This window comes from Pseudaminobacter sp. Soil_N_29 (assembly GCF_057656055.1).
This window is the reverse complement of sequence record NZ_JBDGLC010000005.1, coordinates 54,166-110,279: the sequence shown is the minus strand read 5'-3', so window position 1 is coordinate 110,279 and position 56,114 is coordinate 54,166. Positions and strand designations below refer to the sequence as shown.

Below are 56,114 nucleotides of genomic sequence, written 5' to 3'. Positions count from 1 at the left end.
CCCATATGGGTGACCTGCAGCGGGGCCGTGCCGGTGCGGGTCTTGGCAAGCACCGACAGCGGCACCGGCGCGCCGCCGGTGGAGGACGGCAGGTAGATCGAGGACAGCGAAGTCAGCGATTGCTGCAGCGAAGGATCGGCTTCAAGTATCACGCGGTACTGGTTGGTCGTGGTGAACACCGTGGAGACGATGCGCTGCCCGAAGGCGTCGTATAGCGCATTGTCGATGGTCGCCGGGGTGATGCCGAAGCGCGCCGCCTGGTCGCGGTCGATGTCGACGTACACCGCCAGCCCGCTCTGCGACAGGTCGCTGGCGACGTCGGCAAGCTGCGGCAGCGAGTTCAGCTTGTCGACCAGCTTTGGCGCCCATTCGGCCAGTTCGTCGCCATTGGCGTCCTGCAGCACGAACTGGTACTGCGTGCGGCTTACCGTGCCGTCGATCGTCAGGTCCTGCACGGGCTGCATGTAGAGCGTGATGCCGGGAAGCGAGGCGGTGCTGGCCTTCAGCCGCCGCATCACCTCGGTGATGTTGGAGCCGCGCTGTTCGTGCGGCTTCAGGTTGATCAGGATGCGGCCGACATTGAGCGTGTTGTTGGTGCCGTCGACCCCGATGAAGGACGACAGGCTCTCAACATCCGGGTCCTTGAGGATGATGCCGGCGACCGCCTGCTGCCGCTCCGCCATCGAGCTGTAGGAAACCGACTGGGGTGCTTCGGTGATGGCCTGTATCATTCCGGTGTCCTGAACCGGGAAGAAGCCCTTCGGGATCACGATGTAGAGCGCGACCGTCAGCACGAGGGTGGCCAGCGCAATCAACAGCACCAGGGGCTGGTGGTTGAGCACTCTCGTGAGAAGGCGCCCATAGCCACGGATCACCCAGTCGAAGAAGTTGCGGCTTGCCCGCTGCAGCGCATTTTCGTGCACGGCCGAGACCGGCTTGAGCAGCTTGGCGCATGCCATGGGAACCAGGGTCAGCGACACCACGGCCGAGATCAGGATGGTGGTCGAAAGCGTGATGGCGAATTCGCGGAACAGCCTGCCCACGATGTCGCTCATGAACAGCAGCGGTATCAGCACCGCGATCAGCGACACGGTCAGCGAGATGATGGTGAAGCCGATCTGCTCTGAGCCGATCAGCGCCGCTTCCTGCGGCGAGTAGCCTTGCTCGATGTAGCGCGAGATGTTCTCGATCACCACGATGGCGTCGTCCACCACGAAGCCGGTCGCAATCGTCAGCGCCATGAGCGAGAGGTTGTCCAGGCTGTAGCCGAACAGATACATGATGCCCAGCGTGCCCACGAGCGAAAGCGGCACGGAAAGGCTGGGGATCAGCGTTGCGCGGGCGCTGCGCAGGAACACGAAGATGACCAGCACCACCAGGACGACCGCCAGCGTCAGCTCGTATTCCACGTCGCGCACCGAGGCGCGGATGGTGGTGGTGCGGTCTGTCAGCACGGCGACGTTGACTGCGCTGGGCAGCGAAGCCTGCAACTGCGGCAGCAGCGCCTTGATGCGGTCCACCACCTCGATGACGTTGGCGCCCGGCTGGCGCTGGATGTTCAGGATGATGGCAGGCGTGGTGTTCATCCATGCGCCGAGCTTGTTGTTCTCGGTGCCGTCTATCACCGTGGCCACGTCGGTCAGCCGCACCGCCGCCCCGTTCTTGTAGGCGACGATCAGGGAGTCATATTCCTTTGCGGTCCTGAGCTGGTCGTTGGCATTCACCGAATAGGCCCGGGCCGAGCCGTCGAAGCTGCCCTTCGGCGCATTGACGTTGGCGTTGGCCAGCGTCGTGCGCAGATCGTCGATGTTGAGCCCGTAGGCGGCGAGCTTGCGCGGATCGGCCTGCACGCGCACCGCAGGCCGGTGGCCGCCGCTCAGCGTCACCAGGCCGACGCCGGGAAGCTGGGAAATCTTCTGGGCTAACCGCGTGTCGGCCAGTTCCTGCACCTGGCGTAGCGGCATCGTCTCCGAAGTCAGGCCCAGCGTCAGCACCGGCGCGTCGGCGGGGTTCACCTTGGCGTAGATCGGCGGGGCTGGAAGGTCCGACGGCAGCAGGTTGCCCGTCGCATTGATCGCCGCCTGCACCTCCTGCTCGGCGACGTCGAGCGAGATCGAGAGGTTGAACTGCAGCGTGATCACCGAGGCCCCGGCCGAGCTCACCGAGTTCATCTGGTTCAGGTTGGGAATCTGCCCGAGCTGGACCTCGAGCGGGGCGGTGATGGAAGACGTCATCACGTCGGGGCTGGCGCCGGGATAGAAGGTCTGGACCTGGATGGTCGGATAGTCGACCTGGGGCAGAGCCGATACCGGCAGGAAGCGGAACGCCACTATTCCGGACAGCAGGATTGCGACCATCAACAGCGATGTTGCCACCGGCCGAAGAATGAAGGGTCGCGACGGGTTCATTTCGTGTGACGATTCCCTCCATGTCGCTGTCCGCCCTGCGGCCTCTCCGGCGGCGGCGGGGTGACATCCGGCTTGGGCAGGTCCTGCTGGGCCTGCGCGGGGCTCGCGGCCTGTTCCTGCTCGTGCACCCTCACGGCCGCGCCCTCGCGCAGCTTGTCGGCGCCGTCCACCACCACGCGGTCGCCCGGCGCGAGGCCCGAGACGACCTCGGCGCGCTCGCGGTCGATTGCGCCCAGCGCGATCTTCCTCACCGACACGGTGTCGTTGGAATTGATGACATAGGCGAAGGTTCCGGGCACGCCGTGCTGGATCGCAGCGGTCGGCATGACCGCCACGTCCTTGTGCTGGTTCAACAGCAGCACCGCGTTGACGAACTGGTTCGGATAAAGGATGCGGTTGGCGTTGTCGAAGAACGCCCGCAGCTTGATCGTGCCGGTGGAGGGGTCGATCTGGCTGTCGAAGGTCTGCAACACGCCTTCGGCCAGCTTCGTACTGCCGGTGCGGTCATAGGCCGTCACGGGCAGCTGCGCGCCCTGCTGCACGCGCTGGGAGATCGCCGGCAACTGGTCTTCCGGCACGGTGAAAAGTACGCTGATGGGCTGGATCTGGGTGATGACGACGATGCCGGCAGGGTCGCCGGGGGTGACGTAGTTTCCCGCATCGATCTGGCGCAGGCCCGTGCGGCCATCCAGCGGCGACAGGATGCGGCAATAGCCGAGATTGACGGTGGCGGCCTCGACCAGCGCCTTGTCGGCCTCCACGGTGCCCTGATATTGCCCGACAAGTGCCGTCTGGGTGTCGAGGGTCTGTCGCGCCACCGCGTTCTGGGCCGCCAGGCCCTGGTAGCGCTTGAGGTCGACCTGCGCGCCCTTCAGAAGCGCTTCATCCCGGGCCAGCTGGCCCTGCGCCTGCTGCAGTGCTGCCTCGAAGGGCCGGGGGTCGATCTGCGCCAGCAGGTCGCCCTTCTTGACGTCCTGCCCCTCCTGGAAATCCACCTGGATGAGCTGGCCGCTGACCTGGGGCCTGACCACCACCGTGTTCATCGACGTCACCGTGCCGAGTGCGCTGACGGTGACGTTGATGTTGCCGGTCTGCACGGTGGCCGCCCCAACCGATACCGGCTGCTCGGCACGGCCGGGCGCGGGCGGCTTCTCGGCCAGGGGCAGCCTTTGCCACCAGAGGGCCCCCGCGATCGCCAGCAACACCAGGAAGACAAACCAAAGCCAGCCGCTGCGCGAGCCCGGCCTGGTCGGTTCCGGTCGCTCAACAATGCGCTCTTCGGGCTCTCGAAGCTGGTCCATGGCAACGCATGCTCAAGATCGGTCGGCACGAGGGATAATCAAGGCCGCCGATACAAGGACTTTTGTGCCGCCGCAGCGCTCCTGCAAGGGGGTCACCGTTTCGTGATCGCGCGGCCGCGGCGGGGGTGCCGCGATTTTGATGGCTGGACATATTGACATAAAGATATCTTTATGTGACGAGAAGTCGCTCTGGAAACTGGAATTGTCGCAAATGAATTCGCTTGATGCCCTGTTCGGGCCAGTCGCCGAAACCTCCCGCGGGGCCGAGGTTGTCGCCGTGCTGACGAAAGCCGCGCGCGAGCGCATCCTTGTTCTCGACGGGGCGATGGGCACGCAGATCCAGGGTCTGGGCTTCGACGAGGGCCATTTTCGCGGCGACCGCTTCGGCGGCTGCGCCTGCCACCAGCAGGGCAACAACGACCTTCTGATCCTGACGCAGCCCGCGGCGATCGAGGAGATCCACTACCAATACGCCATCGCCGGCGCCGACATTATCGAGACCAACACCTTCTCCTCCACCCGCATCGCCCAGGCCGATTACGGCATGGAGGACATGGTCTACGAACTGAACCGCGACGGCGCGCGGCTGGCGCGGCGCGCGGTAAAGCGGGCCGAGCAGGAGGACGGCAAGCGCCGCTTCGTGGCCGGCGCGCTGGGGCCCACCAACCGCACGGCTTCGATCTCGCCCGACGTCAACAATCCCGGCTACCGCACCGTCACCTTCGATGATCTGCGCATCGCCTATGCCGAGCAGCTTCGCGGCCTGATCGACGGCGGAGCCGACCTGATCCTGATCGAGACCATCTTCGACACGCTGAACGCCAAGGCGGCGGTGTTTGCGTGCAACGAGGTCTTTGCGGAAAAGGGCGTCGAACTGCCCATCATGATTTCCGGCACGATCACAGACCTTTCCGGCCGCACGCTGTCGGGCCAGACGCCCACCGCCTTCTGGCACTCGCTGCGCCATGCCAATCCCTTCACCTTCGGGCTGAACTGCGCTTTGGGTGCCGCCGCCATGCGCGAGCACCTGGCCGAGATTTCGGACGTGGCCGACACCTTCACCTGCGCCTATCCCAATGCCGGCCTGCCCAATGAATTCGGAGGCTATGACGAAAGCCCGGAATTCATGGCCGAGCAGATAGAGGAATTCGCGCGCGAGGGGCTGGTGAACGTGGTGGGCGGCTGCTGCGGCTCGACGCCCGAGCACATCCGTGCCATTGCCGAGGCTGTGAAGAAATATCCGCCTCGCCAGGTGCCCGAGCACAAGCCGCTGATGAAGCTGTCGGGCTTGGAGCCCTTCACGCTCACCCCGGAAATCCCCTTCGTCAATGTCGGCGAGCGCACCAACATCACCGGCTCGGCCAGATTCCGAAAGCTGATCACGGCGGGCGACTTTGCCGCCGCGCTCGAGGTGGCGCGCGACCAGGTCGCCAATGGCGCGCAGATCATCGACGTCAACATGGACGAGGGCCTGATCGATTCAAAACGGGCCATGGTCGAGTTCCTCAACCTGATCGCGGCCGAGCCGGATATCGCCCGCGTGCCGATCATGATCGACAGCTCCAAATGGGAGGTGATCGAGGCCGGGCTGAAATGCGTGCAGGGCAAGCCGGTCGTCAACTCGATCTCGATGAAGGAAGGCGAGGAAGCCTTTCTCCACCACGCCAAACTGGTGCACGCCTATGGTGCGGCGGTCGTCGTCATGGCCTTTGACGAGGCCGGCCAGGCCGACGCGAGGGAGCGCAAGGTCGCGATCTGCACCCGCGCCTACAAGCTTCTGACCGAAAAGGCCGGCTTTGCGCCCGAGGACATCATCTTCGATCCCAACATTTTTGCCGTGGCCACCGGCATCGAGGAGCACAATGGCTACGGCGCGGCCTTCATCGAAGCGGCTGGCGAGATCACCCGCACCCTGCCGCATGTGCACGTCTCGGGCGGCGTCTCGAACCTGTCCTTCTCCTTCCGCGGCAACGAGCCGGTGCGCGAGGCCATGCACGCCGTGTTCCTCTATCATGCCATCCAGGCGGGCATGGACATGGGCATTGTCAATGCCGGCCAGCTGGCGGTCTACGAGTCCATCGACCCCGAGCTGCGCGAGGCCTGCGAGGACGTCATCCTCAACCGCGTGCCCAAGGATGGCGGCAACGCCACCGAGCGCCTGCTGGACCTGGCCGAGCGCTTCAAGGGCGCGGGCGGAAGGGAAGCCAGGGAAAAGGACCTGGCCTGGCGCGAATGGCCGGTGGAAAAGCGGCTGGAGCATGCGCTGGTCAACGGCATCACCGAGTTCATCGAGGCTGATACCGAGGAGGCGCGGCAGAAGGCCGAGCGCCCGCTGCATGTGATCGAGGGACCGCTGATGGCCGGCATGAATGTCGTGGGCGACCTGTTCGGCTCGGGAAAAATGTTCCTGCCGCAGGTAGTCAAGTCGGCCCGCGTCATGAAGCAGGCGGTCGCCGTGCTCTTGCCCTACATGGAAGCCGAGAAGGCGGCCAATGGCGGCAGCGGCGCGCGCGAGAGCGCCGGCAAGATCGTCATGGCGACCGTGAAGGGCGACGTTCACGACATCGGCAAGAACATCGTCGGCGTCGTGCTCGCCTGCAACAACTACGAGATCATCGACCTCGGCGTGATGGTGCCGGCCTCCAAGATCCTGGAAACGGCGCGCGAGCATAAGGCCGACATCATCGGCCTGTCCGGGCTGATCACGCCTTCGCTGGACGAGATGGTGCATGTCGCCACCGAGATGGAGCGCGAAGGCTTCGACATTCCGCTTCTGATCGGCGGGGCCACCACCAGCCGCGTGCACACGGCGGTGAAGATCCACCCGAAATACGAACGCGGCCAGACGGTCTATGTAACGGATGCAAGCCGGGCGGTCGGCGTCGTCTCCACGCTTCTATCGCCCGAGGCGAAGGGCGGCTATGTGGACGCAACGCGGGCGGAGTACAGGAAGGTTGCGGATGCCCATGCGCGCAGCGAAGCCGAGAAACAACGCCTGCCGCTGGCGGCGGCACGGGCCAACGCCCACCGCATCGACTGGTCGGGCTACGAGCCGCCGAGGCCGTCCTTCCTCGGCACGCGCGTCTTCGAGGACTGGGACCTGGCGGAGCTTTCCAGCTACATCGACTGGACGCCCTTCTTCCAGACCTGGGAATTGAAGGGGCGCTTCCCGAAGATCCTGGAGGACGAGAAGCAGGGGGCGGCTGCCCGCCAGCTCTTCGAGGACGCACAGGCGATGCTGGAAAGGATCGTTGCGGAAAAATGGTTCGCGCCGAAGGCCGTCATCGGCTTCTGGCCCGCCAATGCGGTGGGCGACGATATCCGCCTGTTTGCCGACGGCGACCGGGAGAGGGAGCTCGCCACCTTCTTCACGCTGCGCCAGCAGCTTTCCAAGCGCGACGGCAGGGCCAATGTGGCGCTGTCCGACTTCGTCGCGCCTCTGGAAACCGGCAAGCCCGACTATCTCGGCGGCTTCGTGGTCACGGCCGGCATCGAGGAGGTGGCCATAGCCAAGCGCTTCGAGCGCGCCAACGACGATTACTCGTCTATCCTGGTGAAGGCGCTGGCCGACCGCTTTGCCGAGGCGTTCGCCGAGCGCATGCATGAGCGCGTGCGCAGAGAGTTCTGGGGCTATGCGCCGCACGAGGCGCTGTCATCGGACGAGCTGATTTCCGAGACCTATCGGGGCATCCGCCCGGCGCCGGGCTACCCGGCCCAGCCCGACCACACCGAGAAGGTGACTCTGTTCCGCCTGCTCGATGCGCAGAAGCGGGTCGGCGTCAGCCTGACCGAAAGCTATGCCATGTGGCCCGGCTCATCCGTCTCCGGCCTCTATCTGGCCCATCCCGAAAGCTATTATTTCGGCGTCGCCAAGGTCGAGCGCGACCAGGTCGAGGACTATGCAAGGCGCAAGGGCATGGCGGTTGCCGAGGTGGAGCGCTGGCTGGGGCCGATCCTGAACTACGTGCCGGTTCGGACCGCCGAGAGCGTCGCCTAGCACAGCGTCGCCCGCTGCATCATTGCGATTGCTGGCCGGGGGCTGTCGCCCCGTCATGCGCGGGTGGTCAGGTCCTTGCGCAGCGAGTGGAACAGGCCCTTCAGCCCGGTGTCGGAAACGGCTTCCGTGGCCTCGGTCAGGTCATGCCAGCGCCGCTTGCGCTGGGCGCGTTCGGGCCAGTGCACCAGCGTGCCCCGAACCTGCAGGCCATACAGCACCACCGAGCAGAGGGCCTGCGAGCCGTCCTTGAGCGTCTTGAGGTAGTCATAGGTGCCGATCGGCTCTGGATCGATGTCTCCGAACACGCCGGCCTCCTCGAAGGCCTCGCGCATGGCCGCGTGCCTCGGGCTCTTGCCCTTGACCGGCCAGCCCTTCGGCACCAGCCAGCGCTTGGTCTCGCGCGAGGTGATCAGCAGCACCTTGACCCCGCCGCGCCGGCTCACGCGCCAGGGCAGCGCGCCGTACTGAAGCAGGCTCTCCGCTGCACTCGGCGCGGCTGAATGTTGTCTTGCCAGTGCTGTCATCGGCAGCCCTCGCCGGAAATCCCGGAGGCGTATCCCTCAGCGGAAACAGACAGGCTCGGCGCGAAAGGCCGCGGCATCACCGGCGGGTGCTGGCGGTGGGCGCACCAGGGGCAGCGAACCGCCGCGCGCGGCAGGCCGCGGTGGCAGAACTTGCATCTCGGAAAGGCATAGGAAGTGATCATCTTCGGCTCCAGGCGGCGCGATAAAATCGCGCAAGGTTCCACCGCAATTCGGTTCGAGAAGGTGGTCCCGGAGCGGAAGGTTCTGTGCGGTATTCAGTCCATCATGAAGCCGCTCCGGGAGAAGACATGCGCTTCTCCGGCCAGCCTCGAAATCATGATGAAGGTTTTCATGCACATGATTTCAATATAGGTGAAAGCAAAAGAAATACAAGGGCATGGCCGGGTGCCGGTGGGTAACGGGGGCTTCTTGCCGCGGCATGCAAGGATTTCACATTTCTCCCCGCGCAATGATGCCTTCAGGCGACGTGCCGGCCGGGCTGGAGCCGTTTTCCGGTTCTGAAATCGATTTGCACATGGGAAATCTTGCCTTATTGAGATTGCGGGTTTTCCGGCGAACGCGGTCGGGCCCGCCGCATAGGAGAGGAGCCTTTTCGTGATGTCAGAACAAGCGGGTGCGATGAAAGCCGATGTGATCGTCATCGGCGGCGGCATTGCCGGCGCCTCCATCGGCTATTGGCTGGCACCGCATGTGAAGACCGTTCTTCTCGAGCGCGAGAGCCAGCCGGGCTATCACTCCACCGGGCGTTCGGCCGCCCTGTTCAGCGAAAGCTACGGCACGCAGCAGGTGCGCGCGCTGACCCTGGCCAGCAGGGCTTTCCTCGAAGCCACCCCGCCCGGCTTCGCCGAGTTCCCCATCCTGTCGCCGCGCGGCGCGCTGGTCGTTGCTTCGGCTGACAAGGCGCACATGCTGGACGAGCATGAGGAAATCATCCGCGCCGTCAGCGCCACGGGCTCGCGCCTCGACGCCGCGGCCGTGCAGGCAATGGTCCCGGTGCTCCGGCCCGAAATGGCGGTGGGCGGCGTCTACGATCCGGACTCGGCCGACATGGACGTGCATGCGCTGCACCAGGGCTATCTGCGCGGCCTGCGCCAGGCGGGCGGCACGGTCGTGTGCAACGCCGAGGTGACCGCCGCCGAGCGCTCGGGCGCCGACTGGCGCGTCGTCGCCTCGGGCAAGGAATATGTCGCGCCCATCGTGGTGAACGCTTCCGGCGCATGGGGCGACGAGATCGGCCAGCTGTTTGGCGCGGAACCGCTGGGGCTCGAGCCGCGCCGGCGCAGCGCCTTCATCTTCGCGCCGCCAGCAGGCATGGACATCTCGCGCTGGCCCATGGTCATGGACGCCGAGGAGAACTGCTATGTGAAGCCCGATGCGGGCATGCTGCTCGGCTCGCCTGCCAATGCCGACCCGACCGCGCCGCAGGACGTGCAGCCGGAAGATCTCGACATCGCCATGGGCATTTATCGCATCGAGGAGATGACCACGCTCACCGTCGGCCGTCCGGCCCGCGTCTGGGCAGGCTTGCGCTCCTTCGTCTGCGACGGCGACCTCGTCGGCGGCATCGACCCGAAGGTTGCGGGCCTGTTCTGGGTCGTCGCCCAGGGCGGCTACGGCATCCAGACCTCGGCGGCGATGGGCGAGGCCTGTGCTTCGCTGGTGCGCGGGCTACCCCTGCCGGCCCGCATCGCCGATTTCGGCCTCGACGAGGCCAAGCTCGGCCCGGCCCGCCTGAAAGGGTTGCGCGCCGCCGGCTGAGGCTTGACTGATGCTCCGGTTTGGTGCGACGCGCTTGGGAGCGTAACACCGCCGCCGCTTTGCCGGCCGCCAGCTAGGCGGCCGCGAGGCTTCGGCCGAAACTTCGGGGTTCAGCATGGCCAATCCGATCTACGACGCGCTTGTCGGCATTCACTGCGACAACGCCAAACCGTTCCTTCATCTCGCCGACGGCAGCGTGATCAGCCATGCCGGCTTCGCATCGCTCGTCGGCCGCATCGCGGCCGTGCTGCGGGCGCAGGGCGTGGAAGCCGGGGACCGCGTCGCCGTCCATGCTGCCAAGACGCCGGAAACGCTTGCGCTGTTCTTCGGCTGCGCGCAGGTCGGCGCGGTCTTCCTGCCGCTCAACACTGCCTATACGCTCGACGAGGTGAGCTTCTTCCTCGGCGATGCCGAGCCGAAGCTGTGCGTCTGCGCGCCGGAAGAGGAAGCCGACATCGCCGCGCTGCTGCAGGGCAGCGGCCGCACGCTTTCCATCTCGGCCGACAGCACCGGAAGCTTCGCCGACGCGATCGCGACCGCCGAACCCCTCACGGCGGTGACCGACCGGGGCGACGACGACCTCGCCGCTCTGCTCTACACCTCGGGCACCACCGGGCGCTCCAAGGGCGCCATGCTCACCCAGAACAATCTTCTGTCCAACACGCGTGCGCTGGTGGCGGAATGGCGGTTTACCGCCGACGACGTGCTGATCCACGCCCTGCCGATCTTCCACACCCATGGCCTGTTCGTGGCCACCAATGTCATGCTGGCGGTCGGCGGCAGCATGATCTTCCACCAGGCGTTCAAGGCCGACGCCATCCTCGACGACCTGCCGCGCGCCACCGCGCTGATGGGCGTGCCCACCTTCTACACCCGCCTGCTGGCCAGCGACCGCCTCGATCGCGATCTCGTCAGCCATATGCGCCTGTTCGTCTCTGGCAGCGCACCGCTGCTTGCCGAAACCCATGTCGAGTTCGAGGCGCGCACCGGCCACCGCATCCTCGAACGCTACGGCATGACCGAAACCGGCATGAACACCTCCAACCCTTATGACGGCGAGCGGCGCGCCGGCACGGTCGGCTTCCCGCTGCCGGGCACGGAAATCCGCATCGCCGATGACAGCGGCAAGCCGTTGCCAGATGGCGAAATCGGCGGGGTCGAGGTGCGCGGGCCGAACGTCTTTGCCGGCTACTGGCGGCTACCGGAAAAGACCAAAACCGAATTCCGCCAGGACGGCTTCTTCATCACCGGCGATGTCGGCATGATCGACGAGGACGGCTATCTGCACATTGTCGGCCGCGCCAAGGACCTGATCATCTCCGGCGGCTTCAACATCTATCCGAAGGAGATCGAACTGGTGATCGACCAGGTCGAGGGCGTGGTGGAAAGCGCTGTGATCGGCCTTCCGCATGCCGATTTCGGCGAGGCGCCGGTGGCGGTCATCGTGGGCGACGAGACCGCGCGCCCGGCCGTCGAGGCTGCGGTGGCGACGTCTCTCGCGCGCTTCAAGCAGCCGAAGCGGCTGGTCTTCGTGTCCGAGCTGCCGCGCAACACCATGGGCAAGGTGCAGAAAGCCGAACTGCGCAAGCAGTTCGGAGACCTGCTGTCGAACTGACCAACAAATAAGGCCCCGGCGCAGAAAGCGTCGGGGCCTGAGTTCAACCGCGGTCAAAGGGACGGCTGTGCCCCTAGCCTAGTCCCTGAGCAGGTCGAACATCAGCTTGAAGAAGCGGTCGGCATCCACCTCATAGGCGATCCGGGCGTTGTCCTTTTCGCCGCGTTCGCCCCAGAAGTCCGCGACCGTCGCGCCGAAGGTGTAGGTGCCCTGCAGGTCCACGGCGATGTGGGCCGGGCGGGTCTTCACCAGCGTCGGGTCGATCGCCAGCGCCAGCGCCAGCGGGTCGTGCATGGCGCCGCCCACGCCCATCGAGTTGCGGTGAAGCTTCTCGTAGAAGCGCAGCCAGTCGTTGACCAGCTTGCCGAGCGGCGTGTCGATCTTGGCGAGCTCGGCAAATTGCGGCTCCTCGATCAGCACCTGCATTGTCACGTCCAGGCCGACCATGGTGATCGGCACGCCCGAATCCAGAACGATCCGCAGCGCCTCGGGATCGCAATAGGCGTTGAATTCGGTCGGCGTGATGATCTCGCTCTTGCGGTAGAACACGCCGCCCATCCAGATCACTTCCTTGATCTTGGGCAGGACGTGCGGGTGCTTCAGCAGCAGAAGGCCGATGTTGGACAGCGGGCCTGTCGCCATCACCAGGGTGGGCTCGGGGCGCGCCAGCAGTTTTTCGGCCAGGAAGTCGACCGCATGCTGGTCGACAGGCTTGATGGTGGCTTGCGGCAGGTAGGGCGAGCCCTCAAGGCCGCTCGGGCCGTCGGCGGTGCCAAGAACCAGCGGCCGCGCCAGCGGGCGGTGGCAGCCGGCCGCGACCGGCACGTCGCCCGCGCCGATATATTCGAGTATGCGCAGGGCGTTGGCGGTCGTCTTTTCCAGCTCGGCATTGCCGCAGGTCGTGGTCACGCCGAGCAGTTCGATGGCCGGCGAACGATGCGCCATCACCAGGGCAATGGCATCGTCATGGCCGGGGTCGCAGTCGAAGAGAATGGGGGTAGGGGTCATGTCGCTGCCGTTCATGCTGCCCGCTCGTAGCGAGCGATGGTATTCTTGAAGATGTCGAGGAAGCGCCGGCCCTCGAGGTCGGTGCCGATGCGCGTGGTCTTGGGGCCGCCGCCGGGCAGGATCTGGAAGCCGCGATAGGCCACTGTCTGGCCGCGGGCCACGCTGCCGTCGGTCAGCACGTCGACGAAGAGCGGCTCGGTCGTGGTCACCAGGTCGGGCTGGAAGGCAAGTGCCACGGTGATCACGTCGTCCATCGGGAAGCCGACGAGACCGAAGAACTCGCGCCAGATGTCGATATAGATCGGGAACACGTCGGCGATCATGTCGACAACCGGGTTGTCCTTGGCGTTCGCCTGCATGTCGGCAATGTCGTTGCGCGTCAGCATGGAGGTGGCGACGCGGTTGTCTTCGCAGATGTCGAGCGGCACGAGGATCTTCTGCACGTCGGCATTGAGCACGATGCGCGAGGCTTCCGGGTCGGCCCAGATGTTGTACTCGGTCACCGGCGTGATGTTGCCCGGCGTGTGGAAGTTGCCGCCCAGCACCAGCAGGTTCTTCAGCGCCTTGGTCAGCCGCGGCTCCTGCAGCAGCGCCATGGCCGCATTGGTCAGCGGGCCGGTGGTCACCAGCGTGATCTCGCCGGGGTTCGACATCACCGTGTTGATGATGAAGTCGACTGCGTGGCCGGGCGTCGCCTGCCGCCTGGGCGTGGGCGCCGGCGGGTTGAACTTCTTCAGGCGGTCGCCGAAGCGTTCGGTCAGCTGCTTCTCGAAATGCACCGGCGCTTCCATGTCGGCCTTGGAATGGCCGACGATCGGCCGCCAGGCACCGGCATAAACGGGAATGTCGTCACGGCCGGCAAGCGACAGCGTGTTGAGCACGACATTGGTCACCTGCTCGATGGGGCCGGCCGCACCGGTCACGGTGGTGATGGCCTCGAGCTTGATGTTGGGGTTTGCCGCGGCAAACAGCACGGCGAGGATGTCGTCGCCCGCCGAATCCACGTCGAGAATAATGCGTTCCATTTGTCAAAAAGCCTTTCAGCGTAAAATGGTCCTGTCCGGCCGTTAGGCCGGGTTCTTGTCGGCACTCAGCAGCCTGCGCATGGTTTCCGCGGTCTCGCGGATGATCTTGGGCCGGCTGCGGTAGGAGAGGGCAAACAGCGCCGACAGCGCGACCAGGTATGGCACCGCAAGGATCAGGTAGGACGGGAAGCCGAAGGTCTGCAGACGCAGCGAAAAGGCGTCGGCGAAGCCGAACAGCAGACAGCCCACCAGCACCTTCCAGGGATCGCCGTTGGAGAAGATCAGGATGGCAACCGCCATGAAGCCGCGACCGGACGACATGTTCTCGGTGAACATGGTGATGTAGCCGAGCGACAGGTGCGCGCCCGCTAGGCCTGCCAGCAGGCCGCACAGCAGCGAGGCCGTGTAGCGGATGCGCGTAATGGAGATGCCCAGCGCCTCCGCCGCTTCCGGCTTCTCGCCGACGACGCGGATGTAGAGGCCAAGCCGGCTGCGCTTATAGAACAGGATCAGCAGCGGCACGGCGAGGAACGCGACATAGACCATGGGCGTGTAGCCCGAAACCAGCGGTGCCCATGAGCCGAGCAGTGCCTTCGCGCCGGGGATCTGCACCTTGGGCAGGCCGACGATGCCCTGTCCGACGATGGAGCCGCGCGTGCCGAAGATAGCCTTCATCAGCGAGACCGTCATGCCGCCGGCAAGGATGTTGAGCGCAAGGCCGACCACCACTTCATTGGCCCGGAAGCTGACGACGAGGACGGCGAAGGCCAGCGCGAACACAAGTGCCGCGGCCACGCCACAGGCCACGCCCACCAGCGCCGAGCCCGACCAGATCGAGCCCAGCACGGCGAAGAAGGCGCCGACCAGCATCTGGCCTTCCAGGCCGATGTTGAAGATACCGGCCTTGGTGGTGAAGGAACCGCCCAGCGCCACCAGAAGGATCGGCGCCGTGGTCCGCAGCATCGCGACGAGGAGCGCGACGTTGACGAGGTTGGCTAGAATTTCCATCGACGTTCCCCTGCGGTGCTGTCACCGCGCCGCTTCATCAGAACCTGGGCCGACACGCTGAGAATGATCAGCGCCTGGATCACCGTGATGATTTCGCGCGAGGCGTTGGTGTCCACTTCCAGCAGCAGCGAGCCGCTGCGCAGCGCGCCGAAGAACAGCGCCGTGAAGATCGTGCCGATGGGCGAGCCGTTGGCCAGCAAGGCCGCGATCAGCCCGTCGAAGCCGAAGCCGGGCGCAAAGCCTTCCATGAAGCGGTGATGCACGCCAAGCGTCTCGACGCCGCCGGCCAGCCCGCCGATGGCGCCCGAGGCGAGCAGCACGATGAAGCCCTGGCGCTTGACGTCGATGCCGCCATATTCGGCGAATTTCGGTGCCGAGCCGACCATGGAGGCCGAATAGCCGCGCGCCGTGTGGCGGAACAGCCAGGCGACCGCGACCGCCAGCACCAGCCCGACGACCAGTCCCCAGTTCAGCCGGGAGAAGGAGAAGATCTCCGGCAGATACGCGCTTGGGAGGATGGGCGGGGTTTCGGACCAGCCGCCGGGACGCTTGAAGAGAAAGATGGTGAAGTAGGAGGTCAGCAGCACCGCCACATAGTTGGACAGGATGGTGGAGACGACCTCGTTGGTGTTGTAGCGCGCGCGGAAATAGGCCGGGATCGAAACCCAGGCCGCGCCCGCAAGCACCGCCACGATAAGGGCGACGACCATGTGCAGGCCGGGCGGCAGCGGCAGCGCGAAGCCGACCAGCGCCGCGGCAAAGCCGCCGAGGAAGAGCTGGCCCTCGATGCCGACATTGAACATGCCGCCACGCAGGCCGACGCAGGCCGCCACGCCGCAGATCAGGATCGGTGTCGTCTGCAGCAAGGTGCCGGCGATCCTGGTCTGGTCGCCGAAGGCCCCGCGCAGCAGGGTCATGAAGACCTTCACAGGACTTTCGTCGACGAGGATGATGATGACCGCGCCGATGGCAAGCGCCAGGAGCACGGCTATCGCCTGGCCGTAGAATGCGCGCAATCTGTCGCTCATGAAGCGAGTTCCCGTTCCTTTTCGCCGGGCTGGAGCCCCGCCATCATCATGCCGATGGTTTCGTCGTCGGCCTCGTTGCCGTCGACCTCGCCCATGAGGCGGCCGTTGAAGAGAACCAGGATGCGGTCCGCCAGGGTCAGCAGTTCGTCGAGCTGCACCGAGATGACGAGCACCGCGCGCCCGGCCGCGCGCTGGCTCATGATCTCGCTGTGGATGGCTTCCTGGGCGCCAATGTCGACGCCGCGCGTCGGCTGGTCGATCAGCAGAAAATCCGCGTCGTTGGTGAATTCGCGCGCCAGCACCACCTTCTGGATGTTGCCGCCCGAAAGCCGCTTGACGGTGTCATGCGGTCCGCGCGCGCGGATGTCGAAGCGCTTGATCATCGCCTCGGCGTCCCTGTCGGTGGCCTTCCAGTCTAGCACGCCGTTCCGGCTCCACGGAGCCCGGTGCTGGCGGCCCATGAGCAGGTTGGACGAAATCGAGGCGCCGCCGTCGACGCCGCGGATCATGCGGTCGCCCGGCACATGCGCAAAGCCGGCCTTGCGGATCGCCGCCGGCGAAAGCCGGGTCAGGTCGCGGCCATTGAGAAACGCTTCGCCATGGCTGGCGGGTCGCAGGCCGGCAAGCACTTCCGCCAGCTCGGTCTGGCCGTTGCCGGCGACGCCGGCGATGCCGACGATCTCGCCGGCGCGCACGGTGAAGCTCACGTCGCGCAGGGCAGGCAGGCGGCGCTCGTCGCGCGCCCACAGGTTGCGCACGTCCAGCACGACCTTGCCTTCGGTGGCCTCGCGCGGGCGCCGGTCGAAGCTGACGTCGCGGCCCACCATCATGCGCACGAGATCGGCCTTGGTGAGCTCGGCGGTCGGGCGGGTGGCGACATGCTTGCCGTTGCGCAGCACCGTCACCGTGTCGGATACTTCCATCACCTCCTCGAGGTGGTGGGAAATGAAGATGACGGTCATGCCCTCGGCCACGAAGCGGCGCAGCGTCTGGAACAGCTCGCGGCTCTCCTGCGGCGTCAGCACCGCGGTCGGTTCGTCGAGGATGATGGTGCGCGCGCCGCGCACCAGGACCTTGAGGATCTCGATGCGCTGCTCGATGCCGACGGAAACGAGGCTGACGCGCTCGGTCGGGTCGACCTTCAGGCCGACGCGCTCGGAGAGCTCGCGGGTCTTCTCGATCTGCGCGGCGTGGTCGATGAGACCGTTGTTGACGATCTCCATGCCGAGGAAGATGTTCTCGGCGATCGAAAGCGACGGCACGAGCTTGAAATGCTGGTGCACCATGCCAAGGCCAGCGGAAATGGCCGCGGCCGGGTCGGCAAACACGACGTCCTGCCCGTCGATGCGGATCTTTCCCTCGTCGGGCTGCAGCAGCCCGAACAGGATGTTCATGAGGGTGGTTTTGCCGGCGCCGTTTTCGCCGATGATCGCGTGGATTTCGCCGCGGCGAACGGTGAGGTTGACGTTCTCATTGGCGGTGAAAGCGCCGAAGCGCTTGGTGATGCCAATGAGCTCGACAGCGTTTTCGGCGGGGCGAGCTGCGGTCGTTGTCGAGGATGCGTTCGACACGAAAGACCTCACAGTTGGGTTGGTCGATCAACCCGGCGTCCGCACGGACCGATATGCCGGATTGCGGGCGGCGGCGCCGCATGGCGCCGCCAGCCTTTCGAGAGATGCCGAACCGGCCTTACTTGGCCTTGACGATCTCGATCTTGCCGTCGACGATCTCCTGCTTGATCTCTTCCAGCTTGCTGGTGATCTCGGAGGGGATGTTGGCGGCGATGTCGTCGCAGACCTTCACTTCGACGCCGCCGGAGGCCAGGTCGAACGTGCGGGTGCCGGGGGTGACCTTGCGGCCCTCGACCTCGTCCTTGATCAGCGTGTAGACGGCGATGTCGCCGCGCTTGAGCATGCTGGCCAGCACGTTGCCCGGAGCCGAGCCGCACATGTCGACGTCGACGCCGATCGAGTATTTGTCGGCCGCAGCACTCGCCTGCATCACGCCTTCGCCCGTCGGACCGGCGACGTTGTAGACGATGTCGGTGCCCTGGCCGTAGAGCGCCAGCGCCAGTTCGCTGCCCTTGGCCGGGTCATCGAAGGTGCCGGCGAACACGGCGTTCACCTTGACGTCCGGCGCGGCATACTTGGCGCCCTGCTCGTAGCCGCCGAGGAAGTTGCGGATGACGGGAATGTCGCGGCCGCCGACGAAGCCGATGGCCTTGCCGTCGCCGATCTTGTCGAAGGAGCTGCCCTGGTTCTCGATCAGGCCCGCCAACGCGCCGGCCACGAAGGAGCCCTGCTCCTCAGCGAAGCTGGCATAGACGATCTTGTCGCTGTCCAGCACGCCGTCGATGAACACGAAGCGCTGGTCGGGATAGGCCGCACTTGCCTTCTGCAGCGCGTCCACCAGCTCCCAGCCCATCACGAAGATGAGGTCGTACTGGCCGCCCTTGGCGAGGTTGGCGAACTGCTCTTCATAGTCGAGCGCGCGGTTGCCGGTGTCGACCAGCTTGAGATCGATGCCGAACTCGTCCTTGGCCTTGTTGAGGCCGTTGACGATGGAGACGCCGAAGCCCTGTGCGAAATAGCCGGAAATGGCCGCCACCGACACCTTGTCCTGCGCGCCGGCCGCGCCGATCGAGGCGGCAAAAGCAACGCCGGCGATCGCAAACTTCTTGAACAAATTTCTCATCCCGCTTCCCATGATCTCCCTGGAAACACTGCTTCAAGCCCGACGCGTTGCGGTATAGGTTATCCCAACTTGTTGGTGCTCATATGACTTTATGGGTGGTCTAACAATCTGTCAATCGGGGTGCATTGCAGCCCACAGGAGTCATAGCCGTTATATAAGGCCAGCCGGCGTCTGGCGCTTGACAATCCACGCCAATCGCTAATTGTTGCTACTCTAACAAGTTAGGCCAGTTTCAAGCCTGGTCGGTTTTTCGAGAGGACCCATGTCAGACATCCCAATCAAGAAGCTCGTCGTCCAGGTCGAGGAGATATTCCACGAGGGCGGCCCGCGCGCCGACAAGCCCCTGAAGCGCGGCGCGGTGCTGGCCGTGGTCGAAAACCCGTTTGCCGGCCGCTATGTCGAGGAAATCGCGGGCTTCATGGAAGATCTGAAGCCGGTGGGCCTCGCCATGGCCACGAAGCTGCTGGAAGCCATGGGCGGCGAAGCGGGCGAGATTGAGGCCTATGGCAAGGGCGCCATCGTCGGCGGTGCGGGCGAGCTGGAACACGGCGCGCTGTGGCACAATCCGGGCGGCTATGCGATGCGCGAGCTGCTGGGCGACACCAAGGCCATCGTTCCCTCCACCAAGAAGGTCGGCGGCCCGGGCGCGCGAATCGACATTCCGGTGGCCCACGTGAATGCCGCCTATGTGCGCAGCCATTTCGATGCGATCGAGGTGGGCATCAACGATGCGCCGCGCGCCAACGAGATCGTGCTGGTGCTGGCGATGACGACGGGCCCGCGAATCCATGCGCGCGTCGGCGGCCTGGCGGCCAAGGACATCAAGGGAGAGGACGGTTTGCGATGAGCGTCGAAATCCGCAAGATTTTCACGGTCGTTGAGGAGACGCGGTTCGAGGGCGGACGCCCGGTCAACCCGCCCACGCGCCGCGCCGCCGCGGTCGCGGTCATCCGCAACCCCTATGCGAACCAGTTCGTGGACGACCTGTCCAAGCTCAGCGATATCGGCGAGGAACTCGGTGACATCTTGCCGCGTCGCGCGGTCGCTGCCCTGGGCATCGACGGTTCCGCCGTCGAGAGTTTTGGCAAGGCGGCCGTGGTTGGCGCTGATGGCGAGCTCGAGCACGCCGCCGCCATCCTGCACCCGAAGCTCGGCGCACCCTTCCGCGACATCCTAGGCAAGGGCGCGGCGCTGATCCCTTCGTCGAAGAAGCGTGGCGGCCTCGGCGCGCCGATCGACATCCCGCTCGGCCACAAGGACGCGGCCAAGGTGCGCAGCCACTTCGACGGCATGGAAGTGCGTGTTCCTGATGCGCCGCGCGACGACGAGATCGTGGTGGCGATCGCGGTGACCGATTCGGGCCGCCCGCACCCGCGCGTCGGCGGGCTGACCAAGGATGAAGTGAAGGGCGAAGACGGGCTCGTCTGAGCCCTCGAGAATGTTCCGCCGCGGCTAGTCGCTCGCGGCGGAACCTTGCGGCCCTCAGGCCGCGACTGTCTCAGGAACCCGGGCTGCCGGGGGCGTGTTGCGGCTACGGCCCGTGCGAACCACGCCGTCCACCATGATCATGCCGATGCCGGGCAGGTTGCCCATGGTGATGCTGTCGAGGAAGTCCTTGCCGGCGCCGCCCAGGGCCTGGTCCATGAAGACGAGATCGGCCGCGCGGCCGGGCGCCACGATGCCGCGATCGTCCAGCTTGCGCACATGCGCGATGTTGCCAGAGGCGAAGCAGAACGCGACTTCCGGCGCCACACCGCCCAGCGAGGCCAGCATGGTGATGGTGCGCAGGATGCCGAGCGGCTGCACGCCCGAGCCGGCCGGGCCGTCGGTGCCGACGATCACGCGGGCAAGCTCGCCGCGTTCCTGAGCGATCTTCAGCACCATCAGGCCGGTGCGCAGATTGCCGTTGTGGACGATTTCCAGCGCGCGCGTGCTTTCCTCGCAGACGCGGATGATTTCATCGTCGGGCAGGGCGGTCGGGCCGCCATTGACGTGGGCGATCACGTCGGCATCCACTTCCAGCACCACGTCGGCGCCGATGCGCCCCGAACCGGGGATCGAGGGGCCGCCGGTGTGGGTCATCGACGTCATGCCGTATTTGCGCGCCCAGGCGATCATCTGCCGGCCGGTCGGGCCGTCCTTGACGCCGCCAAGGCCAACCTCGCCGATCAGCGTCACGCCGGCCTCGGCGAGTTCGCGGAAATAGTCTTCCGTCATCCCGTGCTCGAGCACCGGCGCGCCGGCGATGATCTTCATGCCGCTGGGCCGGAAATTGGCGAAGCTGCGCTGCGCGGCAATCGCCAGCGCCTTGATGCCCACCAGGTCGCGGGGGCGGCCGGGATAGTGCGCCTCGCCAGCCGAGATCACGGTGGTCACGCCGCCATGCAGCGTAGAGTCGAGCCAGCCCATCTGGTTCTGGCGCGGCGTCCAGTCTCCGGCCACGGGGTGCACGTGGTTGTCGATCAGGCCGGGCGTGACGACGCAGCCCTGCGCGTCGATGATCGTCTTGGCGCCCTCGAGGTCGAGGTCGGCAGCCTTGCCGACGGCACTGATGCGCTCGCCGGTGCACACGATGGTGTCGGCGTCCAGAATCGGGTTGGCGAGATCGCCGCTCAGCAGCAGGCCGATATTGCGGATGACGAGTTTGTCGCCGCCGGCGGCAGGCCCATTCGGTTCAACCGACATTCGAAATTTCCTTTTCAAGTCTTGCGGATTGGTGCCCGGCCAAGGCCCCCGCCGGGCTGGCTCAGTCCTCGCTGCCGATCCGGTGTAGCAGGTCGAGAAGGGTCTTCTGCTCTTCCGGCGACAGCGGCGAGAGCAGCTTGCGTCCGACCTCCAGGCTGCGGTCGAGGCGCTCGAGCGTGTAGTGCGTGCCGGCATCGGTCAGCGTGATGATGATCAGGCGCTGGTCGGTTTCGGAAGGGCTGCGCTTGATAAGCCCGTGCTTCAGCAGCTTGCGCACCACGATGCTGATGGTGGAGGGGTCCATCGCGGTGAGCCGACCGAGATGGTTCTGCGAGACCTCGCCATAGCGCAGGATCGTCGCCAGCGCGGCGAACTGGGTGGGCGAAAGTTCCTCGCCGGCCATCACCTGCTGGAAGCAGAGCGTGGCGCGCTGGTGGGCGCGACGGATGGCATGTGCCGGATGCGCGTCGAGATCGTAGCCGGACTTCCCATAGAGTTCGACGGCTTCCACCCGGCTGATGGGCTTGACCGCGCGCGCAGGCTTCTTGCGCGTGGATTTGGCGCTGTCGTCCTGGACTTCGCTGTCTGTCGTCACTTTCGATCCCTTCCCGTGTCTTCGCAGGCCAGGCCGCTCCTGGCCGGGCTGCGCCCCCTCTCCCTGGCCGTATTCAGCCGACGGTGTCGAGGTTGCGCAGGACCGCGCCGGATTGCAACGCCCCCGCCACGCTCGCCGCGTCGCTGACGACGCCGAAATGCGTGGCGATGTCGTAGAGGCTGCTTTCCTGTTCGCGCGGGCCGGTGGCCGCGCAGCAATCGCTCGGCACCACCACTTCGTAGCCGTTGAAGAAGGCGTCATGCACGGTGGAGCGAACGCAGATATTGGTGACCACGCCGAAGACGATGATCTGGTCGACCAGCATGTCCTTCAGCGTCATGTCGAGGTCGGTCTGGAAGAAGGCCGAGTAGCGACGCTTGATGATGTGGATCTCGTCGTCGCGCGCGCCGAGGTCGTCGATGATCTCGACGCCCCAGGTGCCTTCCACGCAGTGCGGGGTGCGCTTCAGCCATTCGCGGTCGCGTCGCATGTTGGGGCGATGCGCGTCGTGAACCCAGATCACCGGGGCGCCGGCCTTGCGGGCGGCCTCGATCACGCTGAGCTGCGGCGCCACCAGCGTCTCGTAGCCCGGCAGCACCATTGCGCCGCCCGGCTTGCAGAAATCGTTTACCATGTCCACCACGATCACCGCGGCGCGCGCCGGGTCGAGGCTTATGCTGCCGTCATTGCGGTGCGACGAAAAGCTATCCGTGGTCATGGTAGAAACCCTTCAGCATGTGCCAATTGTTTGTGTACATACAAAAACCCTGCCGCCGGCGAAGTCAATCCCGCAGCGTGGCGCCGGCGCGCAAAGAGCGACCGTGTCACCAACTTTAGCCGCCAAGCGCGATTTGGGCATGCAGCGCTCCATTGACAAGATGGGGGATTATGCTCTTCGAATTGTATGACCATCAATGATATTGTGCACGGAGGCCGACTCAAGTGATCGCCGCAGGTCGTTCCGGCGGCAAGTTCCGGGTTCGTCGCGCCACAGAGAAGGAGCCGATATGAAAATCGTCGTAACAGGATCGAGCGGCCTGCTGGGCCGGCACGTCGCCGAAGCCCTGGTGGGGGCCGGGCACGAGGTGCTGGGCATCGACATGGCGCCACCCAGCACGGGCGGCTGGCAGCATGTCACGGCAGACCTCACCGACCTCGGCGCCACGCTGCAGCTCATCGGCGCCTGCGAGGCGGTGGTTCACATCGCCGCCATCCCGCGGCCGACCGGGCGCGCCCCGGCCGAGGTTTTCCGCACCAATATCGCGGCCGCCTACAATGTGGTCGAGGCAGCGGTGAAGGTCGGCGCCTCGCGCTTTATCTATGCGTCCTCCTTCAGCGTGCTCGGCTATCCCTTTGCCGAAAATTTCCGCGCCCCGCACTACCTGCCGGTCGACCAGAACCATCCCATCGGCGCGCAGGATGCCTACGGCCTGTCGAAGTGGCTGGGCGAGGAGGTGGTGGAAGCGGCCGTGCGCCGCGGAGCCTTCTCTGCGGTCAGCCTGCGCATGCCCTGGATCCAGACACCCGAGACCTTCTTCAACGAGGTGGGGCCGCGCCGCGTGCTGGCCGATTCCGCCCGCGACCTGTGGAGCTATCTCGACGCCCGAGACGCCGCCGATGCCTTCCTCAAGGCGCTTGCCTGGAAGGGCGAGGGGCATCTGCGCACCTTCCTCAGCGCGGCTGACAGCTATTCCGAGGAAGAAACCGCGGTGCTGGCCGAGCGTGCATTCCCCGGCGTGCCGTTCGCCCGGCCGATCCCAGGCCATGGCGCGGTGATCGACAACGCCCATGCGCGCGAAACGCTCGGCTTCGAGCCGCGTCATTCCTGGCGCTCGTACAAGAATTCCTGAAGGAGACGAACATGAATCGCTTTGAAAACAAGGTCGTCGTCGTCACCGGCGGCGCTGGCGCCATCGGCGGCGCGGCCGTGCGCCGCTTCCTCGAAGAGGGGGCGCGGGTAGCCGTCGTCGATCGCGACGGCGCCAGGGCCGAGGCATTCGCCGCCGAGCTGGGCGAGCGCGCGCTGGCTGTTGCCGCCGACGTTTCCGACGAGGCCGAGGTCCAGAAGGCGATCGACAAGGTTGTCTCCACCTTCGGCCGCCTCGACGTGGTGTTCAACAATGCCGGCATCTCCGGGCAGGTGGCTCCGGTGCACCAGCTTGCCGTCGAGGACTGGGACGCCATCGTTCGCATCAACCTGCGCAGCGTCTTCCTCGTCATGAAGGCTTCGCTCAACGCCATGATCGACGGCAAGATAGAGGGCTCCATCGTCAACATGGGTTCCTCGATGGCCGGCTGGGACGTGCTCTCCGGCGGTGCCGGCTACGCCTCGACCAAGCATGGCGTGGTCGGCCTGACGCGCGTGGCAGCCCTCGACGCCGCGCCCTACGGCATCCGCGTCAATGCGATCTGTCCCGGCGTTATCGAGACGACGCTTGGCGTGCCGGCGGCGGATCGCCAGGCCTATCAGGCCGGCATCCAGCGCTTTGCCAACCGCATTCCGCTGCGCCGCATCGGTCAGCCGGAAGACGTAGCGGCCGCCGTCGCCTTCCTCGCCTCGGACGAGGCTCGCCACATCACCGGCGTCGACTGGCTGATCGATGGCGGCCAGACGCTGCAGAGCTGGGCCAACGCCCCCGAAGCCGAAGCCTATCCGCGCCATCGGTAAGCGAAAGGATCAATTGCCCTCCGGACGGCGCAACGCCGTCCGGGGCGCCCTCGGGGGGATCTTATGGGCGCGCCGCTTCCGCCAGCCGCGCCACATGCCCGGCGATCGCCAGGCTCGAAGTCAGGCCGGGGCTTTCGATGCCGAACAGGTTGACGATGCCCGCCGTCCCATGCGCCTCCGGCCCCTGGATCACGAAATCCGCGTTCGGCTCTCCCGGGCCGGACAGTTTCGGGCGGATGCCGCTATAGGTCGGGCTCAGGCTGCCGTCGGTAAGGCCCGGCCAATACTTCCTTATCTCGCCATAAAAATGATCGGCGCGGCGCGGGTCGACCTTGTAGTCCAGCCCCTCCACCCATTCGACGTCCGGGCCGAAGCGGGCCGAGCCGTTGAGGTCGAGCGTCAGGTGCACGCCGAGCCCGCCCGGCTCCGGCACCGGGTAGATCAGCCGCGAAAAGGCCGGCCGGCCCGTCACCGAGAAATAGTTGCCCTTGGCGTAGCGCAGCGGCGGCACGAAGTTGCCGTCAAAACCTTCCAGCGAGCGGGCGATGGCGTTGGCCGAAAGCCCGGCCGCGTTGATGAAGCGCCTTGCCGCGATCTCGAATTCGCCGCCGGCGCTGTCGCGCGTCTGTAGCACCACGTGGTCGGCTTCGAGGCGCCCCGAGACGATGCGGGTGTTGAGCGAGAGGAAGCAGCCGTGCTCCTCGGCCTCGCCCAGCAGGGCCAGCATCAGCCCGTGGCTGTCGATGATGCCGGTCGAGGGCGACAGCAGTGCCGCCGTGCAGCGCAGCGACGGCTCCAGCGCTTGCGCCTCCGCGGCGGAAAGCGGCACCAGATCGTCGACGCCGCAGGCGCGCGCCCTGTCGACGATGGCGGCAAGTGTCGCCTCCTGGTCGGCGTGGGTCGCCACGATCAGCTTGCCGCAGCGCCGGTGCGGCACGTTATGCTCTTGGACGAAGCGATAGAGTTTTTCGCGGCCCTCCACGCAAAACTTCGCCTTCAGCGATCCGGGCTGGTAGTAGAGCCCGGCATGGATCACCTCGGAATTGCGCGAGCTCGTCTGCGTGCCGATGGCCTCTTCGGCCTCGATGACGATCGTCTCCCAGCCGAGCGTGGAAACCTCGCGGGCCACGGCCAGGCCGATGACACCGGCACCCGCGATGATGCAGTCGACCTGTTCCATCTCAGTCCGCAGCCCCGTTCTGCCGGCGCATGATCACCTGCTCGATGATCGTCTTTCCCGCGTCGCCAATGTCCTCGACGATGGCGCGCTCGGCCGCGTCCGGGTCCTTGGCGACGATGGCCTCGAGCACCTGGTAATGATGGTCGATCATGATGCGCCCGCCGGCCTGGTAGGCTTCGGCGATCAGCGGGCCCATCTGCAGCCATAGCCGGTTCAAGATTCCGCGCAGCACCACCATGTCGGCGATCTCGGCCAGCGCGAAATGGAACACCTGGTTGAGCTCGAGGGCGCGGCTCCAGTCCTTGGCGGCAATCGCGCGCTCGTTGCGCTCGATCAGATAGCGCAGCCGGGCGATGTCCTGCGGCCCGGCCTTGAGGGCGGCTTCGCGCGCGGCCAGCCCCTCCAGCTTCATCCTGATCTGCCGGATTTCCTTGTAGCGCTCCATGGTCAGGAGCGGCACGCGCACTTCGCGCGCGGATTTCTGCACCAGCGCCTCGTCCTGGATCAGGCGCAGGATTGCATCGCGCACCGGGGTCACGCTGGTGCCGAGGGACTGGGCTATGTCACGTATGGTCAGGCGCGCATCAGGGGCAAAGCGCCCCTTCATCAGCGCCTCCGACATGCGGGCATAGACGCTCTCGCCCAGATTCTCGTGTTCAAGGGTCTGGAAGTTGAAGTTTCCACTCATCGTTTACGGCATCCCACGCAACCCGGCGCGTATCTCTAAAGTGCCGCATTGACAACATAATTTCCGAAATACATGATGCATCACACAGCAAATTTTTGGAATTTGCAAGGGTGATTCCCACCTGCGATTTGCAGGCGGGGTGCAGTCTTTTCTTGCAAGGCCGGGAATGCCCGTTAGACGTGGCGCTGAAACACAGGAAACCATTATGGACGCCCAACCCAATTCCCCTGAAGCACGCGATATCCGCTATCACATGCATGCCTACACCAATATGCGTCGGCACCAGGAAGTCGGCCCGCTCATCATCGAGAAGGGCGATGGCATCTATGTCGAGGACAACACCGGCAAGCGCTACATCGAGGCGATGGCCGGCTTGTGGAGCGTGGCGGTCGGCTTCTCGGAGCCCCGGCTGGTCGAGGCCGCAACGCGGCAGATGAAGCAGCTGCCCTTCTATCACAACTTCACCCACAAGTCGCATTCGGTGGTCATCGACCTGGCCGAGAAGCTGGTGACGATGGCGCCCGTGCCGATGAGCAAGGCCTTCTTCACCAATTCCGGATCCGAGGCCAATGACACGGCCATGAAGATGATCTGGTATCGCTCCAATGCGCTCGGCCAGCCGCAGCGCAAGAAGATCATCAGCCGCAAGCGCGGCTATCACGGCGTCACCATCGCCTCGGCCAGCCTCACGGGCCTGCCGAACAACCAGATCTCCTTCGACCTGCCGATCGCCAATGTCCTGCACACCTCCTGCCCGCACTACTGGCGCGAGGCCCTGCCGGGCGAGAGCGAGGACCAGTTCACGACGCGGCTTGCCGACGATCTCGAGAAGCTGATCCTGGCCGAGGGCCCCGAAACCGTCGCCGCCTTCATCGGCGAGCCGGTGATGGGCGCGGGCGGCGTCGTGGTGCCGCCGGCCGGCTATTGGGAAAAGATCCAGGCGGTTCTGGCCAAGTATGACATCCTGCTGGTGGCCGACGAGGTCATCTGCGGCTTCGGCCGCACCGGCGAGATGTTCGGCTCGCAGACCATGGGCATGCGGCCCGACATCATTGTCATGTCGAAGCAGCTGTCCTCGTCCTACTTGCCGATTTCGGCGCTGATGATCAACGATCGCGTGTTCGAACCGATCGCCGACGAAAGCAATCGCATCGGCACCTTCGGCCACGGCTTCACCGCCGGCGGCCATCCGGTCGCGGCTGCAGTGGCGCTGGAAAACATCCGCCTGATCGAGGAGCGCGACCTGGTCGACAACGCCCGCGAGGTCGGCGCCTACATGCAGCAGCGCCTGCGCGAGCTGGCTTCGCATGAGCTCGTCGGCGAAGTGCGCGGCGTCGGTCTCATCGCGGCGATCGAGACGGTGGCCGACAAGGCGACCAAGGCGCCGTGGGGCCAGGTCGGTGCGCTCGGCGCACTCGTCAATGGCCAGCTGCAGCAGAACGGCGTGATCTCCCGCGCCATGGGCGACTCGATCGCCTTCTGCCCGCCGTTGATCATCACCAGGGCGCAGGTCGACGACATCATCGTCGCGCTCCGCACCTCGCTCGACGCGGCGCTGGCGCAGGTCAAGGCCTGATCCCCAGCCTCCAACAAAGAACCCGGCAAGAAGGAATTCTTGCCGGGTTCTTTCTTTTTGAGCGATTGGAAAGCTGTGCGCTTGGCTGCGGCCCTGCATGGCCAATCGGTTCTGAATATCAGTCTCTACGGGCGCTCAGGCGAAAGGTGGGGTCACGCCAGCGCCTGGCGGCGCGAACGCTGCCAGCGCCACAGGTCGCGGCCGAGGATGCCCAGCACGGTCAGCGAGATCAGGATCACCGAAATCGCCGCGATTGCCGGGTCGACATTGTCGCGCATGCCGTTCCACATCTGGCGCGGCAGGGTGACGACGTTGAAGCTGGTGATGAATAGCGTCACCGAAATCTCTTCCCACGACAGGATGAAGGCGAAGAACGCGGCCGAGATGATGCCGAACCTGGCATTGGGCAGCACCACCCGGAAGATCGACTGCCACAGCGAGGCGCCAAGCCCGCGTGCGGCCATGTCGATGCGCTTGTCGATCTGGCTCAGCGAAACCATGAAGGTCACCAGCGCAAAGGGGGTCGCCACGATGACATGGGCGAGGATCACGCCGCCGATGCTGTCGAAGCCGATCCAGGGTGCGATGTCGATCAGGTTCGTCTCGAAGAAGTAGAGGATGATGGCCGAGACCACCGGCGGCATCACCATCGGCAGAAACACCAGCGCGGCCAGCGCCATGGTGAAGCGGTTGCGCTTGTACCAGAGGCCGAGCCCGAACAGGACGGCCAGGACGGTGGAGATCGCCGCGCTCGCCACGGCGATGCCGAGGCTGAGCTTGATGCTGTCCAGCCACACCGGGTTGGTCAGCAGCGCCTCGTAATGGCGCAGCGACCAGTTGCCCTTCGGCATGGAAAGATAGCGCGCCCCGGTGAAGGACACCGGCACGATGGCCAGCAGCGGCATCAGCAGGAAGATGATCGTCAGATAGACGATGACGGCGCTGACCCAGCCCGGCTTGTCGGTACCGTTTGCGTTTGCGCTCATCGCCTTACCCCACCAGTTTGTCTATGCGCGAGACCTTGTGCAGCAGCGCGCCCAGCGCTGCCACGATCGCCAGCAGGATCACGCTGATCGCCGCGGCCAGGCCCCAGTTCACTGTCTGGAACAGTTGCAGATAGATGAATTCCGCCACCATCACGCTGCGGCCGCCAGACAGGATCGCCGGTGTGATGAAGAAGCCGAGCGCGAATACGAACACGATGATCGCCGCACCCAGCACGCCGGGCATGGTCATCGGCAGCGTCACCTTCCAGAAGATGCGCATGCGACCGGCGCCAAGCCCGCTTGCCGCCTGCAGCACGCGCGGATCGACCTGCCGCAACGCGGACGCGAGCGGGAAGACCGCGAACGGAATGAGGAAATGCGTCATGCCGATGATGCTGCCAAGCTCATTGCGCACCAGCGCCAGCGGCTCCTTGATCAGGCCGACGCTCATCAGGCTTTCGTTGATGATGCCGTTGTTGCGCAGCAGGATGAGCCAGCCGAAGGCGCGGATCAGCACCGAGATCCAGAACGGGATCAGCACGCAATATTCGATCAGCCGCTGCCGCCGGGGCGGGCCGAACACCCAGTTGTAGGCGATGGCATAGGCCAGCGTTACTGAAACGGTGGTCACGATCACGCAGATGCGCAGCGTGCGGATCAGCACGGCCTGTACGGTCGGGTCGGTGAAGATGCGGACATATTGGCCGAAGCCCGGCTCCGGGTCGGTCACGCTCCACTTGGCCACCATCAGGAACGGCAGCACATAGGCAGCGACCAGAAGAAGCGGCAGGGGAGCCAGCAGGACGGCGTAACGCATCCAGGATCGGGACATGATCAAGGCTCTCCTGACGCTTTTGGATCTTTTGGAGGAGCGGCGCTTGCCGCTCCTCCTTGCTGATTGGTTCTTACTTCGAGACCAGGGCCAGGAACTTTTCCAGGGCCGCGGAGTAGTTGTCGGCGTACCATTCGGCGTTGAGCGCGACCTGCTTGGCAAGCGCTTCGGCCGAGGCGCAGTTCAGCGCCTTCTGGTCGTCGGCGATCAGCGCGTCGGTCTCGGGGTTGGCCGGGCCGTTGCCCATCTGCTCGAACAGGATGAGCTGGTTTTCCGGCTTCTGGGCCTCGGCGATGAACTTCATCGCATTGTCCTTGCCGGCCGGGTTGCCCTTGATGACGATCCAGGTGCTCGAGTTGACGAAGCCGCCGTCGAAGCCCCACTTGATCTGGCCGCCGGTGTCCTTTTCCAGCAGCATGGCGCGGGTGTTCCAGATGTAGCCCATCGAGGCTTCGCCTTCGAGCAGCAGTTGCTGGCTTTCGGCGCCCGAGCCCCAGAAGGAGATGATGTGCGGCTTCAGCGCCTCGATCTTGGCGAGCGCGCGGTCGATGTCGAGCGGGTAGAGCTCTTCCGGCTTCACGCCGTCGGCGAGCAGCGCCGCCTCGAGCATGCCGTTCATCCACTTGTACATGGTGCGCTTGCCCGGGAACTTCTCGACATCCCAGAAGTCGGCCGGCGAGGTCGGGGCCGCGTCGGCGAACTTCGAGGCGTCATAGGCAAGCACATAGGAGAAGAAGTAGCCCGGCGTGCCGTATTCGAAGTCGAAGCCCTGGCGCAGCTTGGCGCGGTCGACGACGTTGTAGTCGATGGCTTCCAGCGCGCCCTGCTTGCCGAAGTCGATGCTCAGGTTGGCGTCGGCGTCGACAACGTCCCAGATCACCTTCTTGCTGGTGATCTGCGCCTTGATGGCGCCTTCCGTCGGGCCGCTGCCGTCGATGCGAACCGGAATGCCGGTTTCCTTGGTGAAGCCGTCGCCGAAAGCGCGGGCAAAGATCTCGAGCGCGTCGCCGCCCCAGTTGGCCATCACCAGCTGGTCGGCGGCAAAGGCCATCTTGCTGCGCATGGCCAGCGGCACGCTCAGCAGCACCGCGGCGGCCTTCACGAAGCTGCGGCGGTCGATCTCGCCGGCGGCGGCGCGGCGGGTGAGGATTTCAAAGCAGTCGCGCTTGAAATGATCAGACATGATTTTCGTTTTCACTCCCAAAGAACGGTTCAGATATTCTTGTCGTCGCGCAGGATGAAGCCGCTCTCCATCGGCCAGCTCACCGTGGCCTCCTCCCCGAGCGCCAGCTCCGCGGCGGCGGAACGGTCGGGCACCGACAGCTGCAGGTGCTGGCCGGTGGGTAGCGCGATCTGCAGCGTCATGTCGGCGCCGTTATAGGTCTTGTCGGCAATCACGCCGGTCAGGCTGTTGTCGTCCGCGCCGGCGGTTCCGATGCGCAGATGTTCGGGCCGCACGGCCAGCAGCGCGTCGTTCGCGCCGGCGGCATCGGCCGCGGCCGGGGCCGAAAGCGTGGCTTCGCCAAGCCGCCCGGTCGCGCGGCCGTCGACGGCGCGGCAACCGGCAAGCGGCAAGAGGTTGATGCGGCCGAGGAACTCCGCCACGAAGCGGCTGGAGGGCTGCATGTAGATTGAGCGCGGCTCGGCCGCCTGCATGAGCCGGCCGTGATCGAAGATGGCGATGCGGTCGGACAGCGCCAGCGCCTCGCCCTGGTCGTGGGTGACGAAGACGAAGGTGGTGCCGGTCTCGCGGTGCACGCGCTTCATCTCGGCCTGCAGGCCTTCGCGCAGGTTCTTGTCCAGCGCCGAGAACGGCTCGTCGAGAAGCAGCACGCCCGGCTCGAACACCAGCGCCCGCGCCAGCGCCACGCGCTGCTGCTGGCCGCCGGAAAGCTGCCCGGGCTTCTTGTGGGCATGGGCGGAAAGCCCGACGCGCTCGATCATCTCGCCCACGCGGCGCTTGATCTCGGCGGCCGCCACCTTGCGCACCTTGAGCGGGAAGGCCACGTTCTCGGCCACCGAAAGATGCGGAAACAGCGCATAGCCCTGGAAGACCATGCCGAAGTTGCGCTTGTCGGCGGGCCGGCCGGTGATGTCGACGCCGTCTTCCTCCAGGCGGCCTCGCGTCGGCTTCAGGAAGCCGGCGAGCGCCATGAGAAACGTCGTCTTGCCCGAGCCCGAAGGGCCGAGCAGCGTCAGGAATTCGCCTGCGTCGATGGTCAAGTCGAGACTGCGCAAGGCTTCGAAATTGCCGAAGGACTTGCTGAGACCGATTGCGTTGAGCTGAGAGGCGCGATGTCGTTGCGGGGCCAAACCCACTCCCCCTATCTATTTTCCGAAAACGATAGGGTGAAAAGCGAATTCACCACAATGGAATAATTTGCGCAGTTCAGGTGAAGATTATTCATGTTGTCGTGAGCGGAGCAGCTGACGGCTCTCGGTGAGGCTTGCTTTCAGCCAGTTGCAGAAGGCGCTTACGATCGGTTGATCGAGCTTGTGACGTTCGCAGACCAGAAAGTAGGACTCGGGCGATTTGATGGTGCTGTCGAATGGCCTCACCAGGTCGCCATCGGTCAGCGCCTTGCCGCAGACGATGTCGTCGCCCATCGCCACGCCCTGGCCGGCAATGGCCGCCGCCTGGGCCAGATAGATGTCGGAAAAGACGATGCTGTTTTCGGGTTCCGGCATCGGCAGGCCGTAGGCGCTGAACCACAGCGACCAGTCGTGGAAATCGCCCAGGTGCAGCAGCGTCAGCCGGGTCAGGTCCTCTGGCGTGTGAATGCTGTTGGCGTTGAGCAGGGCGGGGCTGCAGATTGGCGTGAACTCCACCTGCGCCAGCAGTTCCGACCAATGGTTCGGCCAGCTGCCGGAGCCGAAGGCGATGAACACGTCCGAATCGGGGTCGCTCACATCGTCCAGGCGGCGCGGCGTCACCAGCTTCATGCGCACCAGCGGATAGAGGCTGTGGAACTCGCTCAAATGGTTGCACAGCCAGAAGGTGGCGAAGCCCGGCGTGCAGGAAATCGTCAGCCGGCCGTGCAACTGCACGTCGTCGGCGATCTCGGCGGCCTGCGCGATCATGCCCAGCGCGGTGCGCACCTCCTGCGCATAGCGGCGCCCGAACGGCGTCAGCTCGATGCCCTTGCCGTCGCGCTCGGTGAGCTCGAGGCCCAGCTCGCGTTCCAGGAAGCGCAGCTGGTGGCTGATGGCGCTCGGCGTGCGGTGCAGCTCCTGCGCGGCCTGCCACAGGCTGCCGTGGCGGGCGACCGCATCGAAGGCCCTTAGCGCGCTCATGGAAGGCAGGTTTCTGGCCGGCCAGGTCATGTGGTGTCCCTCTGATGAAATTCTCTCAACTCAGGCGACAATATATATCACTTTCTGAAAATCCCATTCACCCCATACGATGATTTGCAGTGAGGTGGGCCGCGCCCGCCTCCGGAGGATCAATCATGCCGGCGCCTTCGCCGGCAAAGCGTGCAAACCGCGCAAAAAAATGACGAGCAGCCGATGACCAGGAATATTGCCGAGGAAACCGCCACGCGCTGGGTCGACGAGAACGCGGCCGAGCTATCCAAGTGGACCAGCGAAATCTGGCACAAGGGCGAGACTGCCTGGCGCGAATACGAGTCCGCTGCCTGGTATGTGGAGCGCCTTCGCGCCGAAGGTTTTGAGGTCGAGGAAGGCTCCGGCGGCATGCCGACGGCCTTCGCCGCCTCGTGGACGAATGGCGAGGGCGGGCCGGTCATCGCTTCCTATGCCGAATATGACGCCGTTCCCGGCAATTGCCAGGCAGCGAGCACGGTCAAGGAGCCCCGCGCGGGCTTGAACGAACATGCCGGCGGCCACACCGATCCGCATTCCGCGCTCGGCATGAGCGCCTTCGGCGGCCTGCTCGCCACCAAGGCGGCCATGCAGGCGAACAACATTCCGGGCACGCTGAAATTCTTTGGCGAGCCGGCCGAGAAGGTGCGCGGCTCCAAGCCGATCCACGCGGCCAAGGGCTACTATGACGGCCTCGACGCCATGATCAGCTTCCACCCCTGCTACATGCTGCCGCTGTGCAACACGGTGAACTGGGACACGCATTGCGGCGCGGCTTACGCGATGGTCTATCGCTTCGTCTGCGACGAGCCGGAAACCTGGCTGAAGCGCGCCGACGGCCTGCCGATCCCGCAGGCGCACAGCGCGGTACGCGCGCCGGGCGCCAACGATGCGCTGTTCTACATGTACAACGCCTCCAAGGCGCTGCGCGATTCCATGCTGCCGCACATGGGCGGCTGGTCGATCAGCGAGGCGATCCTGACGGCCGGTCAGGCGACGGCCGACAACCTGCCGGCGCGTCTGGCCGAAATCCAGTACATCATCCGCGTGCCGACCGTTGAGATGGCCGAGCAGGCGACGCTGATCCTCGACCGCAACGCCGAGGCTGCCGCCAAGCTTGCTCACTGCCGCGTGGAAAAGATCTGGGTGTCGAAGTCGCGCCCCGGCCTTGCCAACCATGTCATGGCCGAGCTGGTCTATGGCAAGCTCGCCGCCGTCGGCGCGCCGAAGTGGGGCGAGCGCGCCAAGGAGATCGCCCGCGAGATCCAGGCCAATGTCGGGCTCGAGCCGATGGCCGAGCCCTTCCTGCCGGACTGCGAGAAGCTGATTGCGCCGCAGGAGGCCGAGCGCATCCTGCGCCAGGACCTGCCGCCGTCGCAGATCAACTACACTTCGGACGACTACACCGACATGTGCTGGCACGCGCCCACCGCGCGCCTCTACATCGCCCGTCCGATGCTCACCGGTCCGGCCGGCTTCGCCTATCCGGACTGGGTGATGAATGCGCTGGGCGGCATTCCCGAGACCATCGACCCGATGGTGTTGTGCGCTTCCAAGACCATCGCCCACTCGATGCTCGAGCTGATGCAGAATGCCGAGCTGCGCGCGGCTGCCCGCAAGGAGTTCGAGGAGCGCACCGGCGGCGGCGTCGGCGGCACGAACTGGATCCCGCCGCTCGCCGACTACGAGGCGCCGATCGGCTTGCGCTGGCCCGAATATGTCACCACTGTGCGCGGCCGCGAATGGTGGATCCCGAGCGCCGGCTATTGAGGCCGGCGTCCAAGGTTCTTTTCTGAGAGGCAGGCTATCGACATGCGCGTTCTCTACGACCACCGCCCGAGCCATTCGGACCGCAGCGCCTTTGCGGACCTCGTGCTCGTCAATGGCCGCATCTATACCGGCGACCCGGGCCTGCCCTGGTGCCAGGCGCTGGCGGTGGCGCGCGGGCGCATCGTCGCGCGCGGCGAGCGCGCGGATGTCGAACACCTGATCAATGCGCAGACGAAAGTGATGGATCTCGGCGGGCGCTTCGCCATGCCGGGCCTCTACGACATGCACACCCATCCGGACCTCGCGCTGGCGCCCCGCTATGCCGAGGACCTCGACATCGGCATCGTCGATCCGACGCCGGACCAGGTGCGCGATGCCATCCTCGCCTACGCCGCCAAGCACCCCGATCGCGAGTGGATCTACGGCCAGTATTTCGTCCGCTACACATTCCGGCAAGCTGGGCTCGTGCCTGGCAAGGAGTGGCTGGACACGGTGATGCCCGACCGTCCGGTCGCGCTGCTCGACCGCATGTGGGGCACCATGATGGTCAACAGCGAGGCGCTTCGCCGCGCCGGCATCACCAATGATACGCCCGACCCGGCCAATGGCTATCTCGAGCGCGACCCGGTCAGCGGCGAGCCGACGGGCCTGCTGATCGACGGCGCCTATGCGCTGATCCATGCAGCGATGCCGCCCACGCCGGTGCCGGCGCTGCGCGCGGCCTATCGCGACGGCGTGCACTATCAGTCCGCGCGCGGCGTGGTGTCGACGAAATATGTCCATGTCTGCGAAAACCGGCTGGATGCGCTGCAGTCGCTCGACCAGGCAGGCGAGCTGACCCTGCGCGTCGAAGCGGCGATCAGCTGGCAGGACGATATCTTCCCGGTGCGCCGGCGCTGGGAGCTGCTGGCCGGCGAGCGCCACTACTACCGCTCGGCGCGGCTCAACGCCAATGCGGTGAAATTCCACTTCGACGGCACGGTCGAACCGCGCTCGTCCTATCTCATAACGCCCTGGGATGGCGGCAACACCACCTGGAGCGGCAAGCTCAACCTCACGCCCGAGCATCTTGCCGACATGATCTGGGACATGGACCGGCAGGGCATCCGCGTCATCGCCCACTGCACAGGCGACGGGGCTTCCGACACCTTCCTCGACGCGGTCGAGGAAGCGCGCCGGCGTCCGGGCGGGCTCGGCGTGCGCCACCAGTGCGCGCACTCGACCATCCTGCACGGCAGCAACCTCAAGCGCTTCCGCGACCTGAACGTCACCGCCGAATTCTCGCCGGTGTCGTGGTATCCGTCGAAATTCGTCTCCGGCGCACGCTCTGGCTACGGCCCGGAGCGCCTGTCGCGCGCCTATAACATCAAGGGTGTGCTGGAAGCCGGCGGCGTCGCCGTCATCGGCACCGACTGGCCGGTCAGTCCGCTCGATCCGTGGATCGCGCTCGAAACCATGGTCACCCGCGCCAATCCGTGGGGCGAGGGCGAGGGCCAGTTCGGCGAGCCGATCTCGCTCAAGCAGGCAATCGATGTGATGACCAAGAATGGCGCCTGGTCGATGGGCATCGAGCATGAGGCGGGCTCGCTCGAGGTCGGCAAGTCGGCCGACATCATCGTGCTTGACCGCAACCTGTTCGAGGTCGAGCCGCAGGGCAACATCCACTCCACCAAGGTGGACCTCACCTTCATGCAGGGCCAGCTCGTGCACGACCGGCTGAACGAGAACTCCGATGCCGTGTGGCACGGGGAGGCGCCGCAGCTATGGTGATGAAGGGCGCCGCGCCCACACCGGTCACCGTCATCGGCGGCTTTCTGGGCGCGGGCAAGACAACGCTCGTCAACCACATTCTGAGCGGCGACCATGGGCTCAAGGTCGCCGTGCTGGTCAACGATTTCGGCGCGATCAATATAGACGCCGCGCTCATCACTTCGACCGAGGGCGGCCTCTACAGCCTGTCCAATGGCTGTGTCTGCTGCGGCCTCACTCAGGGCTTTGTCGAGCAGCTGGAAGAGCTTCTGGCCGCCCGCGCCGACATCGACCACATCGTGATCGAGGCAAGCGGCGTGGCCGATCCCGCCCGCATCATGGACACGGTGCGCTATTCGCGCTTTGCCTCGCGTCTGCGCGCGGATGCCATCGTCGTGGTGGTCGATGCCGGTGGCTTCGATGATGCGATTTCCGCCGCGCCCGGCCTCGCCGAAGCGCAGGTCGGCTCCGCCGATCTTCTGGTCCTCAACAAGACCGATCTGGTCGACCGCGCGGGCATTGATGCCTGGCGCGCGCGCTGGACCTTTCCGGACACCCGCATCGTCGAAACCACGAATGCGCTTGTGCCTTTCGACATCCTCTTCGCCGGCCAGATTTTTTCGCGCGGCACTGCCTCGAATTTCATCGCCGAGCCCGTCCACGAACAGGCGGTGAGCGCGATATGGCGAAGCGAAGGCGCTGTCGACCTGAAGCGCCTGCAGAAGGTTCTTGCCGGCCTGCCCACGGCGGTCTATCGCGCCAAGGGTTTTTTGCGCGGGAATGATGGCCGCCGCTTCGCCGTGCATCTGGTCGGCACCCGCCTTTCCTTCGAGCAACTGGCAAAAGCGCCGGAAGGCCTCGACGCGGACAATATCCTCGTGCTCATCGGCTTCGGTGAGCGCCCACCCTTTGAATCCATCCTGGCGCAGCTCGACGGCTGCGCCGAACCTGCTGCGCCTGCCGCGAAAGGAACTGCCTGAATGAAGACGGTTGGAACCTATCTGGTCGAACTACTCGCCGCCTATGGCGTAGACACGGTGTTCGGCATTCCGGGCGTCCACACGGTGGAAATGTATCGCGGCCTGCCCGGCAGCGGCATCCGCCACATCACGCCGCGCCACGAGCAGGGCGCAGGCTTCATGGCAGACGGCTATGCCCGCGCCACCGGCAAGCCGGGCGTGTGCTTCATCATTTCCGGCCCCGGCCTCACCAACATCGCCACCGCCATGGCGCAGGCCTATGGCGACTCGGTGCCCATGCTGGTCATCACCAGCGTCAATGCGCCGGGCCGCATGGGCTCGGGCGAGGGGCACCTGCACGAACTGCCCGACCAGCGCCAGGTCGGCCGCCAGTTCACCGCCTTCAGCCACACCGTTCTGCGCTCCGAAGAGCTGCCGCAGGTGATCGCGCGGGCATTTGCGGTCTTCGCGTCGGCGCGTCCGCGCCCGGTGCATATCGAGCTGCCGATCGACCTGCTCACCCTCGACGCCTCCGCCCTGCCGCCGGCACAGAAGCGCCCGGCCCCCACACGCCCGGCGCCGCAGCAGCAGGCGATTGCCGAAGCTGCCGCCCTGTGCGCGGCGGCGAAGCGTCCGGTCATCATTGCAGGCGGCGGTGCTGCCGATGCCGGCGCGCCGCTGCTTGCGCTGGCCGAAGCGCTTGACGCGCCGGTGGTCATGACCGTCAACGGCCGTGGCACGCTGCCGGCCGGCCATCCGCTCGGCGTGCCGTGCAGCCCCGCCATGGCGCCCACTACCGCGCTCATCGAGGCCGCCGATCTGGTGATCGCGGCGGGCACCGAGTTCGGCCCGACCGACTTCGATTTCTACGAGACCGGCGGCGCGCGCATTAACGGCAAGCTGGTCCGCATCGACATCGATCCCGAACAGGCCATGCGCGGCCGCCCGGCCGATCTCGCGCTGATCTCGGACACGAAACTTGCGCTGGAAGCGCTGGTGCCTGCCGTCTTGCCGCGTGCGGCCGGCGATGGCGCCGAGCGTGCAAAAGCCGCGCGCGAAGGCGTGCGCGCCGAGCTCAATCCGGTCCTGCGCGCCGGCGCTTACCTCATGGAGGTCGTGCGCGACACGCTGCCCGACGTGGTGATCGCGGGCGACTCGGCGCAGCCGGTCTATGCCGGCTGCATCGATTTTGCCGCCAACAAGCCGCGCTCCTGGTTCTGCTCGGCCACTGGCTACGGCACGCTCGGCTATGCGCTGCCGGCGGCCGCAGGCGCGCTGATCGGCTCCGGCCGCCCCACCGTCTGCCTTGCCGGCGACGGCGGCATCCAGTTCACGCTGCCGGAACTCGGCTCGGCTCGCGAGGCGGAACTGCCGCTGATCGTTCTGCTGTGGAACAACAACGGCTATGGCGAGATCAAGGCCTACATGGAAGCCCGCGGCATCGAGCCGATCGGCGTCGACATCTACACGCCCGACTTCTTGACCATCGCACGCGGCTTCGGTTGCGAGGCCGAGAAGCTGGAAGACCCGCGCGACCTGCCGGCGAAGCTGAATGCCGCCACCCAGCGCAACCGGCCGACCGTGATCGAGATTGACGAGGCTTCCTACGTCGAGTTCGTGAGCGCGCAGGGTTGAGCCAGGAATAGTCGTCGAAACGCGCGGCGAGCGATTTCAAATGCAAGAAGGCACCGGGATCGCCCGGTGCCTTGTGCTATTTCTGCCGGTTCAGAAAGCCGGCTAAACACGTTGTCTCAGGCCTGGAGCGCCGCCTCCGCCTTGACAAAGCCGCGCTCGTTCATCCATTCCGCTGCCGTCTTGATGCCGCCCAGCGGAAACACGTGGAGTTGCTGGATAAGGCTCTCCGGTCTCGCCGCCTTGTGCTGCGCAAGTTCGGCGACGACCTCCGTCGGCTCATAGGGCAGCAGCAGCTTGGTGATGTCGCGTGCGCGCTTCTGTAGCACCTGCAGCGAAGGTCCGACACCGCAGGACAGCGCATATTTGATCAGCGTCTGCAGCTTGGCCGGGCCCGCTATGCCGACATGGATCGGCAGCGTCACGCCGGCGTCGCGGATGCGTTCGGCCCAGCCGATGACGGATTTCGCATCGAAGGCGAACTGCGTGGTGATGGCGACTCGCGCATCCGTGCGGCTGGCAAAATCCTGTTTCCACAGCAGCGACTTGTCCACATTGGTGGTGGATCCGTCGGGGTCGATGTCGCGGTTGCCTTCCGGGTGGCCCGCCACATGCAGGTGGGTGAAGCCATGGCGGTCGAACAGCCCGGTTTCCATCAGCTGGAGCGAGCTGTCGAAGTCGCCCGCGGGAACGGCAATGCCCCCGCCCAGCAGCAGGGCCTGGCTTACATTCGCTTCGTTGCGATACCGCGCCAGCCAGTCCGCCAGCACGTCACGGCTCGGAATCGAGCGTGCCGGGAAATGCGGCATCACTGGAAAGCCTTCCTCGCCGATCCGCCTCGCGGTGGCCACCATGTCCTCGATCGGCGTGCCGTCGATATGGGCGATGTAGACGCGGGTTCCGGCCGGCAGGAGCGCGCGGAAGTCATCGACCTTGGCGGCCGTGCGCGGCATCACCTCGATCGACCAGCCCTGCATCAGTTCAGAAGGCGCCGGCCTTGCTGCCTTTTGGCCCTGTCCGACGGTGAAATCCAGAAATCCCAATTTTTCCTCCACGCAATTCCAAAAATGTATACATACATGATCGGCGATTGGCGAGGTCAAGCCGTAAACGCGATGCAAAGCAGGAATTTATCAAATTTTGACAGTTGCCTTGCCATCTAGGCTGCTTAATAATGCATACATGAATATCCGGGTGGAGGGGCGTTCGCCGCGGGCGGCAAGGCCAGGGGAGGGAGGATGGCATGACGACATATCGGACGAAGCCTGACTTCGCGGCGGGGGTGCGGCCATGACCGAGCCCTGTTACGACGTCGCCCATCTCGGCCATGTCGAGCTCTATACCGACAGGTTCGACGAGAGCCTGGATTTCTTCACGCGCGTCTACGGGCTGACCGCCAGCCTGGTCGAGGATGGCTGCGCCTATCTGCGCGCCTTCGACGATTACGAGTTTCACACGCTCAAGCTGGTCCGGCACCACGCCACCGGCGTCGGCCATGTCGCCTACCGTGCCGCGTCGCCCGAGGCGCTGGAGCGGCGGGTGAAAGTGATCGAGGCGATGGGATGCGGCCTCGGCTGGGTCGAGGGCGATGCCGGCCATGGCCGCGCCTTCCGCTTCACCGATCCCGACGGCCATATCTTCGAGCTTTACTACGACACCAGGGTCTATGAGGCGCCGCCGGAGGAGCGCCCGGCGCTCAAGAACATCGCCCAGCGCTATCATGGCCGCGGCGCGAGCCCGCGCCGGCTCGACCATCTCAATCTTCTGGCGGCCGATGTATCGGCCATCCGCGATTTCATGACCCAGGCTCTGGGCAGCCGCGTCACCGAGCAGATCCTTCTCGACAACGGGCGGCTCGGCGGCTGCTGGTTCACGGTCAACAACAAGAGCTACGACATCGCCTATTCTGAGGACCACACCGGCGCACGCGGCAGGTTTCATCATCTCACTTATGCGGTGGACCAGCGCGAGGACATCCTGAGGGCCGCCGACATCTTCCTGGAAAACGGCGTCCACATCGAAACCGGACCGCACAAGCACGCGATCCAGGGAACCTTCTTCCTCTATGTCTGGGAGCCTGCGGGCAACCGCGTGGAACTGGCCAATGCCGGCGCCCGGCTGATCCTGCGGCCGGACTGGCCCACCGTCACCTGGACGGAGAGCGAGCGCAAGAAGGGCCAGGCCTGGGGCCTGAAGACGATCGAGACATTCCATACCCATGGCACGCCCCCTGTGGGCAGAAAGGACTAGACCTCATGGCAAAGACGGCACTCGTCATCTCGGCACACTCTGCAGACTTCGTGTGGCGCTGCGGCGGGGCCATCGCCCTTCACGCCGAGAAGGGCTACGACGTCACGGTCATCTGCCTGTCCTATGGCGAGCGCGGCGAAAGCGCGAAGCTGTGGAAGCAGCCCGACATGACGCTGGAAAAGGTGAAGGCGGCCCGGCGCGCCGAGGCCGAGAACGCCGCCAGCGCGCTCGGCGTTCACGACATCCAGTTCTTCGACCTGGGCGATTACCCGCTGGAGGTCGACCGCGAGGCGAAATACCGGATCGTGGACGTGATCCGCAAGGTGCAGCCGGCCTTCATGCTCAGCCATTCCAAGTGGGACCCGTACAATACCGACCACATGTACGCCACGCAGGTGGCGCTCGAGGCGCGCATGATCGCGCAGGCCTGGGGGCACAATCCGGGCGAGAAGGTGCTGGGCGCGCCGCAGCTCTATCTCTTCGAACCGCACCAGACCGAGCAGATGGAATGGAAGCCCGATGTCTTCCTCGACATCTCGCCGGTGTGGGAAAAGAAATGGGCCGCCATCCAGTGCATGGAGGGGCAGGAGCATCTCTGGCATTACTACAAGAATGTGGCCGAGAACCGCGCAAACCATTTCATGCGCAATTCCGGCGGGCAGTCCGGCGGCCGCAAGGCCACCCATGCCGAGGGCTTCCAGTCCGTCTTCCCGCGCACCGTGGATGAGCTGTGATGGGCGTCGTCGTTCAGAACATCGAACGGGCGGACCAATCCGTCATCGACCGCCTTGCCGCCTGCGGCGTGGCGACCGTGCATGAGGCGCAGGGGCGCAAGGGTCTGCTTGCCAGCTATATGCGGCCGATCTATTCCGGCGCCCGGCTCGCCGCAAGTGCTGTCACCATCTCCTCGCCTCCCGGCGACAACTGGATGCTGCACGTGGCCATCGAGCAGCTTAAGCCGGGCGACGTGCTGGTGCTTGCGCCCACCAGCCCCTGTGAGGACGGCTATTTCGGCGACCTTCTGGCCACCTCGGCGCAGGCGCGCGGCTGCCGCGGTCTTGTCATCGACGCCGGCGTGCGCGACATCGCCGACCTCACGGCAATGAAGTTCCCGGTCTGGTCGAAGGCGATCTTCGCGCAGGGCACTGTCAAGGAAACGTTGGGCTCGGTCAACATTCCGGTCGTCTGTGCCGGCGCGCTCATCCAGCCCGGCGACGTCATCGTGGCTGACGACGACGGTGTCTGCGTGGTGCGCAGGGAGGAGTCGGAAGAGGTGGCAGCCAAGGCGGAGGCGCGCATGGCGGCCGAGGAGGCCAAGCGCAAGCGGCTCGCCGCGGGCGAACTCGGCCTCGACATTTACGACATGCGCGGGCGGCTCGCCGAAAAGGGCCTGAAATATGTCTGAGGCACGCGCCTCGTTTTTCCGCGAAAGGTGAGGAGGGACCCGATGTCCGCATCTGACAGCGGCATCCCCTGCATGTGGATGCGTGGCGGCACCTCCAAGGGCGGCTATTTCCTGGCGCAGGACCTGCCGGGCGACCGTGACGCCTTCCTGCTGCGCGCCATGGGCTCGCCCGATGCGCGCCAGATCGACGGAATGGGCGGCGCCAATCCGCTGACCTCCAAGGTGGCGGTGGTGAAGCGTTCCGCGCGCGCGGGCGTCGATGTCGACTATCTCTTCCTGCAGGTCTTCGTCGACCAGGCGCTGGTGAGCGACGGCCAGAACTGCGGCAACATCCTCGCCGGCGTCGGGCCTTTCGCCATCGAGCGCGGCCTGGTGCCGGCGCGCGACGGCCAGACCGAAGTGCGCATCTTCATGGAAAACACCGGCCAGGTCGCGATTGCGCGTGTCGAGACACCGGGCGGCCGGGTAAGCTATGCTGGCGATGCGCGCATCGACGGCGTTCCGGGCACGGCGGCCCCCATCCCCATCACCTTCGCCGACACCGCCGGCTCGAGCTGCGGCGCGCTGCTGCCCACCGGCAAGGCGGTCGATGTGGTCGAGGGCGTGGAATGCACGCTGATCGACAACGGCATGCCCTGCGTCATCATGCGCGCCGCCGATCTCGGCATCGCCGGAACCGAAACGCCGCAGGAACTGGAGGCCAACCAGCCGCTGCGCGAAAGGCTCGAAGCCATCCGGCTCAAGGCCGGGCCGATGATGAACCTTGGCGACGTGGCGCAGAAATCCGTGCCCAAGATGACCATGATTTCGGCGCCGCGCGCCAGCGGCGCGATTTCCACACGCACCTTCATTCCCCATCGCTGCCACGACGCCATCGGCGTGCTCGGCGCCGTCAGCGTGGCCACCGCATGCCTCTTGTCCGAAGGGCCGGCGGCAGCACTGGCCGTCGTGCCAGAGGGCGAGGAAAAGCTCGTCTCGGTCGAGCATCCAACCGGCGAGATGAGCGTGGTCGTCACCCTGCAGGGCGGTGCCGTGGTCGATGCGGCGGTGCTGCGCACGGCGCGCAAGCTGTTCGACGGCCGAATATTCGCATGACAGTTTAGCCGGGGGCGGTTCGCACGCCTTCCGACATCTCGACATGCGTCAAAGCAAGCTTCCTCAATTGTCGGAGACGAGGGCATGAAGATCGCATTCCTGGGCTATGGCGAGGCCGCGCGCGCCTTCCACGAGGGGCTGGGCCGGCCGGGCCTTAGCTTCATCGCCTATGACATATTGCTGGAGCGCGGCGACGAGCCCATGCGTTCGGCGATGCTCCAGCGGGGCGCGGAGGTCGCAGACCTCGCTGGGCTGGGCGAGGCGGACTGGATCTTCAGTGCGGTCACCGCCGACCAGAGCCTTTTGGCGGTAGAGCCGCTGCTGCCGCATCTGAGGCAGGGGCAGTTGCTCATCGACATCAACTCCGTCTCGCCGGACCGAAAGCGCCAGACGGCGTCGGCCGTGGAGGCCACGGGCGCGATCTATCTCGACATGGCGGTAATGGCGCCGGTGCATCCGCGCGGGCATGCCACGCCGGTGCTGCTGGCCGGCACGGAAGCCGGGCGGTTTCTGCCGCAGCTTTCGGCGTTGGGCTTCTCCGCCTCCATCGCCGGCGCCGAGCCGGGCGCGGCCACGGCGATAAAGATGGTGCGTTCGCTGTTCGTGAAGGGGCTGGAGGCGATCACGGTCGAGACGCTGCTTGCCGCCCGCGCCTCCGGCTGCTTCGAGGAAATCGTCGCCTCGCTTTCGGCGTCCTTCCCCGGGCTCGACTGGCCGCATTTCGCCGAATACCAGATGGAGCGCACGACGCGGCACGGAAAACGCCGCGCGGCCGAAATGCGCGAGAGCGCGGCAACGCTCGATGCGCTGGGCCTGAGGGGCGGGCTCGCCAGCGAGATCGCCGAGGTGCAGGAACGCATGGGCGCCTGCGGTGTGGGGCCCGATGCCAGCCTTGGCGATACGGTCGCGCGGGCGTTGGGAATGAGGCTGGGGTAGTCGGCCCGTTTCCCTTCATGGAAACGGGGAGCCGCCGCGTCTGCTCAGGTAGGGCAATCGCGTATCGCACGGAACCACCCCCACCCCTGTCCCCTCCCCACAAGGGGGAGGGGGACGATTTCGCCGCCATAGCACCCAAGCGGCGAAGACTGGTGCCGGGCGGCCGTGCAGCATGGTTCCCCTCCCCCTTGTGGGGAGGGGTTAGGGGTGGGGGTTCAAATGCGATTCCCTGCCCCGCGCGGAGAGGACGCGAGCGGGCGAGGGGCATCTTTGACGGTCCTGCCGGTGTTCAAGAGAAAAACGAAGCGCCTATTTCCGCGCCGTCATGGGCTCGCTGATGCGATGGGCCTGGAACGTGTCGGGCAGCGGCGTCAGTTCGATGCGCTCGACGATGCCGGCGAGGGTGAACGGATCCCCTTCCGCAAAGGCGCGCGCCTTTTCCAGGCTCTCGGCTTCCAATACGCCGAAATTGCCGATCGAGCCGCCCTGTTCGTCCAGTAGCGCCGAGCCGATCAGCACCGCCGCCAGCCCTTCGCCGCCGGATTGCACCCAGGCGCGGTGGGCGGGCCGGTGCGTGTCGCGGGCTTCGTCCTGCCCAACCCGGTGCAGGCATCGCATCAGAAAGAACATGCGCTTCACTCCGCGTTTTCCAGCACCACCATGCCCGCGCCCGTCATTGAGGCGGGGGCGTGGTAATGCTTGTGGACCTGCCTGACCTGCGGGTTCATGGCCGCGCGCATCACCAGCCACATGATGAGCTCCGCCCCTTCCGAGCCGAACTGCTCGACATAGTCCTCGCGACTCATGGCGCGATAGTGCTCCGGGTTGGCGGCGATGCCGTCCAGCCAGGCGCGGTCGGCTTCCTGGTTGATGAAGCCCGCCCGCGCGCCCTGCAGCTGGTGCGAAAGGCCGCCGGTGCCGAGGATCACGACGCGCTCGTCGCCCGGCCAGGACTCGATCGCCTCCCGCAGCACCTCGCCCATCTCCCAGCAGCGCTGCGGCGTGGGTATCGGATACTGGATGGTGTTCACCCAGATCGGCAGCACCTTGACCGGCCATTTTTCCGGCCGGCCGAAAAACAGTTCCATCGGCACCTGCGCACCGTGGTCCACCTCGATCTCGCGGCAGACCAGCGGGTCGAAATGGCGCTCCACCAGCCTGTCCACGAAGTGCCACGAAAAATCGACGGCGCCTTCGAAAGGCGGCACGGCGCGCGGGCCCCAGCCTTCGTCCACCGGGTGGTAGGTCTCGGCCACGCCCACCGCGAAGGTCGGCACGCGGTCGAGGAAGAAGGTGTTGCCGTGGTCGTTGAAGACCACCACGGCAATATCGGGCCGTGCCTCGCGCATCCACGCCTTGCCGGCTTCGTAGCCGTCGAAGAAGGGCTTCCAGTCGGCCGTGTCGCGCAGGCCCTTGTCCAGTGCCGCGCCGATCGATGGAACGTGGCTCGTTCCCACTCCGCCGATGATCCTAGCCATTGCGCTTCTTCCCCAGCCGTTCGTACAGAAAATCCTCATGCGACATGCCGGCCTGCGCGGCACCGATCTGCGTGATCGGGGTCGGGTCGACGGCCGAGATCTTGAGGATGAAAAAGAGGTTTCCGCCGAGCCGCACCATCTCGCGCCAGGCGCGCGCCATCACAGCGGCCTTTTCCTCCGCGGTCAGGCCGAAGCGGTCGAGAAAGGCTTCCTCGTCGGCCTTGAAGGCGGCGCGGTTCTCGGGCTTGCCCAGCGCCATCGCCATCTTGTTCATCCTGTAGCCCCGGATCGACCCTTCACGGTCGAAAAGCGGGGTTTCGGCTATGGCCGTTTGTTCAGGCATCGGTCCCTCCAAATCTGCGCGCGAGCCATCCGGAGATCGCCCCGGTCACTTGCTGCGGCCGCTCCACCGGCGCGAAATGGCCGGCATTGTCGATGATGGCCAGTTCGGCGTCCGGCACCGCGTCGGCGATCTCCTGGTGCTGGGCAATCGGGCTCCAGCCGTCCTGCCGCGCCGCAACCAGCAGGATGGGGCAGGCAAGCTCGGCAAGATAGGCGCTCGCATCCGGTCGGCCGAGCAGCGCGCGGATCTGGCGCTCATGCACCTGCGGGCCGGCGCGCAGCACCATGGCCTTCAGTCGCTCGATAAGGGCGGTATCCTCCACCCGGGCCGGGTCCAGCATCGGCGGAAGCCACTGGTCGGCAAGCCTGCCGATGTCGCTGTGGCCGAGTGCGATCATCGCTTCGCGCTTGATCTCCTCGCCTTCCCGCTTCGGGTGGTGCCCCGTATTGGCCAGCACCAGCCCGCGGACCCTTTGCGGCGCAAGCCGGGCCATTTCCATCGCCACCCGCCCGCCCATGGAATGGCCGACGGCGATGATTGCGCCCTGCGTCTCGTCGAGAATGCGGCTTGCCATGGAAGTGATGGAGCTGTCGCGGGTCACGTCGGCATGGTGCACTGGCATGCGGGCCGACACTGCTTCGGCCAGGGGCTGCCAGACGATGTCGTCCGAAACCAGTCCCGGAATGAGTACCAAGCTTGTCAAAATCGCTGCCCTCCCTGGGTCACCCAAATCCCATGTATACATTTTTGTCAATGGCGATGTACACATGAAGGGCCGATCGGGGTAGGGCGGGGCCGCGCAATGGCTAGTTTGGCAGGAATCATGAATACATTTGTGCTGCGAACGTTGGCTAGCCGCTTCCACCCCATCTTCGCGCGAGCTGTCTGAAGTGCTAAGCGTGACTGCAGAAAGAGGTGCCCGAAATGAAACCCAGTGAAGTTGCCACGCACGGCCGCCGAGCGGTCATCGAACTGCGCGAGAAAATCATCAACGGCGAGCTGCCGGGAGGAACGCGCCTGTTCGAAGTGTCGCTGGCCGAGGCGCTCGATATTTCCCGCACGCCGGTGCGCGAGGCGCTGTCGCGCCTTGCGGAAGAGGGGCTGCTTGATCGGCTGCCCAATGGCGGCTTCGTGGTGCGCCTTTTCGGCTATGCCGATGTGGTCGATTCGATCGAACTGCGCGGCGTGATGGAAGGCACGGCGGCGCGGCTGGCTGCCGAGCGCGGCGTGGCGCCGGAGGCGCTGGCGCGCATAACCGATATAGTTTCCAGGCTGGACGCCTGTTTCGGCCCCGGGCTGGACGAGGTGGATTTCGACGCCTATTCAGACCTCAACGAGGCCTTTCATCACGAGCTTGCGGGGCTCGCCGGCAGCGAGGTCATCCGGCGCGAGGTCGAGCGGGCCGGCTCGCTGCCTTTCGCCTCGCCTTCGGCCTTCCTGCCCAACCGGACCGAGATCGCCGCCTTCCGCCGCTCGCTCCGCTTCGCGCAGGAGCAGCACCGCGAGCTGGTCAACGCCATCGTGGCCCGCGAAGGCGCGCGCGCCGAATGGATCGCCCGCGAGCATGCCCGCACCGCCCGCCACAATCTTGAATACATCTTCAGCCAGGACCCCGAACTGCTGCCGAAGATTCCCGGCCTCGGCCTGATCCATCGCTGAGGCGCCCTATCTATTTGTTTGAGCATGATCTTTTTGGGATCATGTGCCAGCGGCGGTCCCTGCGGGCCGCCGTTTTGCGTTCCGCGCCGCGCCTTGTCTGCGCAAAGAGGCTTGCATTCTCCCTCGCGATCAGCCCTAATGTATACATCATTTTCTGCGCCTTGGAGGAGAGTCCATGACAAAATCTAGCCTTAGCAACATTTTAGCCGAGAATCCGAACCCCGTTCAGCTGCTGCGCAGCTCGCGTCTTGGCATGTATGTATACCCCGTCGTGGCACCGGAGTTCAGCAACTGGCGCACCGAGCAGGCCGCCTGGCGCAATTCCGCCGTGCTGTTCGACCAGACCCATCACATGGATGAACTGATCGTCGAGGGCCCGGATGCCGAGAAGTTCCTCGCCTATCACGGCATCAATTCCTTCGGGAATTTCGATCTCAGCCGCGCCAAGCATTTCGTGCCGGTCACGCCGAACGGCCATGTCATCGGCGACCACATCATTTTCCGCGAGCGCGAGGACAAGTTCATCCTCGTCGGTCGCGCGCCGACCTCCAACTGGCTGATGTTCTGCGCCGCCTACGGCAAGTGGAATGTCCGGCTCAAATACGACCCGCGCTCGCCCTCGCGGCCGGAAGGCGAACGGGTTCTGCGCACCCACTACCGCTATCAGATCCAGGGCCCCGACGCCCCCAGGATCTTCGAGAAGATGAATGGCGGCCCGATCCCCGAGATCAAGTTCTTCCATGTCGACTGGATCAAGATCGGCTCGAAGAAGGTGCGGGCGCTGCGCCACGGCATGTCGGGCGCGCCGGGCCTGGAAATCTGGGGCCCCTACGAGGACAAGAACTACATCCTGTCCTGCATCCTCGAGGCGGCCAGGGACGCCGGCGTCGATCTCGTCCGCTGCGGCAGCCGCGCCTATTCCACCAACACGCTGGAATCGGGCTGGATTCCGTCGCCGCTGCCGGGCATCTACACCGGCGACGGCATGCTCAAGGACTATCGCGACTGGCTCGGCGCCGACTCCTACGAGGCGACCGGCTCCATCGGCGGCAGCTTCGTCTCCGACAACATCGAGGATTACTACGTCAACCCGTTCGAGCTCGGCTACGACTTCTACATCGGCTGGAAGAAGGGCGACTTCGTCGGCAAGGCTGCGCTCGAGAAGATGAAGGGCCAGAAGAACCGCAAGAAGGTCACCTTCGAGTGGAATGCCGAGGACGTCGTAGAGGTCATCGCCTCGGCCTTCCGTCCGGGCGAGGAACACTTCAAGTGGATCGACTTCCCGCAGCCCAACTATGCCTCCTCCAGCGCCGACATGGTGTTGCGCGACGGCAAGATGGTCGGCATGTCGATGTTCAACGGCTATTCCTACAACGAGCGCTGCATGCTCTCGCTCGGCGTCGTCGACGCCGATGTCCAGGAAGGCGACGTGCTGACGCTGATCTGGGGCGAGCCGGATGGCGGTTCCGCCAAGACCTCGACCGAGCGGCCGCACAAGCAGGCGGAAATCCGCGTGCGCGTGTCGCCCACGCCCTATGCGCGCGAGGCCCGCGAAAACTACGCCGACAGCTGGCGCACGAAGAAGGGCTGATCACGCTGTCGTAGGTTCGACATCGCCTCGCCGGGTCCCTCTTGGAACTGGCGAGGCGATGCAGTTTTCACAGTGATCGCCCAATCCGCCCGTCAGAATTCATAGGGCTCGGCGCGGCTGCCCACGAACAGCGGCGCGGCAGCGTCGAAAACCTCCTGTGGTAGCATCCGCAGCGCGTCGCGCTCATAGGGCAGGTGGGTCAGATGCGTGGCAACGATCGCGCCAACTGCTCGCGCTTGCGCGGCATCGCGCTGGCGCTTCACGGGTTCGCGGCCGGGTTGTCTCGAAACCCATAGCTTGTGTGCAGCAAAGACACGCGGGTCGGTGGTGACGATCCTGAGGGGCCCTCCACGTTCGTCGATGGCGATCGCCTCGAAGTGGGGCGCGCTTTCATGCCAGCCCAGTCCTTCGATCGCGACAGAAGTAAGATCGTCGGCATCTTGTCCGACCCGCAGCATTTCCTTGGACCAGGGCGGGTTTCGCTGTGGTCGGATCAGATCGACGAGATAGCCATCACGGTTGACCGCCCGGAATTCCTGGGCAGTTCGCTCAAAGCTTGCGTCGACCTTCTTCAATAGACCGATCAGCGTCAGGTCCGCCACATTTTCCGAAGCCACCATACGCAGCGCCTGTCGCGCATCCAGCAGCAGATCGATGTCTTGCGTTGCAGTGATCCCGGGATCGACAAGCACACCTGCTGTCGCCTCATAGGCATAGATCGCGTTTGTTCCGACAATGCGAATGCCGTGGCCAAGCAGTCCGGCCTCGTCGAGTGCGCGGATGATGCGAGCCGCTATCACGGGAACTCGGCCGAGCCCCAGAACACGGTTGATGGCCGCCTGGCGCGCCATGGTTTCGCGCATCACTTGCAGGCCTGCGCGCGCCTCGGCACGCCCAGCCTCCCAGGTATGTTTGGTTTTTTCCGTCTCTGGGCTTCTGCGGCCGAGCGAGGTCTGCCGGCGTATGCCTGAGGAATCGTAGTAGCTGCGGGCGAGGTATTCCTCGCCCTTTGCCTTCTGCCAAACCATGGAGCCACGATAGCTCCTCAGTCTCTCCGTGGCGCGGCGAAGCGCTTCGAAGCGCTGGTCGGAATTGACCTTTTCACGGCGCTGGTCGTTGTTGAGTTCCTGGAAATCCATAGTTTCAACACTTCGTCGCTGATCGACGTCAAACTGTTGAAACAAGTATGCGCAACGAAACGGAAGGTTTCAACAGTTTGCCGCCGTATTCGGAGAAACTGTTGAAACCGGGTCCTAGCCTTTCCCCCTCACACGCTCAGATGCGCGTCGAGCGTCTCGGGCGAGGCGAGCAGGGCGGCGGAGCTGTCGCGATAGGTAACCGCGCCGCGCTCCAGCACGATCACGTCGTCCGTCAGCGGCAGCACCTTGCGCGCCTTCTGCTCCACGATGATGGCCGACATGCCTTCCTCGGTGACGATGCGGCGCAGCGCGGCCAGCAGCTCGTCGACAATGATGGGGGCAAGCCCTTCCAATGGCTCGTCCAGCAGCAGGATTTTCGGGTTGAGCATCAGCGCGCGGGCAACTGCCAGCATCTGCTGCTCGCCGCCGGAAAGCTGGTTGCCGAGATTGCGCCGCCGTTCCTTCAGCCGCGGGAACATGCCGTAGACCCGCTCCACGTTCCACAGGCCGGGGCGGGCGGTGGCGGTCAGGTTTTCCTCCACCGTCAGCGAGCGGAAGATATTGCGCTCCTGCGGCACCCAGCCGATGCCCAGCGGCGCGCGCTGCTCGGCGCGCAGGCGGGTGATGTCTCGTCCAGCGAGGCGGATCGTGCCGGAATGATGGGTCGTCACGCCCGCGATCGTGTCCAGCAGCGTCGTCTTGCCGGCGCCGTTGCGGCCGAGCAAGGCCAGCGACCTGCCCTCCTTCAGCGTCAGGTCCACCCTGGCCAGCACGCGCGCCTCGCCATAGCCGGCCACCAGCCGTTCGATGCTGAGAAGCTCGGCCATCAGGCATCCTCCCCCAGATAGATTGCCTTCACCTGCGGGTCCTTCGAGATTTCGGCGACCGTGCCCTCGGCAAACAGCGCGCCGGCGGCCAGCACGGAGATCCGGTCGGCAAAGGAGAAGACCAGGTCCATGTCGTGCTCGATCAGCACCACGGTGACGTCGGAGGGCAGCTCCCGCACGATCGACAGCACCTCGTGGCGCTCCTCTTCCGGAACGCCAGCGGCGGGCTCGTCCAGCAGCAGCACCTTGGGCCGGGTGGCGACCGCCAGCGCGATCTCCAGCAGGCGCTGCTTGCCATAGGGCAGCAGCGTCGTGGCCGTGGCCATGGCGTCGGCCAGGCGGAACCGCTCCAGCAGCGTGGCCGCTTCCTCCGCCGCCGCCCTGTTGCGCGACAGCGGCCGCCAGGCGGCGCCGCTATGGCCTTCGCGCTGGCCGATCGCCAGCATCATAGATTCCAGCGGCGTGAAATCGCCGAACAGCTGGTTGATCTGGAAGGTGCGCGAAAGGCCGCGCCCGACGCGGGCATGTGCGGGCAGGCGGGTGATGTCCTCGCCGCCAAGCAGCACCTGGCCGGCCGAAGGATCCAGTGAGCCGGTCAGAAGGTTGATCAGCGTGGTCTTGCCGGCGCCATTGGGGCCTATCAGCGCGTGGCGCGCGCCCTGCCTGACGCGTAGCGACACGTCGTTGGTGGCGACGAAGCCGCCGAAACGCCTGACAAGGTTGCGGGTTTCGAGCGCGAAAGTCATCGGCCTTCCTCCGCCATTGCCTGCGTCTTGGCACGCCGGCTGCGCGCCGCGCCGGGCAGCAAGCCCTGCCAGCGCGTGAGGCGTTCGCGGCCCACCAGCACGATGACGATCAGGATCAGGCCGATCCAGAACATCCAGTATTGCGGCGTGATCACCGACAGCCAGTCGCGCAGCAGCGTGAAGATGACGGCTCCAAACACGCCGCCATAGAGGTAGCCGGTGCCGCCGATGACCAGCACGAGCAGCACATCGGCCGAGCGGTGGAAGGCGAGCACGTCCGGCGAGACGAAGCTGGTGGTCTGGGTCAGCAGCGCGCCTGCGATGCCGGCATAGACGGCGGCGACGGTATAGATGGCGACGATCTGGCGCGTGGGCGAAATGCCCAGCATGGATGCGCGCACCGGGTTGCGCTTGATCGCCTTCAGCGACAGGCCGAAGGGCGAGTTCACGATGCGGCGGGCAAGGAAGGTCAGCACCATCAGCACCGCCAGCACATAGATGTAGCCGGTGCGGCCCCACAGGTCGAATTCGAATATGCCGAGGATGGGCGTGATCATCACGCCCGAAAGTCCATCTGCGCCGCCGGTCAGCCAGCCGGCCTGGTTGGCCACTTCGGCCAGAAGCATGGCCACGCCGAACGTGGTCATCAGGCGGGTGAGGTCGGAGCCGCGCAGCACCAAAAAGCTGGTGGCAAAGCCGAACACGCCGCTCACCAGCCCTGCGGCGAGCAGGCCAGTCACCGGCTCGGTGACATAGTGGCGTGCAAGCAGGCCCGCCGTATATGCGCCAAGCCCGAAGAAGGCGGCATGGCCCAGCGAGACGATGCCGGCATAGCCGAGGATCAGGTCCAGCGAGACCGCGAACAGCGCCAGAATGGCGATCTCGGTCAGGATCAGCATCTTGGACGGCAGGAGGAAGATCATGGCCACGGCAACAAGCCACAGCGCAATCTCCCAAAGCTGCCAGCGGCCGCTGCGCTTGAGCAGCGAGACGGCGTTGTCGGTTGCGGAAGTCATCGGCCGCCCTCCCGTGCAAACAGCCCGTGCGGCCGGAAGATCAGCACCAGGACCATCACGGCGTAGATGATGAAGGCGCCAAGCTGCGGCACGTAATATTTGCCTGCAACATCGGCGATGCCCAGCAGCAATGCGGCCACGAAGGGCCCGGTGATGGAGGAGGTGCCGCCCACGGTAACGACGATCATGAAGTAGATGAGGAATTTCAGAGGAAAGTTGGGGTCGAGGCCGAGCAGGTCGGTGCCGAGCGCGCCGCCGAGCCCGGCGAGGCCGGAGCCGAGAGCAAAGGTCAGGGCGAAGATCACCGATATGTTGATGCCCAGGCCGCGCGCCACGCGCCCGTCATCCACCGCCGCGCGCAACTGGCTGCCGAAGCGGGTGCGGGTGAGAACGAGCTGAAGCACCACTGTCAGCACCGCGCAGAGCAGGATGATGAACAGCCGGTATCGCCCGATGCTGATGCCGAGGAAATCGAAGCGGCCGCGCAGTTCGGCCGGCAGGTTGATGAGCTGCTGCTGGCCGCCCATGAAATAGTCGATTGCCGCGATCGACATGAAGACGAGCCCGATCGAGAACAGCACCTGGTCGAGATGCGAGGCCTTGTAGAGGTGCCGGTAGAGCGTCCGCTCCAGCACCACCCCTACCAATGCGGTCACGAGAAAGGCCGCCGGCAGGCACCAGTAGAAGGAGATGCCGTAGCGGTTCATCATGATGACGGTGGTGTAGCCGCCCGCCATGGCAAAGGCGCCATGCGCCAGGTTGACGAAGTTCATCAGGCCCAGCGTGATCGACAGGCCGCAGGCAAGGACGAAGAGAAGCATCCCATAGGCGATGCCGTCGAACAGGATTGTCAGCATGGTCGCTCGCTGTTGCGCGCGGGCCGGAAGTTGTCCGGCCCGCGCCTGTGCACCTAGTTGGCGACGTTCGGGTCGCGGATCTTCTCATAGGTGGCGAACTCGACATTGTAGAGCTCGCCGTCCACCTGCTTGACCTCGCGGATGTAGATGTCCTGGACGATGTCGCGCGTGGCCGGGTCGATGGAAATGGGGCCGCGCGGGCTGGTCCACTCCATGCCCTTCATGGCCTCCACCAGCTTGCCGCCGTCGGTGTCGCCGCCGGTCTTTTCCAGCGCGGCATAGGCCAGGTGCATGGCGTCGTAGCCGCCGACCGACATGAAGTTGGGCCGCATGTTGTTGTTGGCCTTGCGCACCTCTTCCACATAGGCCTTGTTTTCCGGGCTGTCATGCGCGGCCGAGTAGAAATGGCCGGTGATGACGCCAAGCGCCGGCTCGCCGATGCCGTTCAGCAGGTCGTCGTCGGTCACGTCGCCGGTGGCGATCAGCTTGATGCCGGCTTCGGCCAGGCCGCGATCGGCGAACTGCTTCATGAACAGAGAGCCCACGCCCGAAGGCACGAAGACGAAGATCGCGTCAGGCTTGGCATCGCGCACGCGCTGCAGGAAGGGCGCGAAATCCGGGTTCTGCAGCGGCACGCGAACCGCCTCGACGATTTCGCCGCCTTCCTGCTTGAACTGGTCGGTGAAGCCCTTTTCGATGTCGTGGCCGGGGCCGTAGTCCGACACCAGGGTCACTACGCGCTTGAGCCCGTTTTCCACCGCCCAGGTTGCCATCGGCACCGGCGACTGCGGCCCGGCCATGGAGGTGCGGACGAAATAGTCCGACTGCTGCATGATGCTGGAGGTGGTCGCCGAGGTGATGAGCGCGGGGATCTTCGCCTGGTTGAGCACCGGCGCCACAGCCATGGCGAGCGGCGTCAGGCCGAAGCCCATCAGCATGGAAACGCCGTCGTTCACCACCAGCTCCTGCGCGATTCGGCGGGTCTGGTCGGCAGTGCCGGCGTCGTCGCGCAGAACGATCTCGACCTTCTTGCCCGCGGCCTCTTCGCCATGCAGGGCCATGTATGCACGAACGCCGGCCTCGACCTGGCGTCCCGTCGAGGCAAAAGGCCCCGTCATCGGCAGGACAAGTCCAATCTTCACCACGTCCTGCGCGAAGGCGGGCGTGGCGGCAAGCAGCGACAGCGCTGTGCCGGCAATGAACAGTCTTCTGGTAATCATGTATACTCCTCCCTTTGATGCGCCCCGCCTCGTCCTCCCGGGAAAGGCCTAGCAACTAGGCCATTTTCGTCGCTCCCCTGACGAAAAGGCGGCAAGCGTGCAAACCGAACATCCGTCGTGATGTATACATATATATCGCACTCGCACAAGCGAGCTTCGACAATCGGAAGGGGAAGAGTGAAAATCGCATCCTCTTTGCGCGCCGGCGGCGAAGCCGTTTCGCACGGGGCAGGTTCGGCCCCGTCGGGGAGCGATGCCGAAGCCATGCAGGCCCTGGGCGTCACCGGGTCCGAATCGCCTTGCCGGGCTGCGGACGAAGTTCACACCGTAGCAGCCGCGCCAGCCGCTGCCACGCGCGCAAGGGCACGGCCTGACAGTCGTCCTCTCCGCATCCCTCTTCGGACGCGCGATGGTTTGGGGTATGATGGGGCGTTTTTCGCCGACTGTCATAAGGAGCGACGCAATGGGCCTTCGTATCAATGATATCGCGCCAGACTTCACCGCCGAAACCACCAAGGGCACGA

General features: G+C 65.5%; 51 protein-coding genes (2 of these 51 only partly in view). 21 read left to right on the top strand and 30 right to left on the bottom strand.

Annotation, left to right across the window (positions count from 1 at the left end; translation table 11 throughout):
- Positions 1 to 2,408: the 5' portion of an MdtB/MuxB family multidrug efflux RND transporter permease subunit gene (locus AC3A4H_RS13295; RefSeq protein WP_487767081.1), read on the bottom strand. The gene continues 709 nt to the left of window position 1, outside the view; the window shows 2,408 of its 3,117 coding nt (coding positions 1-2,408); the start codon lies at positions 2,406 to 2,408; its stop codon lies beyond the left edge, outside the window.
- Positions 2,405 to 3,709: an MdtA/MuxA family multidrug efflux RND transporter periplasmic adaptor subunit gene (locus AC3A4H_RS13290; RefSeq protein ID WP_487767080.1), complete on the bottom strand. Its 1,305-nt coding sequence runs from the start codon at positions 3,707 to 3,709 to the stop codon at positions 2,405 to 2,407. The genes AC3A4H_RS13295 and AC3A4H_RS13290 overlap by 4 nt, the downstream gene beginning before the upstream one ends.
- 211 nt (positions 3,710 to 3,920) lie before the next feature.
- Here AC3A4H_RS13290 and metH point away from each other — a divergent pair, with 211 nt between their 5' ends.
- Positions 3,921 to 7,706, top strand: coding sequence for a methionine synthase (gene metH, locus AC3A4H_RS13285; protein WP_487767079.1), 3,786 nt, complete (start codon positions 3,921 to 3,923; stop codon positions 7,704 to 7,706).
- Positions 7,707 to 7,759: 53 nt separating this feature from the next.
- Here the strand turns inward: metH and AC3A4H_RS13280 are convergent, their stop codons facing one another.
- Positions 7,760 to 8,230 (bottom strand): NUDIX hydrolase, encoded by a 471-nt coding sequence (locus AC3A4H_RS13280; RefSeq protein ID WP_487767078.1) that lies wholly within the window; start codon positions 8,228 to 8,230, stop codon positions 7,760 to 7,762.
- Positions 8,231 to 8,404: 174 nt separating this feature from the next.
- Between AC3A4H_RS13280 and AC3A4H_RS13275 the strand changes: the two genes are divergently transcribed.
- From AC3A4H_RS13275 to AC3A4H_RS13265, 3 genes are all read left to right on the top strand, one after another.
- Entirely contained in the window at positions 8,405 to 8,602 is a 198-nt protein-coding gene (locus AC3A4H_RS13275; RefSeq protein WP_487767077.1) for a hypothetical protein, read from the top strand.
- A 246-nt stretch (positions 8,603 to 8,848) separates the two neighbouring features.
- Complete coding sequence (locus AC3A4H_RS13270) at positions 8,849 to 10,009, top strand: NAD(P)/FAD-dependent oxidoreductase (protein ID WP_487767076.1); 1,161 nt, start codon at positions 8,849 to 8,851, stop codon at positions 10,007 to 10,009.
- 115 nt (positions 10,010 to 10,124) lie between these two features.
- On the top strand, positions 10,125 to 11,624 hold the full coding sequence (locus AC3A4H_RS13265) for a malonate--CoA ligase (RefSeq protein ID WP_487767075.1): 1,500 nt from the start codon (positions 10,125 to 10,127) through the stop codon (positions 11,622 to 11,624).
- A gap of 78 nt (positions 11,625 to 11,702) precedes the next feature.
- Here the strand turns inward: AC3A4H_RS13265 and AC3A4H_RS13260 are convergent, their stop codons facing one another.
- The 6 genes from AC3A4H_RS13260 to AC3A4H_RS13235 all read right to left on the bottom strand — a co-directional run bounded on the left by AC3A4H_RS13260 (position 11,703) and on the right by AC3A4H_RS13235 (position 18,387).
- Positions 11,703 to 12,647, bottom strand: coding sequence for a nucleoside hydrolase (locus AC3A4H_RS13260; RefSeq protein WP_487767074.1), 945 nt, complete (start codon positions 12,645 to 12,647; stop codon positions 11,703 to 11,705).
- Positions 12,644 to 13,657, bottom strand: a complete 1,014-nt coding sequence (locus AC3A4H_RS13255; protein WP_487767073.1) for a nucleoside hydrolase — start codon at positions 13,655 to 13,657, stop codon at positions 12,644 to 12,646. Before AC3A4H_RS13255 ends, AC3A4H_RS13260 begins: the two co-directional genes overlap by 4 nt.
- A 42-nt stretch (positions 13,658 to 13,699) precedes the next feature.
- Entirely contained in the window at positions 13,700 to 14,665 is a 966-nt protein-coding gene (locus AC3A4H_RS13250) for an ABC transporter permease (RefSeq protein ID WP_487767072.1), read from the bottom strand.
- Positions 14,653 to 15,693: an ABC transporter permease gene (locus AC3A4H_RS13245; RefSeq protein WP_487767071.1), complete on the bottom strand. Its 1,041-nt coding sequence runs from the start codon at positions 15,691 to 15,693 to the stop codon at positions 14,653 to 14,655. Before AC3A4H_RS13245 ends, AC3A4H_RS13250 begins: the two co-directional genes overlap by 13 nt.
- Positions 15,690 to 17,264: an ABC transporter ATP-binding protein gene (locus tag AC3A4H_RS13240; protein ID WP_487767070.1), complete on the bottom strand. Its 1,575-nt coding sequence runs from the start codon at positions 17,262 to 17,264 to the stop codon at positions 15,690 to 15,692. The genes AC3A4H_RS13245 and AC3A4H_RS13240 overlap by 4 nt, the downstream gene beginning before the upstream one ends.
- A 118-nt stretch (positions 17,265 to 17,382) precedes the next feature.
- Positions 17,383 to 18,387, bottom strand: a complete 1,005-nt coding sequence (locus AC3A4H_RS13235) for a BMP family lipoprotein (protein ID WP_348779991.1) — start codon at positions 18,385 to 18,387, stop codon at positions 17,383 to 17,385.
- A gap of 262 nt (positions 18,388 to 18,649) precedes the next feature.
- On the opposite strand from AC3A4H_RS13235, the gene AC3A4H_RS13230 reads away from it, so the two are divergent.
- On the top strand, positions 18,650 to 19,234 hold the full coding sequence (locus AC3A4H_RS13230; RefSeq protein WP_348779990.1) for an amino acid synthesis family protein: 585 nt from the start codon (positions 18,650 to 18,652) through the stop codon (positions 19,232 to 19,234).
- A complete protein-coding gene (locus tag AC3A4H_RS13225; RefSeq protein WP_487767069.1) occupies positions 19,231 to 19,815 on the top strand; it encodes an amino acid synthesis family protein in 585 nt (194 codons plus the stop codon). Before AC3A4H_RS13230 ends, AC3A4H_RS13225 begins: the two co-directional genes overlap by 4 nt.
- A gap of 54 nt (positions 19,816 to 19,869) precedes the next feature.
- Here the strand turns inward: AC3A4H_RS13225 and AC3A4H_RS13220 are convergent, their stop codons facing one another.
- The 3 genes from AC3A4H_RS13220 to AC3A4H_RS13210 all read right to left on the bottom strand — a co-directional run bounded on the left by AC3A4H_RS13220 (position 19,870) and on the right by AC3A4H_RS13210 (position 22,385).
- Positions 19,870 to 21,072, bottom strand: coding sequence for an amidohydrolase family protein (locus AC3A4H_RS13220; protein WP_487767068.1), 1,203 nt, complete (start codon positions 21,070 to 21,072; stop codon positions 19,870 to 19,872).
- 61 nt (positions 21,073 to 21,133) lie between these two features.
- The gene (locus tag AC3A4H_RS13215; protein ID WP_487767307.1) at positions 21,134 to 21,592 is read right to left on the bottom strand and encodes a MarR family winged helix-turn-helix transcriptional regulator; all 459 of its coding nucleotides are present in this window, start codon (positions 21,590 to 21,592) and stop codon (positions 21,134 to 21,136) included.
- Positions 21,593 to 21,740: 148 nt separating this feature from the next.
- On the bottom strand, positions 21,741 to 22,385 hold the full coding sequence (locus AC3A4H_RS13210) for a cysteine hydrolase family protein (RefSeq protein WP_487767067.1): 645 nt from the start codon (positions 22,383 to 22,385) through the stop codon (positions 21,741 to 21,743).
- Between the two features lie 289 nt (positions 22,386 to 22,674).
- Between AC3A4H_RS13210 and AC3A4H_RS13205 the strand changes: the two genes are divergently transcribed.
- Positions 22,675 to 23,517, top strand: a complete 843-nt coding sequence (locus AC3A4H_RS13205) for an NAD-dependent epimerase/dehydratase family protein (RefSeq protein ID WP_487767066.1) — start codon at positions 22,675 to 22,677, stop codon at positions 23,515 to 23,517.
- A gap of 11 nt (positions 23,518 to 23,528) precedes the next feature.
- Positions 23,529 to 24,335, top strand: coding sequence for an SDR family NAD(P)-dependent oxidoreductase (locus tag AC3A4H_RS13200; RefSeq protein WP_487767065.1), 807 nt, complete (start codon positions 23,529 to 23,531; stop codon positions 24,333 to 24,335).
- 61 nt (positions 24,336 to 24,396) lie between these two features.
- Here AC3A4H_RS13200 and AC3A4H_RS13195 read toward each other — a convergent pair whose 3' ends face one another.
- Complete coding sequence (locus AC3A4H_RS13195) at positions 24,397 to 25,515, bottom strand: NAD(P)/FAD-dependent oxidoreductase (protein ID WP_487767064.1); 1,119 nt, start codon at positions 25,513 to 25,515, stop codon at positions 24,397 to 24,399.
- 1 nt (position 25,516) lies between these two features.
- Positions 25,517 to 26,203: a GntR family transcriptional regulator gene (locus AC3A4H_RS13190; RefSeq protein WP_487767063.1), complete on the bottom strand. Its 687-nt coding sequence runs from the start codon at positions 26,201 to 26,203 to the stop codon at positions 25,517 to 25,519.
- A gap of 205 nt (positions 26,204 to 26,408) precedes the next feature.
- Between AC3A4H_RS13190 and AC3A4H_RS13185 the strand changes: the two genes are divergently transcribed.
- Positions 26,409 to 27,779, top strand: a complete 1,371-nt coding sequence (locus AC3A4H_RS13185; RefSeq protein WP_487767062.1) for an aspartate aminotransferase family protein — start codon at positions 26,409 to 26,411, stop codon at positions 27,777 to 27,779.
- Between the two features lie 152 nt (positions 27,780 to 27,931).
- Here the strand turns inward: AC3A4H_RS13185 and AC3A4H_RS13180 are convergent, their stop codons facing one another.
- The 5 genes from AC3A4H_RS13180 to AC3A4H_RS13160 form a co-directional block, all read right to left on the bottom strand.
- Positions 27,932 to 28,765 (bottom strand): ABC transporter permease, encoded by an 834-nt coding sequence (locus tag AC3A4H_RS13180; protein WP_487767061.1) that lies wholly within the window; start codon positions 28,763 to 28,765, stop codon positions 27,932 to 27,934.
- Between the two features lie 4 nt (positions 28,766 to 28,769).
- Entirely contained in the window at positions 28,770 to 29,597 is an 828-nt protein-coding gene (locus tag AC3A4H_RS13175) for an ABC transporter permease (RefSeq protein WP_487767060.1), read from the bottom strand.
- A gap of 73 nt (positions 29,598 to 29,670) precedes the next feature.
- Positions 29,671 to 30,780, bottom strand: a complete 1,110-nt coding sequence (locus tag AC3A4H_RS13170) for an ABC transporter substrate-binding protein (protein ID WP_487767059.1) — start codon at positions 30,778 to 30,780, stop codon at positions 29,671 to 29,673.
- A 29-nt stretch (positions 30,781 to 30,809) separates the two neighbouring features.
- Complete coding sequence (locus AC3A4H_RS13165; RefSeq protein ID WP_487767058.1) at positions 30,810 to 31,910, bottom strand: ABC transporter ATP-binding protein; 1,101 nt, start codon at positions 31,908 to 31,910, stop codon at positions 30,810 to 30,812.
- A gap of 87 nt (positions 31,911 to 31,997) precedes the next feature.
- Positions 31,998 to 32,891, bottom strand: coding sequence for a LysR substrate-binding domain-containing protein (locus AC3A4H_RS13160; RefSeq protein WP_487767057.1), 894 nt, complete (start codon positions 32,889 to 32,891; stop codon positions 31,998 to 32,000).
- A 213-nt stretch (positions 32,892 to 33,104) separates the two neighbouring features.
- On the opposite strand from AC3A4H_RS13160, the gene AC3A4H_RS13155 reads away from it, so the two are divergent.
- The 4 genes from AC3A4H_RS13155 to AC3A4H_RS13140 are packed head-to-tail and all read left to right on the top strand — an operon-like array spanning position 33,105 to position 39,031.
- Complete coding sequence (locus tag AC3A4H_RS13155) at positions 33,105 to 34,688, top strand: zinc-binding metallopeptidase family protein (protein ID WP_487767056.1); 1,584 nt, start codon at positions 33,105 to 33,107, stop codon at positions 34,686 to 34,688.
- A gap of 42 nt (positions 34,689 to 34,730) precedes the next feature.
- Entirely contained in the window at positions 34,731 to 36,458 is a 1,728-nt protein-coding gene (locus AC3A4H_RS13150) for an amidohydrolase (RefSeq protein WP_487767055.1), read from the top strand.
- Positions 36,452 to 37,417: a CobW family GTP-binding protein gene (locus AC3A4H_RS13145; protein ID WP_487767054.1), complete on the top strand. Its 966-nt coding sequence runs from the start codon at positions 36,452 to 36,454 to the stop codon at positions 37,415 to 37,417. Before AC3A4H_RS13150 ends, AC3A4H_RS13145 begins: the two co-directional genes overlap by 7 nt.
- Positions 37,418 to 39,031, top strand: a complete 1,614-nt coding sequence (locus AC3A4H_RS13140; protein ID WP_487767053.1) for a 5-guanidino-2-oxopentanoate decarboxylase — start codon at positions 37,418 to 37,420, stop codon at positions 39,029 to 39,031.
- A 116-nt stretch (positions 39,032 to 39,147) separates the two neighbouring features.
- Here the strand turns inward: AC3A4H_RS13140 and AC3A4H_RS13135 are convergent, their stop codons facing one another.
- Positions 39,148 to 40,071, bottom strand: a complete 924-nt coding sequence (locus tag AC3A4H_RS13135) for a methylenetetrahydrofolate reductase (RefSeq protein WP_487767052.1) — start codon at positions 40,069 to 40,071, stop codon at positions 39,148 to 39,150.
- Between the two features lie 247 nt (positions 40,072 to 40,318).
- On the opposite strand from AC3A4H_RS13135, the gene AC3A4H_RS13130 reads away from it, so the two are divergent.
- The 5 genes from AC3A4H_RS13130 to AC3A4H_RS13110 all read left to right on the top strand — a co-directional run bounded on the left by AC3A4H_RS13130 (position 40,319) and on the right by AC3A4H_RS13110 (position 44,714).
- The gene (locus AC3A4H_RS13130; RefSeq protein ID WP_487767051.1) at positions 40,319 to 41,278 is read left to right on the top strand and encodes a VOC family protein; all 960 of its coding nucleotides are present in this window, start codon (positions 40,319 to 40,321) and stop codon (positions 41,276 to 41,278) included.
- 5 nt (positions 41,279 to 41,283) lie between these two features.
- A complete protein-coding gene (locus AC3A4H_RS13125; protein WP_487767050.1) occupies positions 41,284 to 42,012 on the top strand; it encodes a PIG-L deacetylase family protein in 729 nt (242 codons plus the stop codon).
- Positions 42,012 to 42,683, top strand: coding sequence for a 4-carboxy-4-hydroxy-2-oxoadipate aldolase/oxaloacetate decarboxylase (locus AC3A4H_RS13120; protein ID WP_487767049.1), 672 nt, complete (start codon positions 42,012 to 42,014; stop codon positions 42,681 to 42,683). The genes AC3A4H_RS13125 and AC3A4H_RS13120 overlap by 1 nt, the downstream gene beginning before the upstream one ends.
- Positions 42,684 to 42,725: 42 nt before the next feature.
- Positions 42,726 to 43,778 (top strand): 4-oxalomesaconate tautomerase, encoded by a 1,053-nt coding sequence (locus AC3A4H_RS13115; RefSeq protein ID WP_487767048.1) that lies wholly within the window; start codon positions 42,726 to 42,728, stop codon positions 43,776 to 43,778.
- Positions 43,779 to 43,862: 84 nt separating this feature from the next.
- Positions 43,863 to 44,714: an NAD(P)-dependent oxidoreductase gene (locus AC3A4H_RS13110; protein ID WP_487767047.1), complete on the top strand. Its 852-nt coding sequence runs from the start codon at positions 43,863 to 43,865 to the stop codon at positions 44,712 to 44,714.
- Positions 44,715 to 45,023: 309 nt separating this feature from the next.
- Here the strand turns inward: AC3A4H_RS13110 and AC3A4H_RS13105 are convergent, their stop codons facing one another.
- The 4 genes from AC3A4H_RS13105 to AC3A4H_RS13090 are packed head-to-tail and all read right to left on the bottom strand — an operon-like array spanning position 45,024 to position 47,238.
- Positions 45,024 to 45,344 carry a YciI family protein gene (locus AC3A4H_RS13105; protein ID WP_487767306.1) on the bottom strand — a complete coding sequence of 107 codons (321 nt, stop codon included), beginning with the start codon at positions 45,342 to 45,344 and terminating at the stop codon, positions 45,024 to 45,026.
- Positions 45,345 to 45,349: 5 nt separating this feature from the next.
- Complete coding sequence (locus tag AC3A4H_RS13100; RefSeq protein WP_487767046.1) at positions 45,350 to 46,192, bottom strand: class III extradiol dioxygenase family protein; 843 nt, start codon at positions 46,190 to 46,192, stop codon at positions 45,350 to 45,352.
- Complete coding sequence (locus AC3A4H_RS13095) at positions 46,185 to 46,535, bottom strand: extradiol ring-cleavage dioxygenase (RefSeq protein ID WP_487767045.1); 351 nt, start codon at positions 46,533 to 46,535, stop codon at positions 46,185 to 46,187. The genes AC3A4H_RS13100 and AC3A4H_RS13095 overlap by 8 nt, the downstream gene beginning before the upstream one ends.
- Positions 46,528 to 47,238 (bottom strand): alpha/beta fold hydrolase, encoded by a 711-nt coding sequence (locus AC3A4H_RS13090; RefSeq protein WP_487767044.1) that lies wholly within the window; start codon positions 47,236 to 47,238, stop codon positions 46,528 to 46,530. Before AC3A4H_RS13090 ends, AC3A4H_RS13095 begins: the two co-directional genes overlap by 8 nt.
- Before the next feature lie 221 nt (positions 47,239 to 47,459).
- On the opposite strand from AC3A4H_RS13090, the gene AC3A4H_RS13085 reads away from it, so the two are divergent.
- Entirely contained in the window at positions 47,460 to 48,194 is a 735-nt protein-coding gene (locus AC3A4H_RS13085) for a GntR family transcriptional regulator (RefSeq protein WP_487767043.1), read from the top strand.
- A 175-nt stretch (positions 48,195 to 48,369) separates the two neighbouring features.
- Positions 48,370 to 49,785, top strand: coding sequence for a vanillate/3-O-methylgallate O-demethylase (gene ligM, locus AC3A4H_RS13080; protein ID WP_487767042.1), 1,416 nt, complete (start codon positions 48,370 to 48,372; stop codon positions 49,783 to 49,785).
- A 92-nt stretch (positions 49,786 to 49,877) separates the two neighbouring features.
- Here ligM and AC3A4H_RS13075 read toward each other — a convergent pair whose 3' ends face one another.
- From AC3A4H_RS13075 to AC3A4H_RS13050, 6 genes are all read right to left on the bottom strand, one after another.
- Entirely contained in the window at positions 49,878 to 50,924 is a 1,047-nt protein-coding gene (locus AC3A4H_RS13075) for a GSU2403 family nucleotidyltransferase fold protein (protein ID WP_487767041.1), read from the bottom strand.
- Between the two features lie 128 nt (positions 50,925 to 51,052).
- Complete coding sequence (locus tag AC3A4H_RS13070; protein ID WP_487767040.1) at positions 51,053 to 51,751, bottom strand: ABC transporter ATP-binding protein; 699 nt, start codon at positions 51,749 to 51,751, stop codon at positions 51,053 to 51,055.
- Positions 51,751 to 52,497, bottom strand: coding sequence for an ABC transporter ATP-binding protein (locus tag AC3A4H_RS13065; RefSeq protein ID WP_487767039.1), 747 nt, complete (start codon positions 52,495 to 52,497; stop codon positions 51,751 to 51,753). Before AC3A4H_RS13065 ends, AC3A4H_RS13070 begins: the two co-directional genes overlap by 1 nt.
- Positions 52,494 to 53,513 (bottom strand): branched-chain amino acid ABC transporter permease, encoded by a 1,020-nt coding sequence (locus AC3A4H_RS13060; RefSeq protein WP_487767038.1) that lies wholly within the window; start codon positions 53,511 to 53,513, stop codon positions 52,494 to 52,496. The genes AC3A4H_RS13065 and AC3A4H_RS13060 overlap by 4 nt, the downstream gene beginning before the upstream one ends.
- A complete protein-coding gene (locus AC3A4H_RS13055) occupies positions 53,510 to 54,370 on the bottom strand; it encodes a branched-chain amino acid ABC transporter permease (protein WP_487767037.1) in 861 nt (286 codons plus the stop codon). Before AC3A4H_RS13055 ends, AC3A4H_RS13060 begins: the two co-directional genes overlap by 4 nt.
- A 53-nt stretch (positions 54,371 to 54,423) precedes the next feature.
- A complete protein-coding gene (locus tag AC3A4H_RS13050; protein WP_487767036.1) occupies positions 54,424 to 55,590 on the bottom strand; it encodes an ABC transporter substrate-binding protein in 1,167 nt (388 codons plus the stop codon).
- 463 nt (positions 55,591 to 56,053) lie between these two features.
- On the opposite strand from AC3A4H_RS13050, the gene AC3A4H_RS13045 reads away from it, so the two are divergent.
- On the top strand, positions 56,054 to 56,114 hold the 5' portion of the coding sequence (locus AC3A4H_RS13045) for a peroxiredoxin (RefSeq protein ID WP_348779954.1). The gene runs 599 nt beyond the window's last position; the window shows 61 of its 660 coding nt (coding positions 1-61); its start codon is at positions 56,054 to 56,056; its stop codon lies beyond the right edge, outside the window.

Coding starts and splice junctions, on each gene's coding strand:
- AC3A4H_RS13270 (WP_487767076.1), top strand. CDS start 8,849: ATGTCAGAACAAGCGGGTGCGATGAAAGCCGATGTGATCGTCATCGGC.
- AC3A4H_RS13160 (WP_487767057.1), bottom strand. CDS start 32,891: ATGAGCGCGCTAAGGGCCTTCGATGCGGTCGCCCGCCACGGCAGCCTG.
- AC3A4H_RS13140 (WP_487767053.1), top strand. CDS start 37,418: ATGAAGACGGTTGGAACCTATCTGGTCGAACTACTCGCCGCCTATGGC.
- AC3A4H_RS13155 (WP_487767056.1), top strand. CDS start 33,105: ATGACCAGGAATATTGCCGAGGAAACCGCCACGCGCTGGGTCGACGAG.
- AC3A4H_RS13180 (WP_487767061.1), bottom strand. CDS start 28,765: ATGAGCGCAAACGCAAACGGTACCGACAAGCCGGGCTGGGTCAGCGCC.
- AC3A4H_RS13055 (WP_487767037.1), bottom strand. CDS start 54,370: ATGCTGACAATCCTGTTCGACGGCATCGCCTATGGGATGCTTCTCTTC.
- AC3A4H_RS13105 (WP_487767306.1), bottom strand. CDS start 45,344: ATGTTCTTTCTGATGCGATGCCTGCACCGGGTTGGGCAGGACGAAGCC.
- AC3A4H_RS13225 (WP_487767069.1), top strand. CDS start 19,231: ATGAGCGTCGAAATCCGCAAGATTTTCACGGTCGTTGAGGAGACGCGG.
- AC3A4H_RS13095 (WP_487767045.1), bottom strand. CDS start 46,535: ATGCCTGAACAAACGGCCATAGCCGAAACCCCGCTTTTCGACCGTGAA.
- AC3A4H_RS13260 (WP_487767074.1), bottom strand. CDS start 12,647: ATGAACGGCAGCGACATGACCCCTACCCCCATTCTCTTCGACTGCGAC.
- AC3A4H_RS13290 (WP_487767080.1), bottom strand. CDS start 3,709: ATGGACCAGCTTCGAGAGCCCGAAGAGCGCATTGTTGAGCGACCGGAA.
- AC3A4H_RS13100 (WP_487767046.1), bottom strand. CDS start 46,192: ATGGCTAGGATCATCGGCGGAGTGGGAACGAGCCACGTTCCATCGATC.
- AC3A4H_RS13255 (WP_487767073.1), bottom strand. CDS start 13,657: ATGGAACGCATTATTCTCGACGTGGATTCGGCGGGCGACGACATCCTC.
- AC3A4H_RS13190 (WP_487767063.1), bottom strand. CDS start 26,203: ATGAGTGGAAACTTCAACTTCCAGACCCTTGAACACGAGAATCTGGGC.
- AC3A4H_RS13175 (WP_487767060.1), bottom strand. CDS start 29,597: ATGTCCCGATCCTGGATGCGTTACGCCGTCCTGCTGGCTCCCCTGCCG.
- AC3A4H_RS13050 (WP_487767036.1), bottom strand. CDS start 55,590: ATGATTACCAGAAGACTGTTCATTGCCGGCACAGCGCTGTCGCTGCTT.
- AC3A4H_RS13170 (WP_487767059.1), bottom strand. CDS start 30,780: ATGTCTGATCATTTCAAGCGCGACTGCTTTGAAATCCTCACCCGCCGC.
- AC3A4H_RS13145 (WP_487767054.1), top strand. CDS start 36,452: ATGGTGATGAAGGGCGCCGCGCCCACACCGGTCACCGTCATCGGCGGC.
- AC3A4H_RS13210 (WP_487767067.1), bottom strand. CDS start 22,385: ATGACCACGGATAGCTTTTCGTCGCACCGCAATGACGGCAGCATAAGC.
- AC3A4H_RS13235 (WP_348779991.1), bottom strand. CDS start 18,387: ATGAGAAATTTGTTCAAGAAGTTTGCGATCGCCGGCGTTGCTTTTGCC.
- AC3A4H_RS13065 (WP_487767039.1), bottom strand. CDS start 52,497: ATGACTTTCGCGCTCGAAACCCGCAACCTTGTCAGGCGTTTCGGCGGC.
- AC3A4H_RS13205 (WP_487767066.1), top strand. CDS start 22,675: ATGAAAATCGTCGTAACAGGATCGAGCGGCCTGCTGGGCCGGCACGTC.
- AC3A4H_RS13060 (WP_487767038.1), bottom strand. CDS start 53,513: ATGACTTCCGCAACCGACAACGCCGTCTCGCTGCTCAAGCGCAGCGGC.
- AC3A4H_RS13120 (WP_487767049.1), top strand. CDS start 42,012: ATGGGCGTCGTCGTTCAGAACATCGAACGGGCGGACCAATCCGTCATC.
- AC3A4H_RS13075 (WP_487767041.1), bottom strand. CDS start 50,924: ATGGATTTCCAGGAACTCAACAACGACCAGCGCCGTGAAAAGGTCAAT.
- AC3A4H_RS13150 (WP_487767055.1), top strand. CDS start 34,731: ATGCGCGTTCTCTACGACCACCGCCCGAGCCATTCGGACCGCAGCGCC.
- AC3A4H_RS13085 (WP_487767043.1), top strand. CDS start 47,460: ATGAAACCCAGTGAAGTTGCCACGCACGGCCGCCGAGCGGTCATCGAA.
- ligM (WP_487767042.1), top strand. CDS start 48,370: ATGACAAAATCTAGCCTTAGCAACATTTTAGCCGAGAATCCGAACCCC.
- AC3A4H_RS13125 (WP_487767050.1), top strand. CDS start 41,284: ATGGCAAAGACGGCACTCGTCATCTCGGCACACTCTGCAGACTTCGTG.
- AC3A4H_RS13280 (WP_487767078.1), bottom strand. CDS start 8,230: ATGACAGCACTGGCAAGACAACATTCAGCCGCGCCGAGTGCAGCGGAG.
- AC3A4H_RS13245 (WP_487767071.1), bottom strand. CDS start 15,693: ATGAGCGACAGATTGCGCGCATTCTACGGCCAGGCGATAGCCGTGCTC.
- AC3A4H_RS13195 (WP_487767064.1), bottom strand. CDS start 25,515: ATGGAACAGGTCGACTGCATCATCGCGGGTGCCGGTGTCATCGGCCTG.
- AC3A4H_RS13110 (WP_487767047.1), top strand. CDS start 43,863: ATGAAGATCGCATTCCTGGGCTATGGCGAGGCCGCGCGCGCCTTCCAC.
- AC3A4H_RS13115 (WP_487767048.1), top strand. CDS start 42,726: ATGTCCGCATCTGACAGCGGCATCCCCTGCATGTGGATGCGTGGCGGC.
- AC3A4H_RS13185 (WP_487767062.1), top strand. CDS start 26,409: ATGGACGCCCAACCCAATTCCCCTGAAGCACGCGATATCCGCTATCAC.
- metH (WP_487767079.1), top strand. CDS start 3,921: ATGAATTCGCTTGATGCCCTGTTCGGGCCAGTCGCCGAAACCTCCCGC.
- AC3A4H_RS13070 (WP_487767040.1), bottom strand. CDS start 51,751: ATGGCCGAGCTTCTCAGCATCGAACGGCTGGTGGCCGGCTATGGCGAG.
- AC3A4H_RS13130 (WP_487767051.1), top strand. CDS start 40,319: ATGACCGAGCCCTGTTACGACGTCGCCCATCTCGGCCATGTCGAGCTC.
- AC3A4H_RS13230 (WP_348779990.1), top strand. CDS start 18,650: ATGTCAGACATCCCAATCAAGAAGCTCGTCGTCCAGGTCGAGGAGATA.
- AC3A4H_RS13250 (WP_487767072.1), bottom strand. CDS start 14,665: ATGGAAATTCTAGCCAACCTCGTCAACGTCGCGCTCCTCGTCGCGATG.
- AC3A4H_RS13265 (WP_487767075.1), top strand. CDS start 10,125: ATGGCCAATCCGATCTACGACGCGCTTGTCGGCATTCACTGCGACAAC.
- AC3A4H_RS13220 (WP_487767068.1), bottom strand. CDS start 21,072: ATGTCGGTTGAACCGAATGGGCCTGCCGCCGGCGGCGACAAACTCGTC.
- AC3A4H_RS13200 (WP_487767065.1), top strand. CDS start 23,529: ATGAATCGCTTTGAAAACAAGGTCGTCGTCGTCACCGGCGGCGCTGGC.